Origin of the sequence: Thermoactinomyces vulgaris (genome assembly GCF_003688725.1) — a bacterium.
Lineage (GTDB): Bacteria > Bacillota > Bacilli > Thermoactinomycetales > Thermoactinomycetaceae > Thermoactinomyces > Thermoactinomyces vulgaris.
In genome coordinates this window covers 54,436-112,106 of sequence record NZ_REFP01000012.1, presented here as the reverse complement: position 1 = coordinate 112,106, position 57,671 = coordinate 54,436, and the positions used below count along the sequence as shown (strand labels likewise).

Annotated in this window: 55 protein-coding genes and 2 tRNA genes (2 of these 57 only partly in view); 51 read left to right on the top strand and 6 right to left on the bottom strand. The window is 48.2% G+C overall.

Features of this window, described 5'->3' with window-relative positions:
• The 33 genes from glmU to ATH33_RS11835 all read left to right on the top strand — a co-directional run.
• Positions 1-1,026: the 3' portion of a bifunctional UDP-N-acetylglucosamine diphosphorylase/glucosamine-1-phosphate N-acetyltransferase GlmU gene (glmU, locus tag ATH33_RS12005; protein ID WP_049720831.1), read on the top strand. It extends 360 nt beyond the left edge of the window; only the last 1,026 of its 1,386 coding nucleotides appear in the window; its start codon lies beyond the left edge, outside the window; its stop codon occupies positions 1,024-1,026.
• Positions 1,027-1,049: 23 nt separating this feature from the next.
• Positions 1,050-1,997 (top strand): ribose-phosphate diphosphokinase, encoded by a 948-nt coding sequence (locus ATH33_RS12000; RefSeq protein WP_037997977.1) that lies wholly within the window; start codon positions 1,050-1,052, stop codon positions 1,995-1,997.
• 118 nt (positions 1,998-2,115) lie between these two features.
• Positions 2,116-2,718: a 50S ribosomal protein L25/general stress protein Ctc gene (locus tag ATH33_RS11995; RefSeq protein ID WP_049720801.1), complete on the top strand. Its 603-nt coding sequence runs from the start codon at positions 2,116-2,118 to the stop codon at positions 2,716-2,718.
• A gap of 97 nt (positions 2,719-2,815) precedes the next feature.
• Entirely contained in the window at positions 2,816-3,382 is a 567-nt protein-coding gene (gene pth / locus ATH33_RS11990; protein WP_037997980.1) for an aminoacyl-tRNA hydrolase, read from the top strand.
• Positions 3,383-3,482: 100 nt separating this feature from the next.
• On the top strand, positions 3,483-3,713 hold the full coding sequence (locus ATH33_RS11985) for an anti-sigma-F factor Fin family protein (RefSeq protein ID WP_037997983.1): 231 nt from the start codon (positions 3,483-3,485) through the stop codon (positions 3,711-3,713).
• 115 nt (positions 3,714-3,828) lie between these two features.
• A complete protein-coding gene (gene mfd / locus ATH33_RS11980) occupies positions 3,829-7,371 on the top strand; it encodes a transcription-repair coupling factor (RefSeq protein WP_037997986.1) in 3,543 nt (1,180 codons plus the stop codon).
• Positions 7,358-8,362, top strand: a complete 1,005-nt coding sequence (locus ATH33_RS11975; protein WP_037997989.1) for a peptidylprolyl isomerase — start codon at positions 7,358-7,360, stop codon at positions 8,360-8,362. The genes mfd and ATH33_RS11975 overlap by 14 nt, the downstream gene beginning before the upstream one ends.
• A gap of 162 nt (positions 8,363-8,524) precedes the next feature.
• Positions 8,525-9,067 carry a stage V sporulation protein T gene (gene spoVT, locus ATH33_RS11970; RefSeq protein ID WP_037997992.1) on the top strand — a complete coding sequence of 181 codons (543 nt, stop codon included), beginning with the start codon at positions 8,525-8,527 and terminating at the stop codon, positions 9,065-9,067.
• A gap of 107 nt (positions 9,068-9,174) precedes the next feature.
• Positions 9,175-10,812, top strand: coding sequence for a putative polysaccharide biosynthesis protein (locus ATH33_RS11965; RefSeq protein WP_121874456.1), 1,638 nt, complete (start codon positions 9,175-9,177; stop codon positions 10,810-10,812).
• 24 nt (positions 10,813-10,836) lie between these two features.
• The gene (gene yabN / locus ATH33_RS11960; RefSeq protein WP_037997995.1) at positions 10,837-12,303 is read left to right on the top strand and encodes a bifunctional methyltransferase/pyrophosphohydrolase YabN; all 1,467 of its coding nucleotides are present in this window, start codon (positions 10,837-10,839) and stop codon (positions 12,301-12,303) included.
• Between the two features lie 50 nt (positions 12,304-12,353).
• Positions 12,354-12,653 (top strand): RNA-binding S4 domain-containing protein, encoded by a 300-nt coding sequence (locus ATH33_RS11955; protein WP_276319280.1) that lies wholly within the window; start codon positions 12,354-12,356, stop codon positions 12,651-12,653.
• A 45-nt stretch (positions 12,654-12,698) separates the two neighbouring features.
• Positions 12,699-12,986 carry a sporulation protein YabP gene (gene yabP, locus ATH33_RS11950; RefSeq protein WP_037997999.1) on the top strand — a complete coding sequence of 96 codons (288 nt, stop codon included), beginning with the start codon at positions 12,699-12,701 and terminating at the stop codon, positions 12,984-12,986.
• Positions 12,983-13,558, top strand: a complete 576-nt coding sequence (yabQ, locus tag ATH33_RS11945) for a spore cortex biosynthesis protein YabQ (RefSeq protein WP_121874455.1) — start codon at positions 12,983-12,985, stop codon at positions 13,556-13,558. The genes yabP and yabQ overlap by 4 nt, the downstream gene beginning before the upstream one ends.
• Positions 13,559-13,562: 4 nt before the next feature.
• A complete protein-coding gene (locus ATH33_RS11940; RefSeq protein WP_037998005.1) occupies positions 13,563-13,949 on the top strand; it encodes an FtsB family cell division protein in 387 nt (128 codons plus the stop codon).
• Positions 13,950-14,017: 68 nt separating this feature from the next.
• Entirely contained in the window at positions 14,018-15,262 is a 1,245-nt protein-coding gene (locus tag ATH33_RS11935; RefSeq protein ID WP_037998008.1) for an exo-beta-N-acetylmuramidase NamZ family protein, read from the top strand.
• Between the two features lie 96 nt (positions 15,263-15,358).
• A tRNA-Met gene (locus ATH33_RS11930) sits at positions 15,359-15,435 on the top strand.
• An 8-nt stretch (positions 15,436-15,443) separates the two neighbouring features.
• A tRNA-Met gene (locus tag ATH33_RS11925) sits at positions 15,444-15,520 on the top strand.
• A gap of 98 nt (positions 15,521-15,618) precedes the next feature.
• Positions 15,619-16,107, top strand: coding sequence for a ribonuclease FAU-1 family protein (locus ATH33_RS11920; protein ID WP_037998011.1), 489 nt, complete (start codon positions 15,619-15,621; stop codon positions 16,105-16,107).
• A 294-nt stretch (positions 16,108-16,401) separates the two neighbouring features.
• Positions 16,402-18,867, top strand: coding sequence for a stage II sporulation protein E (spoIIE, locus tag ATH33_RS11910; protein ID WP_037998014.1), 2,466 nt, complete (start codon positions 16,402-16,404; stop codon positions 18,865-18,867).
• Positions 18,868-18,986: 119 nt separating this feature from the next.
• Complete coding sequence (gene tilS / locus ATH33_RS11905) at positions 18,987-20,435, top strand: tRNA lysidine(34) synthetase TilS (RefSeq protein ID WP_170151263.1); 1,449 nt, start codon at positions 18,987-18,989, stop codon at positions 20,433-20,435.
• Positions 20,436-20,447: 12 nt separating this feature from the next.
• Positions 20,448-20,987, top strand: a complete 540-nt coding sequence (gene hpt, locus ATH33_RS11900; protein ID WP_037998020.1) for a hypoxanthine phosphoribosyltransferase — start codon at positions 20,448-20,450, stop codon at positions 20,985-20,987.
• A 77-nt stretch (positions 20,988-21,064) separates the two neighbouring features.
• Positions 21,065-23,068: an ATP-dependent zinc metalloprotease FtsH gene (gene ftsH / locus ATH33_RS11895; protein ID WP_037998022.1), complete on the top strand. Its 2,004-nt coding sequence runs from the start codon at positions 21,065-21,067 to the stop codon at positions 23,066-23,068.
• Between the two features lie 138 nt (positions 23,069-23,206).
• On the top strand, positions 23,207-23,962 hold the full coding sequence (locus tag ATH33_RS11890; protein ID WP_062843359.1) for a type III pantothenate kinase: 756 nt from the start codon (positions 23,207-23,209) through the stop codon (positions 23,960-23,962).
• A gap of 60 nt (positions 23,963-24,022) precedes the next feature.
• A complete protein-coding gene (hslO, locus tag ATH33_RS11885) occupies positions 24,023-24,895 on the top strand; it encodes an Hsp33 family molecular chaperone HslO (RefSeq protein ID WP_037997861.1) in 873 nt (290 codons plus the stop codon).
• A gap of 73 nt (positions 24,896-24,968) precedes the next feature.
• Positions 24,969-25,901 carry a cysteine synthase A gene (cysK, locus tag ATH33_RS11880; RefSeq protein ID WP_037997863.1) on the top strand — a complete coding sequence of 311 codons (933 nt, stop codon included), beginning with the start codon at positions 24,969-24,971 and terminating at the stop codon, positions 25,899-25,901.
• 256 nt (positions 25,902-26,157) lie between these two features.
• Entirely contained in the window at positions 26,158-26,322 is a 165-nt protein-coding gene (locus ATH33_RS13640; protein WP_170151262.1) for a hypothetical protein, read from the top strand.
• A 177-nt stretch (positions 26,323-26,499) separates the two neighbouring features.
• Complete coding sequence (gene folP / locus ATH33_RS11870) at positions 26,500-27,351, top strand: dihydropteroate synthase (protein ID WP_037997865.1); 852 nt, start codon at positions 26,500-26,502, stop codon at positions 27,349-27,351.
• Positions 27,344-27,703 carry a dihydroneopterin aldolase gene (folB, locus tag ATH33_RS11865; RefSeq protein ID WP_037997867.1) on the top strand — a complete coding sequence of 120 codons (360 nt, stop codon included), beginning with the start codon at positions 27,344-27,346 and terminating at the stop codon, positions 27,701-27,703. The genes folP and folB overlap by 8 nt, the downstream gene beginning before the upstream one ends.
• Positions 27,700-28,206, top strand: coding sequence for a 2-amino-4-hydroxy-6-hydroxymethyldihydropteridine diphosphokinase (gene folK, locus ATH33_RS11860; protein WP_037997876.1), 507 nt, complete (start codon positions 27,700-27,702; stop codon positions 28,204-28,206). The genes folB and folK overlap by 4 nt, the downstream gene beginning before the upstream one ends.
• A 23-nt stretch (positions 28,207-28,229) precedes the next feature.
• Entirely contained in the window at positions 28,230-29,246 is a 1,017-nt protein-coding gene (gene dusB / locus ATH33_RS11855) for a tRNA dihydrouridine synthase DusB (protein ID WP_049720811.1), read from the top strand.
• 25 nt (positions 29,247-29,271) lie between these two features.
• Positions 29,272-30,768, top strand: coding sequence for a lysine--tRNA ligase (lysS, locus tag ATH33_RS11850; protein WP_121874452.1), 1,497 nt, complete (start codon positions 29,272-29,274; stop codon positions 30,766-30,768).
• 859 nt (positions 30,769-31,627) lie between these two features.
• On the top strand, positions 31,628-32,263 hold the full coding sequence (locus ATH33_RS11840) for a nucleotide exchange factor GrpE (protein ID WP_037997884.1): 636 nt from the start codon (positions 31,628-31,630) through the stop codon (positions 32,261-32,263).
• Between the two features lie 221 nt (positions 32,264-32,484).
• Positions 32,485-34,008 carry an Hsp70 family protein gene (locus ATH33_RS11835; RefSeq protein ID WP_049720813.1) on the top strand — a complete coding sequence of 508 codons (1,524 nt, stop codon included), beginning with the start codon at positions 32,485-32,487 and terminating at the stop codon, positions 34,006-34,008.
• Positions 34,009-34,181: 173 nt separating this feature from the next.
• On the opposite strand, the gene ATH33_RS11830 is transcribed toward ATH33_RS11835, so the two are convergent.
• On the bottom strand, positions 34,182-34,679 hold the full coding sequence (locus tag ATH33_RS11830; RefSeq protein WP_037996943.1) for a hypothetical protein: 498 nt from the start codon (positions 34,677-34,679) through the stop codon (positions 34,182-34,184).
• A gap of 73 nt (positions 34,680-34,752) precedes the next feature.
• Positions 34,753-36,030: an MFS transporter gene (locus ATH33_RS13910; protein WP_329605875.1), complete on the bottom strand. Its 1,278-nt coding sequence runs from the start codon at positions 36,028-36,030 to the stop codon at positions 34,753-34,755.
• A 205-nt stretch (positions 36,031-36,235) separates the two neighbouring features.
• Between ATH33_RS13910 and ATH33_RS11820 the strand changes: the two genes are divergently transcribed.
• The 4 genes from ATH33_RS11820 (at position 36,236) to ATH33_RS11805 (ending at position 40,451) form a co-directional block, all read left to right on the top strand.
• Positions 36,236-37,003, top strand: a complete 768-nt coding sequence (locus ATH33_RS11820; RefSeq protein WP_049720814.1) for a protein kinase family protein — start codon at positions 36,236-36,238, stop codon at positions 37,001-37,003.
• Complete coding sequence (locus tag ATH33_RS11815; RefSeq protein ID WP_049720815.1) at positions 37,000-38,967, top strand: tetratricopeptide repeat protein; 1,968 nt, start codon at positions 37,000-37,002, stop codon at positions 38,965-38,967. The genes ATH33_RS11820 and ATH33_RS11815 overlap by 4 nt, the downstream gene beginning before the upstream one ends.
• A complete protein-coding gene (locus tag ATH33_RS11810; protein WP_037996955.1) occupies positions 38,948-39,145 on the top strand; it encodes a hypothetical protein in 198 nt (65 codons plus the stop codon). Before ATH33_RS11815 ends, ATH33_RS11810 begins: the two co-directional genes overlap by 20 nt.
• Positions 39,146-39,374: 229 nt before the next feature.
• Entirely contained in the window at positions 39,375-40,451 is a 1,077-nt protein-coding gene (locus tag ATH33_RS11805) for a site-2 protease family protein (RefSeq protein ID WP_121874451.1), read from the top strand.
• 34 nt (positions 40,452-40,485) lie between these two features.
• On the opposite strand, the gene ATH33_RS11800 is transcribed toward ATH33_RS11805, so the two are convergent.
• The 3 genes from ATH33_RS11800 to ATH33_RS11790 all read right to left on the bottom strand — a co-directional run bounded on the left by ATH33_RS11800 (position 40,486) and on the right by ATH33_RS11790 (position 42,771).
• Positions 40,486-41,205 (bottom strand): FixH family protein, encoded by a 720-nt coding sequence (locus tag ATH33_RS11800; RefSeq protein WP_037996961.1) that lies wholly within the window; start codon positions 41,203-41,205, stop codon positions 40,486-40,488.
• 67 nt (positions 41,206-41,272) lie between these two features.
• Complete coding sequence (locus ATH33_RS11795; RefSeq protein WP_037996963.1) at positions 41,273-41,950, bottom strand: response regulator; 678 nt, start codon at positions 41,948-41,950, stop codon at positions 41,273-41,275.
• Complete coding sequence (locus ATH33_RS11790; protein ID WP_037997069.1) at positions 41,947-42,771, bottom strand: sensor histidine kinase; 825 nt, start codon at positions 42,769-42,771, stop codon at positions 41,947-41,949. Before ATH33_RS11790 ends, ATH33_RS11795 begins: the two co-directional genes overlap by 4 nt.
• 131 nt (positions 42,772-42,902) lie before the next feature.
• On the opposite strand from ATH33_RS11790, the gene ATH33_RS11785 reads away from it, so the two are divergent.
• The 9 genes from ATH33_RS11785 (at position 42,903) to pssA (ending at position 52,565) form a co-directional block, all read left to right on the top strand.
• Entirely contained in the window at positions 42,903-43,574 is a 672-nt protein-coding gene (locus ATH33_RS11785; protein ID WP_049720816.1) for an HAD family hydrolase, read from the top strand.
• Positions 43,575-43,697: 123 nt separating this feature from the next.
• Positions 43,698-44,396 carry an MgtC/SapB family protein gene (locus ATH33_RS11780; protein WP_037996966.1) on the top strand — a complete coding sequence of 233 codons (699 nt, stop codon included), beginning with the start codon at positions 43,698-43,700 and terminating at the stop codon, positions 44,394-44,396.
• A gap of 136 nt (positions 44,397-44,532) precedes the next feature.
• Positions 44,533-45,003 carry a CtsR family transcriptional regulator gene (locus ATH33_RS11775; RefSeq protein WP_037996967.1) on the top strand — a complete coding sequence of 157 codons (471 nt, stop codon included), beginning with the start codon at positions 44,533-44,535 and terminating at the stop codon, positions 45,001-45,003.
• A gap of 6 nt (positions 45,004-45,009) precedes the next feature.
• A complete protein-coding gene (gene mcsA / locus ATH33_RS11770; RefSeq protein ID WP_037996971.1) occupies positions 45,010-45,528 on the top strand; it encodes a protein-arginine kinase activator protein McsA in 519 nt (172 codons plus the stop codon).
• 12 nt (positions 45,529-45,540) lie between these two features.
• The gene (gene mcsB / locus ATH33_RS11765; RefSeq protein ID WP_037996974.1) at positions 45,541-46,617 is read left to right on the top strand and encodes a protein-arginine kinase McsB; all 1,077 of its coding nucleotides are present in this window, start codon (positions 45,541-45,543) and stop codon (positions 46,615-46,617) included.
• Positions 46,618-46,649: 32 nt separating this feature from the next.
• The gene (locus ATH33_RS11760; RefSeq protein ID WP_121874450.1) at positions 46,650-49,097 is read left to right on the top strand and encodes an ATP-dependent Clp protease ATP-binding subunit; all 2,448 of its coding nucleotides are present in this window, start codon (positions 46,650-46,652) and stop codon (positions 49,095-49,097) included.
• Between the two features lie 207 nt (positions 49,098-49,304).
• A complete protein-coding gene (gene radA, locus ATH33_RS11755; protein WP_037996979.1) occupies positions 49,305-50,678 on the top strand; it encodes a DNA repair protein RadA in 1,374 nt (457 codons plus the stop codon).
• A 45-nt stretch (positions 50,679-50,723) separates the two neighbouring features.
• A complete protein-coding gene (gene disA / locus ATH33_RS11750; protein WP_049720835.1) occupies positions 50,724-51,752 on the top strand; it encodes a DNA integrity scanning diadenylate cyclase DisA in 1,029 nt (342 codons plus the stop codon).
• Between the two features lie 102 nt (positions 51,753-51,854).
• Positions 51,855-52,565 (top strand): CDP-diacylglycerol--serine O-phosphatidyltransferase, encoded by a 711-nt coding sequence (gene pssA / locus ATH33_RS11745; protein ID WP_121874449.1) that lies wholly within the window; start codon positions 51,855-51,857, stop codon positions 52,563-52,565.
• 47 nt (positions 52,566-52,612) lie between these two features.
• Here pssA and ATH33_RS11740 read toward each other — a convergent pair whose 3' ends face one another.
• A complete protein-coding gene (locus tag ATH33_RS11740; RefSeq protein WP_037996988.1) occupies positions 52,613-53,008 on the bottom strand; it encodes a nucleoside triphosphate pyrophosphohydrolase family protein in 396 nt (131 codons plus the stop codon).
• Positions 53,009-53,280: 272 nt separating this feature from the next.
• Here ATH33_RS11740 and ATH33_RS11735 point away from each other — a divergent pair, with 272 nt between their 5' ends.
• From ATH33_RS11735 to gltX, 5 genes are all read left to right on the top strand, one after another.
• Positions 53,281-53,778: a CarD family transcriptional regulator gene (locus ATH33_RS11735; protein WP_231564634.1), complete on the top strand. Its 498-nt coding sequence runs from the start codon at positions 53,281-53,283 to the stop codon at positions 53,776-53,778.
• Positions 53,779-53,900: 122 nt separating this feature from the next.
• On the top strand, positions 53,901-54,995 hold the full coding sequence (locus ATH33_RS11730; RefSeq protein ID WP_037996994.1) for a PIN/TRAM domain-containing protein: 1,095 nt from the start codon (positions 53,901-53,903) through the stop codon (positions 54,993-54,995).
• 115 nt (positions 54,996-55,110) lie between these two features.
• Entirely contained in the window at positions 55,111-55,800 is a 690-nt protein-coding gene (gene ispD / locus ATH33_RS11725) for a 2-C-methyl-D-erythritol 4-phosphate cytidylyltransferase (RefSeq protein WP_037996996.1), read from the top strand.
• Positions 55,797-56,276, top strand: coding sequence for a 2-C-methyl-D-erythritol 2,4-cyclodiphosphate synthase (gene ispF / locus ATH33_RS11720; RefSeq protein WP_037996998.1), 480 nt, complete (start codon positions 55,797-55,799; stop codon positions 56,274-56,276). Before ispD ends, ispF begins: the two co-directional genes overlap by 4 nt.
• Before the next feature lie 35 nt (positions 56,277-56,311).
• Positions 56,312-57,671, top strand: the 5' portion of a protein-coding gene (gene gltX / locus ATH33_RS11715) for a glutamate--tRNA ligase (RefSeq protein WP_037997000.1). 104 nt of this gene lie beyond the right edge of the window; only the first 1,360 of its 1,464 coding nucleotides appear in the window; its start codon is at positions 56,312-56,314; the stop codon falls past the right edge of the window.

Below are 57,671 nucleotides of genomic sequence, written 5' to 3'. Positions count from 1 at the left end.
CAGGAAACCAAAGCGGCTGCCACGGTTTTGACAGCCATCATGGATGATCCTTCCGGTTACGGACGGGTGGTTCGGCGCGAGGACGGGCAGGTGGATCGCATCGTCGAACATAAAGATGCCACGGATGCCGAACGGCAAATCCGTGAAGTGAATACTGGCACTTATTGTTTTGATAATCAAAAGCTTTTTTCCGTTTTGTCGCTGGTCAATAACGATAATGCCCAAGGTGAATACTATCTTCCCGATGTATTATCCATTTTGCGCGATCAAGGGGAAACCATCGGTGCACAAGAGATCGGGGACCAAGAGGAAGCAATGGGAGTCAACGACCGGATCCAGCTTGCGGAAGCCAATCGATGGATGCAGCAGCGTTTGCTTAAAGAACACATGCGAAATGGTGTCACCATTGTCGATCCGGCAAACACCTATATTGAAGCCGATGTGAAAATCGGCGCCGATACGGTGATCGAACCGGGAACATTTTTAAGAGGGAAAACCGTGATTGGGGAAGACTGCCATATTGGCCCGCAAGCAGATCTGACCGATGTGGAGGTTGCCGATGGAACAAACATCCGTTATGCCGTCCTGGAAGACAGCAGGGTCGGGGAAGAGGCCAAAGTCGGTCCTTATGTCTTGGTGCGGCCGAAAACGGAACTCGGAAACCGGACCAAAGTCGGTTGTTTCATTGATCTGAAGAAAGCCAAAATCGGTGAAGGGACCAAGATTTCCCATCTGGCTTATGTCGGGGATGCCGAAGTCGGCAAGAAAGTGAATATCGGTTGCGGTGTGATCACCGTGAATTACGATGGTGTGAACAAGCATCAAACCGTCATTGAGGATGATGCGTTTATCGGATGCAATGTGAATCTGGTGGCACCCGTTACGGTTGAACAAGGCGCTTATGTGGCGGCCGGTTCCACCATTACCGACGATGTGCCTGAAAAAGCTTTGGCCATTGCGCGGGAGCGTCAGACAAACAAGTCCGGCTATGCGGATAAAATTAAATCAAAGCGTGTGAAGAAATGATAAAATTGGAGGAACAAATTTCTATGTCTACGGTAAGCCCTCGTCTACAAGTTTTTACGTGCAATTCCAACCCGAAACTTGCCCATGCCATTTGCGATCATTTGAATATTCCTCTCGGAAAAGCGCATGTGGGTAAATTCAGCGATGGAGAGATTCATGTAAAGCTGGATGAAAGCGTGCGCGGTTCGGATGTGTATGTGATTCAATCCACATGCAATCCGGTGAACCAGAACTTGATGGAACTGTTGGTTTTTGTGGATGCCTTGCGCCGTGCTTCGGCCGGCACCATCAATGTGGTGATTCCCTATTACGGATATGCAAGGCAGGACCGGAAAACCCGGGCACGGGATCCCATCACCGCCAAGCTGGTTGCCAATCTGATTGAGACAGCCGGTGCGGACCGGGTCATTACGATGGACTTGCATGCGACACAAATCCAAGGTTTCTTTGACATCCCTGTGGATCACCTGATGGGTGTCCCGATTTTGGCTGATTATTTTATCAAAAAAGATCTGGGGGATGTGGTGGTCGTCTCCCCCGACCACGGCGGAGTGATTCGTGCCCGTCGTCTCGCCGAACGGTTGGAATCTCCGATAGCGATCATCGACAAAAGACGTCCGGAGCCCAATGTGGCGGAAGTGATGAACATTGTCGGTGATGTCAAAGGAAAAACGGCGATCATCATTGATGATATCATTGACACGGCAGGAACCATTACCCTGGCTGCCAATGCCTTGCTTGAATACGGAGCCAAAGAAGTATACACATGTTGTACCCACCCTGTTTTCTCGGGACCGGCCATTGAACGGATTCGCGACTCCAACATCACCGAGATGGTGGTGACCGACACCATCCCTCTTTCGAAGGAAAAACAACTGGACAAGGTCACCGTTCTTTCGGTGGCGGAGTTGATCGGTGAAGCCATCCGGCGGGTTCACAATGAGCAATCGGTCAGCAAGTTGTTCGACTGAGGCGGGATCCGGCACAAAGTTTCTTTTTGTAACGGCTTTCAAAATGTGATTTTCCAAAATCAGGTTTAGATCGCGGTGAAAAAGGTTATATTCCCTCTTATAGAAGGGGGATATGGAAATGTCGAATGCCATTACAGCAGTGAAAAGAGAAAAAACCGGATCTTTAAATGCCTTGAGAAAACAAGGCCAAATTCCGGCGATTTTATATGGCAAGGGATTGGATCCGGTAAAGCTTGCGGTTGATTACAGTGAAGCACAAAAACAAGTTCAGTCGAATGGTTTTGTGGATTTAAACGTAGCAGGCAAGACGCATCGAGTAATGGTTCGAGACATCCAGAGAGACCCGATCAAATCTTCCATTTTGCACATTGACTTTCTCAAAGTGGAAATGAATGAACCTTTGCATGTCGAGGTGCCTGTTCACCTGACGGGGGAAGCGGCCGGTGTGAAAAGCGGGGGGATTTTGGAACAGCATCTCCGCTTGGTCGAAGTGAAGGCGTTGCCGTCCGACATTCCGGAATCCATTGAAGCGGATGTGTCCCATCTGCAGGTGGGGGATTCCCTGTTGTTAAAGGATATCAAGGTGCCGGACAGAGTGGAACTGCTTCATTTCGAACCGGAAACAACAGTGGCTACGGTCGTGCCTCCTGCCAAAAGTGAAGACATTGACAACGAAGAAAAAGCCGTTGATACAGATACAGATGAGGAAGAAACAGAATGAAGAAAAAGGCGCAATCCTTACCGGTTGCGCCTTTTTCATGATTCCATGATAAAATAAAAAGGATTGAGATGAGTTCAGGGAAAGTTGGAGGTACAGGATGAAGCTAATAGTCGGTTTGGGTAACCCGGGGCGACAGTATGCGCGGACACGCCATAACGTCGGTTTTTGGGTGATTGATCAACTGAGTGAACAATGGGGAATTCCCGTGGGGAAAGAAAAGTGGAAAGGCGAAGTGGGCGAAGGCTTTGTGCACGGGGAGAAAGTTATTTTATTGAAACCGATGACCTATATGAATTTGTCCGGGGAGTCGGTGAAGCCGGCATTGGACTGGTTGAAACTGGATTTGGAGGATTTGTGCGTCATCTACGACGATCTCGATTTGCCGTGCGGGCAAATCCGCTTGCGGTTAAAAGGAAGTTCAGGCGGCCACAACGGGATGAAATCCATTATCCGCCATTTGGGAACGGATCAATTTAAGCGGATCAAGATCGGCATTGACCGGCCGTCGGGAAATCTTTCGGTTCCGGATTATGTTTTGTCCCCATTTCGCCAAGAAGAACTGGAAACGGTGCTGGATGCCGTTGACCGTGCCAAAGAAGCGGTGAATGAATGGGTGAAGTCAGACTTTTTGCAAGCGATGAACCAGTTTAATGTGCGGAAATAAATGTTGCATTTGGTATGGCCATGGAAACCAAAGCGAAGTTGAATATTTTTTGTTTGAAAGACGATACTATGACTAACATAAACAGGCAGGAGGCATTTTCATGGCCATACATTATATTTGCCGACATTGTCAAAAATCGATCGGAAGAATCGATTCTTCAAGGGTAACCGAATCCCAGTTGGGGTTTGATCAGTTGACCCCGGAAGAACGGGAAGATATAATAACCAGTGATATTGAAGGAAACCAAGTGGTGAAAGTGACTTGTGAGTCATGTCAGCAGGTATTGGAAAAAGATCCGGAACGGGTTTTGTATCCTTCACTCTTTCATTAGGAATAATGGTGGATATTTTTCTGATTATAATGAAAAAACGGCCTTGGCTGTTGATAGCTAAGGCTTCTTTTCTATTTGACCTGTAGACTGATGGAAAAAAGGGGAGGAACAACTGTTGATACCGTTAACGCATATATTTAAGCAGGACAAAGATTTTCAGTCAACGGTAACAGGAATCAAAACCGGGTTGAAAGAGCAGTTGGTTGCCGGATTGTCAGGCACCGCCCGCATGTTATATGTCGCTGCGCTGTTCCAGGAAGTGAAACGGCCCGTCCTGTTGGTTTGCCATAATTTAAATCAGGCGCAAAAAGCGACCGAAGACCTGCAGGAAATCTTGTCAAAGGACGAGGTTTTGCTGTACCCGGCCAATGAACTGGTCACCACCGAAATTGCCGTGGCCGGCCAGGAGACACTGGGAGAAAAAATCGGTGTGTTAACCCGTTTGATTCATGGATTCAACGGGGTGCTTGTGGTCCCGTTTTCCGGCTTGCGCAAATTGTTTTTGCCGAAAAAAGTGTTTGCGAAAAACTATACCACGTTGAAGGTGGGGCAGGTTCAGGAAATTGATTCATTGCTCACGCAGCTGGTGAATGTGGGGTACCAGCGGGTTGAAATGGTGGAAAAACCCGGTGAATACAGTGTGCGTGGCGGCATTGTGGACATTTATCCCGTTCACTTTGAAAATCCCGTCCGTGTGGAGTGGTTTGACGACGAAGTGGATTCCATCCGTCCTTTCTCCGTGTCGGATCAGCGTTCTTTTGACAAATGGGAGGAATTGACCATTCCTCCGGCAAAAGAATTGTTCGCATCGGCAGATGAGTTGTATCAAGCGGGCGAAAAAGTGGAAAAACGGTTGGGGGAACGGTTAAGCGTCACCAAAGAGACTGAACTGAGGGAAAAATTAAATCAATCGATTGGTTATGATATTGAACAATTGAAAAACGGCACATACTTTACCGGCATGTACAAGTATATTTCGCAAATTTACCCGGAGTGCCAAAGCCTTGTGGATTACATGCCTTCGGACACGTTGGTCATCTTGGATGAACCGAACCGGATCATTGAAAGTGCCCGGCAGATGGAAAGGGAAGAAGGGGAATGGCAGACCGTCTTGTTGCAACAAGGAGAGCTTTTGCCAGGGTTGAAAATATCTTTTTCTTTTGATGAAGTGGTTGAAAACAAGGACCACCAACGGATTTATCTTTCCTTGTTCATGCGAAAGATTCCGGCAATCAAGCCGCAAAATGTGATCCAGATGGTGTGCCGCAGCATGCAGCAATTTCACGGGCAAATGCATGTTTTGAAGGCGGAATGGGAACGTTGGGAAAAATCCAATTACCGTGTGGTGTTTTTGGCCAGCAGTGAAGAGCGGATGGACCGTCTGGAACGGGTGTTGAATGATTACGGAATGAATGCGGCCAAAGATTTGTCCGACCAGGTTCCTTTGCCGGGAAAACCCGTCATTTGCCTGGGCAATCTGCAAAACGGCTTTGAGATGAACCCGGTCCGGCTCGCAGTGATCACCGAAAGCGAAGTGTTCACGCAAAAGCAACGGCGGACCCGGCGCCATGCCAAGATGGACCATGCCGAAAAAATCAAAGATTACCAAGAATTGAAACCCGGGGATTATGTGGTTCACGTCAATCACGGAATCGGGAAATACATCGGCATTGAAACGCTGGAAGTCGGCGGCATGCACAAGGATTATCTGCACATCCAGTATGCCGGAAACGACAAGCTCTACGTGCCGGTGGAGCAAATCGACCAAGTGCAAAAGTATGTCGGCAGCGAGGAAAAAACGCCGAAGGTTTACAGTCTGGGCGGCAGCGAATGGAGCAAGGTGAAAAATAAAGTCCGGTCTTCGGTGCAGGATATCGCCCAGGATTTGATCGAATTATACGCCAAGCGGCAACAGGCCAAAGGCTTTGCTTTTTCGAAAGATACGCCTTACCAGAGAGAGTTTGAAGCGATGTTCCCTTATGAGGAAACGCCGGATCAATTGCGTTCAGTGGAAGAGATCAAAAAGGATATGGAACGAAGCCAGCCGATGGACCGCTTGTTGTGCGGGGATGTGGGATACGGAAAAACGGAAGTGGCCATCCGCGCGGCGTTTAAAGCGACGATGGACGGCAAGCAGGTGGCTGTGTTGGTTCCGACCACCATTTTGGCTCAACAGCATTATGAGACTTTTCGTGAGCGTTTTTCTGACTTCCCGGTACAAATTCATGTGTTGAGCCGGTTCCGCACCCGGAAAGAACAGAAAGAAACGATGGAAGGGCTGAAAAAAGGAACGGTGGATATCGTCATCGGCACGCACCGTCTTTTATCCAAAGATGTCCAATTCAAAGACTTGGGGCTTCTCATCATCGACGAGGAACAACGCTTTGGCGTGAAACACAAGGAGAAAATCAAACAGCTGAAGCACAATATTGATGTGTTGACGTTATCGGCGACACCGATTCCCCGCACCCTGCACATGGCCATGATGGGTGTGCGCGATCTGTCTGTTATTGAAACGCCTCCTGAAAACCGGTTCCCGGTGCAGACATACGTGTTGGAATACTCCGGGGCGTTGGTCCGGGAAGCGGTGGAACGGGAACTGGCGCGTGGCGGACAAGTTTATTTCCTATATAATCAAGTGCACAACATCGAACAGATGGCCGACCAAATCCGGCTTTTGATTCCGGAAGCACGGGTGGCGGTGGCCCATGGCCAGATGCAGGAATCCGAACTGGAAAAAGTGATGCTGGACTTCCTGGACGGGGAATACGACGTTTTGGTCAGTACCACCATCATTGAAACCGGTGTGGATATTCCCAATGTGAATACATTGATCATTTATGACGCCGACAAGATGGGATTGTCCCAGCTTTACCAGTTGCGCGGCCGGGTGGGGCGTTCCAATCGCATTGCTTATGCTTACTTTACGTACCAACGGGATAAAGTGTTGTCCGAAACCGCGGAGAAGCGCCTGCAGGCCATCAAAGAATTTACCGAGCTGGGATCCGGATTTAAAATTGCGATGCGCGATTTATCCATCCGGGGAGCCGGGAACATCTTGGGAGCCGAACAGCACGGCCATATTGCAACCGTGGGATTTGAGCTTTACAGCCAGATGCTGAAGGAAGCGATTGAGGAACTGAAAGGAGAAAAATCCACAAAGGAAGAAACCGAGCCAGTCATCGAATTAAATGTGGACGCCTATTTGCCTTCCGGATACATTGGTGATGAGAAACAGAAAATTGAATTGTATAAAAAGATCCGTGCCGTCACCACATTGGATGAAGTGACCGACTTGGAAGAAGAGATTGAGGATCGTTTCGGGGATTTGCCGGATCCTGTGCAAATGCTGTTAAAAATTTCCAAAATCAAAGCTTATGCCATTCTGTACGGCATGGAATCAGTTGAGCAGAAAGACGGGGATATCATTCTCCGGTTGCGGCCGGAACAAAATGACCAAATCGACGGCCCGAAATTGTTTGAAATTGCTCAGGATTTCCCGGGAAAAATTCGTTTCTCAACGGGAGAGAAGATCGGGATCATCTTCAAAACCAAAGGGATGCCTCATAAACAGGCATTAGAAATGATCGAACAGTTTCTGATAAAATATAAAGATGTTCCCAAACCGAAAGGAGCCGTTCAACATGCGACTGAGTAAAAAGTGGATCGCCGGGACGTTGGCCTTCGTGCTGATTCTTTCCGCGACCATTGCCGGATGTGCGATGGGAAAAGACAACAAAGAAGAAGAGCAGACGGCCGGGGCGATGGAATTCCAGCCCCTTGACACCACCAGCAAAAAGGTGGTTGCCGAATACAAGGGAGGCAAAGTGGTTGAAGGGGATTTGAACCGCTACATCAACATCATTGCGTATTTGGATCCCCAATTGTCGTTTATGATGTCATCGATCAAGGACAATCAGGAATTAAAAACGGAATTGGCGAAAGAGTATGCGGCCCGCCAGTATATGTTGACCAAAATCAAAGATGATGCATCGTTCGCCAAACAAGCGGATGAAACGATCAAACAAATCGAAGAAGGCCTGAAACAGCAAGCAGGGCAGGAACAAGGCCAAAACAATCCTCAAACCCTGGATGAGGCGATCAAAGGAAAAGGGTTTGACAAGACGCAATTACGGCAGTTTTTTGTGGAGTATCACCGGGTCAACAAATACTATGACGAACAATTAAAAGGGCAAACTTATGACTATGTAAAAGTACAGCACGTGTTGGTTTCCATCAATGACGGTTCGCAGCAAGATCAGCCGAAACGAACGGAAGAACAAGCGAAAAAACGCGCGGAGGAAGTCAAGAAAAAATTGGATGACGGCGGCGATTTCGCAAAGTTGGTGAAGGAGTATTCGGATGATCCCGGATCCAAAGACTCAAACGGAGTTTATGAAGGCACACCGGACCAGTTTGTCCCTGAATTTGCCAAAGCATGCCGGGAGTTGCCCCTCAACCAAATCAGCGACCCGATTAAAACCGATTACGGTTTTCATATCGTAAAAGTGTTGGACCGGGGGAAAAAGCCGGTGGACGAAGCGGACGAACAAGTGAAAATGCAAAAACGGCAAGAAGTGTATGATCAACTGGTCAAAGAGGAATTAGGCTTTAAGTCCCTTCTTTCCAATGACCAAAAAGGATCCTGAACTGCCGGAAAAGAGCCCGTGGCATGTTATGCCGCACTAGGGCTCTTTTTTTATGTCCGGAGGTCTGTATAATCTGCTGGAAGAAAATAAATACTATGGCTGATAAAACAAATTAAACCAGAAATTATAAAAAATATATAAAGAAAGAGAGGAAATTATTCTATGAAAGCAACAGGCATCGTTCGCCGGATTGACGATTTGGGGCGTGTTGTCATCCCGAAAGAAATTCGACGAACACTGCGTATTCGAGAAGGAGACCCTTTGGAGATTTTTGTGGACCGAGAAGGTGAAGTGATTTTAAAAAAGTATTCACCCATCGGCGAGTTGGGTGACTTTGCACAGGAATTTTCCGAAGCATTATATGAAAATATGCATTACCCCACACTCATTTGTGACAGGGATCATGTAATTGCCATTGCAGGGGTATCCAAAAAAGAATATTTGGAGAAAAACATTGGTGAAATCGTGGAATCATGCATGGATCAAAGAAGAACTTATCTGGAAACAAACCCCGGAACTGCCGAGATATTCAAAGGAATGCCTGAAGAATATCAGTCCTATCTCATTGTTCCCATTAATGCGGGAGGCGATCCGATCGGTGCAGTCATCGTGCTCAGCAAGAAAGAAGGAGGGAAGTTGGGGGAATTGGAAGAAAAACTGGCCAGCACGGCTGCCACTTTTCTGGCCAAACAAATGGAACATTAACAATTCTTTGTCGGGCAGGTGAATGTACCTGCTTTTTTCTTTTGTAACCTCCCGCACTTTTGTATAATGAAAAGCAATTGCAGCGTGGAGAGGAGAGCAAATGGAAGATGATGGAGCAAAGCCGGCAGTCCTTCATCCGTGGTGCGGCCATTTTGGGAGGGGCTGCTTTGTTTTCGAAGATATTAGGGGCTGTTTACAAAATTCCTTATCAAAATATTACCGGCGATGAAGGGATGTATGTTTATCAGCAAGTATATCCCTTGTACAGTGTTTTGTTGATCCTGGCCACCGCCGGGTTTCCGGCCGCGATTTCAAAGTTGGTCTCGGAAAAGTGGTCCCGCGGGCAAATGGCGGGAGTCGCGCAAATTTTCCGTGTTTCTTTGACAGCTTTGTCCTTGCTGGGGGCGGTTTCCTTTTTGCTCCTGTTTTTTGGGGCCGGCCAAATCGCGGAATGGATGGGAAACCGTAGCTTGCTTACTTTGCCGATTCAAACCGTTTCCTTTGCTCTTTTGGCTGTGCCGTTTCTGGCGGTGATGCGCGGCTGTTTTCAAGGACAGCAAAATATGGTTCCGACTGCAAATTCACAAATGGTTGAACAGTTGATCCGGGTTGTGACCATTCTTGTTCTTTCCTGGTATTTTATGGATGCGGGGATGGGCGTGGTTTATGCCGGTGCGGGAGCTGTGTTTGGATCCATCACCGGAGCCGTCGGAGCGCTGATTGTGTTGGTCTATTACTGGCATAAAGCCCAGCCGTTTCCCAAAAAAGAGGCAGGCTTTGCAGTTGCTTCCGGCATCGAGCCGCCGGCTGAAGTGATGAAAAACCTGTTTCGTTTGTCATTGCCGATTTGTATCGGTTCGCTCATTCTCCCTTTGTTTTCTTTGGCGGATTCTTTCACGGTGGCCAATTTGCTGGTGGATCGGGGATTGGAAACTGAAGAAGCCATTCGCTTAAAAGGCGTTTTTGACCGGGGGCAACCTTTGGTTCAATTTGCTTCGTTTTTTGCCACGGCGATCGCGCTCTCCATCGTTCCGGCCATTTCGGATCTGGTCAGCAAACAGAGGGTGAAGGAAGTTGAAGAGCAAGCTGTCCTCGCTTTGCGGTTGACTTGGGGCTTGGGGCTTCCGGCTGCGGTCGGTCTGATGGTCATCGCCGAACCTGTCAACGTGATGTTGTATGAAGACGCGGCGGGATCGGATGCCTTGGCTGTTTTGGCATGGTCCGGAGTCCTCTCATCTTTGTGGATTGTATCGGCAGGAGTTTTGCAGGGATTGGGAAAAGTATATTTGCCCGCTGTTTATTTGGCATTGGGGATGATTTTGAAAGTCGGGTTCAATGTGTTGCTGATTCCCCTTTGGGATATCCGGGGGGCTTCCCTTTCAACGGTGCTTGCCTTTTTGTGCACGGCCATTTTGCAACTGGTGAAAATGAAACAGCATTTCGGTTGGAAATCGTGGATCCCCAGGCAAGAGCTGTTTGCCGCATGGGCAGCAGTCTGGATGGGGATTGCAGTTTACGTGACATCAGTTGTGGTTCAGCAAATCGCGGTTCCTTTCCTGGAATTCAGAGTGGCGATGATGGCTGCTTCCTTATTGTCGGTGCTTGTCGGCGTGATGGTTTACCCGTGGGCCGTTTTCCGCTTCGGGGTCTGGACACGGCGGGATCTGGAGAAAGTTCCGAAGTTGCGGAAAAAGTTGGTCCCGCTCCTGGATAAATGGGGATGGCTGAAGAAAGAACGGAATTAAGGAATCCGCAAGAGGAGGAGAAAAATGGCAAAAATTGTGGTTGTCGGTTTGGGTGCAGGCGATGAGGAATCGTTGTCTTTGGGAGTGCTCCGGTTATTAAAAGGAGAAAACCCGGTTTTTTTGCGGACCCGGCAAATCCCGGTTGCCGGGTGGCTGAGTCAACAAGGGATTTCTTTTGCCACTTTTGATGATGTTTATGAGTCAAATCATGATTTTGATACGGTTTATGATCAAATTGCCGGGCGGTTGCTTCAGGCGGCCAAAAAGAATTCCACGGTGATTTATGCGGTTCCGGGGCACCCGATGGTTGCGGAACGGACGGTCCGGTTGCTCCTTGATCAAGGGGAGGGGCAAGGGGTGGAAATCGATATCCGGGGAGGAAGTGTGAGTTTCCTGGAAACGTTTTTTGCCCGTTTGCAGGTGGATCCCATTGAAGGGTTTCAATTGCTCAACGGGACGGATTTTGATTCAGGGAAGGTGAATCCGGAAAACCACCTTTTGATCGCCCAGGTATACAGCCGGTTTGTCGCTTCTGAAGTCAAATTGACGTTGATGGAAATTTATCCCGATGATCACCCGGTTAAAATTGTCACTGCTTGCGGGATCGACGGATTGGAAAAGATCACCGAAGTTCCCTTGTATGAATTGGATCGCAAGGAGCTTTTCAGCGACTTGACCTCCGTTTATCTCCCACCTCTTGTGAAAGAGGAAGATTTATACCCGCGCTTTGAGTATTTAAAAGCAGTGATCCGCCATTTGAGAAGCCCGGAAGGCTGTCCTTGGGACCGCAAACAAACCCATGACAGTTTGCGCCCGTACCTGCTGGAGGAAGCTTATGAATTTTTGGAAGCGGTGGAAGAAAAGGATTCCGACGCAATGGCCGAGGAATTGGGGGATGTTTTGCTTCAAGTGATGTTGCACTCTCAAATCGCCAGCGAAGAAGGGACGTTTGACATTCATGATGTGATCCGCCACTTGAATGCGAAAATGATCCGCCGCCATCCCCATGTGTTTGGCAACTTAAAGGCCGAGACGGCGGAAGATGTGAAGCAGACTTGGGACCAGTTGAAGCAAAAAGAGAAAAAACAAGAGGAATCTTCCTCGTTGCTGGAGGGTGTGCCCAAACATTTCCCGGCTTTGATGAAAGCTTACGAACTGCAGAAAAAAGCGGCCAAAGCGGGATTTGACTGGAATGATGCAGAGGAAGTTTTAAAAAAGGTGCAAGAGGAATTAAAAGAAATGTCGGAAGCCGAAACCCAGGAAGAAAAGGAAGAAGAACTGGGGGATGTGTTGTTTGCTTTGGTTAATTTCGCCCGCTTTCTCAAAGTGCAACCGGAACTGGCTCTCCACGGATCTTGTTATAAATTTGAGCGCCGTTTTCGCTACATTGAAAGTCAAGTCAGGATGTCCCAAAAAAGTTGGGAGGACTTCTCTTTAGAAGAATTGGATGCCTGGTGGGATGAAGCCAAGCGTCTGGAAAAAGGCGAATGATTTATGAGCCGAGGCAGGATTTTTTCCTTTGTTCAAGAAAACGTTAAAAGATTGAAGGTGACATCATGCGATTGGACAAGTTCTTGAAAGTGTCGCGTTTGGTGAAAAGACGGACATTGGCCAAGGAAGTGTGTGACGAAGGGCGGGTTCAAGTCAACGGAAAAACGGCCAAAGCAGGAACGGTTCTTCACGTGGGAGATGAAATCCAGATTCGTTTCGGGCAAAAATTGGTGACGGTCTGTGTGGAGAAGTTACAGGATTCCGTCCGCAAAGAAGATGCCGGGAGCATGTTCAGCCTGATCCGCGAAGAGAGCCTCAGCGGACAAAAAGATCCCCAAGAACAGTTCTAAACGGAGATTTTGTCCATATCATGTACCAAGAGGGGGGAACGTGATATGGAAGAAACCTTTAACCAGATTCCGCATGAGATCGTGATGACCAACCGCAACACGCTGGATGTCAGCGGTGTAACCCGGGTGGAGAGTTTTGACAGCGAGGAGTTTTTGCTTCAGACCGATTACGGTTATCTGGGGATCAGAGGGCAAGGGTTGCATATCAAAACACTGGATTTGGATCAGGGCAGGGTTTCCATTGAAGGGCAAATTTCAGACATGAGCTATTTGGACATGCCTGTGCCGGCGCAGGAAAAAGTTAAAAGCGTCTGGGGCCGGATCTTCAAGTGACGCTGCAAACGCAATGGTTTACCATGCTTCTCATGCTCGGATCCGGTTTTTTTATCGGGATCATTCTTGATTTTTACCGGGTGTTGACAGTCCGTTTCCGGATTCGCAAGTGGTTGATTTCCCTCATTGACCTCATTTATTGGATGGTTTCGGCCGTTTTGGTGTTTGGTTTATTGTTTTGGAGCAATTGGGGAGAGCTTCGCTTTTATTTCTTTGTTGCGGTGTGCCTGGGTTTCTTGATTTATTTTAAGTGGGCAAGCCGCCTGGTACTTCGCGGAATCCGGATGTTGTTTCATATCTTGGAACGGATTTTTTTCTTTCTCGCACGGCTGTTTCACCTGTTGATATTCAGTCCCGCCCGGATCTTGTTCAGGGGATGCCGGCGGTTGGCGGGTCTGATCTGGAAAGGAACCACTGCATGCATCAAGCTGATTTTGTCCCCGTTTTTCTTCCTGCTTCGCCCTGTTCAAGCCAGGTTGGAACCCTGGCTCTCCCGAAGGATTCAAAAAGGAAAGGCCCAAGTCCGAAAGATCAAAGCATGGTGGAATAAAAACCGGGATAAGGGTGAATGAAAAGATGGCTTATCAACACGGCAGAGATAATGTGCTTTTCATCCAGCGGTCCGCAAAACCCGTGAAAAAACCGGAATCCGCATCCAAATCCCAATCCGTACGCCCTTTGCATCCCGCCGTCAAAAGGCGCCGGCTGATCTGGCTTGGTTGCATGGTTGTCTTTATTGTTTGGGCGGCGGCGCAAAGCGTCATCCAGCAGGTGCGCATCTGGGATCAGGAAAAAGAACTGGCCGACAAACAAAGGCAGTTGTCTCAGGCTTATGAACAACAGAAAACGTTAAAGCAGGAAGTTCAAAAGTTAAAATCGGAAGATTATATGATGGAATTGGCTCATAAAATGGGTTACGGAAAACCGGGTGAACAAATTTACTCCATTGAAAACAAAGAGTGAAGCAGATCCCTCTTGTTCTGTCGGGGAACAAGAGGATTTTTCTATCTGTGTCAGGAAGAGGGATGGCGATGGGGAGAAAGTGGATCGGGCTTTTTTGCATTATGTTGTTGGTTTTGGCCGGATCCGGTTGTTTCCGTCTTAACGTGCAGGAAAACAGGGAAAAAAAGGTGATCACCGGCTTGGAAAAAGTGTTGAGGAATCCGGAGGATTTTCAAGGGAAACGGGTGGGCTTGATCGCCAATCCGACCAGTATCACCCCGGATTATCAGCATGCGCTGGATGCGATGCTGGCCCGCGGGATTCAAGTGACGAAAGTTTTCGGTCCGGAGCACGGGGTCCGCGGGGCTGAACAAGCCGGAGAGGAACCGGAGACGGTGGTGGATCCCAAAACGGGAATCCCTTTCGAAAACCTGTATGGAAAAAAGCCGGAAGAAATGGCTTCCCTCTTTCAAGAGGTGGATGTCCTCGTCTTTGACATGCAGGAGACCGGCACCCGGTTTTATACTTATCTTTACACGATGGCGGATGCGATGAAGGCCGCGGGGATGTTAAAGAAGCCTTTGTATGTTTTGGACCGGCCCAATCCGCTTGGCGGAACACGGGTGGAGGGGCCGCTTTTAAACCCGGCATTCCGCTCTTCCGTGGGACGGTTTCCCATTCCGCTCGTACACGGAATGACGATGGGGGAATTGGCTCTTTTGATCAATGATCAGCAATCGCCGAAAGCGGAATTGCACGTGGTGAATATGGAGGGATGGACACGGGATCAGAGGTATGAAGATACCGGATTGCCATGGGTGATGCCTTCTCCGAACATGCCCTCCCCGTTGACCGCCCTTGTCTATCCGGGGACGGGGTTGGTGGAAGGAACCAACTTGTCGGAAGGAAGAGGGACGACCCGTCCTTTTGAACTGGTCGGGGCCCCCTATGTCAACGGTTGGGAATTGTCTCAGGCGTTGAACCGGGCCCGTCTGCCGGGGGTTGTTTTTCGGGAGGCATATTTTATTCCCACTTTTTCAAAATTCCAAGGGGAAGAGGTGGGCGGTGTCCAAATCCATGTTACGGACGTTGACCAATTTGATCCGGTTTTAACGGGGATCACGATTTTGGAGAAAACGAAAAAATTGTATCCGGAACAGTTTGCCTGGGTCCGATCAGGGGAAAAATACTGGATAGATCTGCTGGCTGGAACGGACCAAATACGCCGTCAATTGGATCAGGGGAAGTCAGCCCGGGAAATCACCCGACAATGGAAAAAAGAAATCAATCACTTTAAGGGGATACGGAAAAAATACCTTCTCTATTCATCGTGAAAAATCTGAATTCAATTTTAAATGAAATTGGATGTTGACACCGAAACACAGGCTATGTATAATTGAGATTGTTCGCGGTGATAAATGATGAATTGACGCGGGGTGGAGCAGTCAGGTAGCTCGTCGGGCTCATAACCCGAAGGTCGCAGGTTCAAATCCTGTCCCCGCAACCAAAATATATGGCGGCGTAGCTCAGCTGGCTAGAGCGTACGGTTCATACCCGTAAGGTCGGGGGTTCGAGGCCCTCCGCCGCTACCAAAGTAGGAGAAGGCGAGCTTCCCCAATTGGGTGAATGTCGCCTTTTTTTTATGTGATTTTTAAGGATCAGCAAGTTGCGAGTGCATGGGAGTGATTGTGTGAATGTCGTGATTAAGAAAATAAAGTTTACGACCATAAATAAAACCTATACGGAAAAAGTCCGGGATTGGCGGGGGCGTCATTTGTTCTCCACGCAGTATGCCAATCCGGACGGAAAACGGATCTTTTTGACGTATTATTTTGTGCGCAAAGGATACACAATTTCAAAGGTGTTCGGCCGCTCCGGAGAATTCCTTTACTATTATTGCGATGTGATGCAAATGCACCAGGTGGGCCGCATGCGTTATGTGATGGTGGATCTTTTGTTGGATCTGATCATTGACCGGGATGATCATTATCATGTGATCGATATTGATGAATTTGCCGATTCCATTGAACGCAGGCAGATCAAACGCAGACAGCAAGTGCATGCGTTGCGGACGCTGGATCAGATGATCCGTTTGCATGCCGATCGCAAGCTGATTCCCTCGTTTATTCGCGAGGCCAAGATGTATCCGTTGACGGATTCCCCTTCCCGGCGCCGGTGAATCCGATTTTCGACAAACCGGAAAAAGAAATAGGAAGTTTTGTCGCTCCCATGTTTGTCTTGAGAGAAAACGACAAAGGAAGACGGGATCCGAGTGAGCTCCCAAAGGAAGCCGGGGGCTCATTTGGCTGAATCCCTTGCCGTTCCTTCTTTGTCCCGATGGCAAATCATACGGGATCGCGGCCGGTTAGAAAAATGTCGCCAAAAAAATTTTTCTTTTCAGAAATTGCAACAAACTTTCCGCTTGCCTCCCCGCTATAATGAGTGGCACAAACTGAACGCGAGGTGACAAGGGATGCAAGTGGGAACTCATTTTCGGAATTTATTGATTCGACCGGTGGGAAGTTGGTTCGGTTGGGAAAGCAGTAAGCGAAGACGGATCATGCATCGTTTGGCGAACATGTGGAATGTTCCGGTTGTTGTGATGGGAGTGCTCTTGGGAAGGGCCACGATCTTGGGGATGATCTCCCCGTTTGCTGTTGCTTATCTGGCCGTGGTGTATCATTTGGCCAAAAAGCAATGGCCGGTGGTGATGTTGTCACTGATTCTCGGTGCGGCCACCCTGGGCGGGGCAGAGATGGCCAAGATGACCGGCAGTTTAATTCTTTTCCTTTTTATCCAGAAAATTTTTGCGGCCTTGGGAAAAGGAGAGCTCAGTTTTGCTCCTTTTATGGTGGGGATCACGGGGGCCGTGGCCCGCCTGGCTGAGTGGTGGTGGAAAGACGGGACTTCTTATGAATTGTTGTTGGCCGGGATCGATGTGCTGCTCAGTTTCATCTTGACGTTTATCTTTGTCCAATCCCTCCCGATTTTCACCATGAAAAAAAGACGCGTTTCACTGCGTCAGGAGGAAATTGTCTGTTTGGTGATTCTTCTGGGTTCCGCGATGACCGGAACCATGGGGTGGGAAGCTGGGCAGTTATCGATCGTCAACATTATTTCCCGTTACGCAATTCTGGTGCTGGCTTTGGTGGGTGGGGGAATGTTGGGTTCCTCCATGGGGGTGGTCACAGGCATGATTTTAAGCCTCTCCGAACCCAAATCCATTTTGCAGATCAGTTTGCTGGCGTTTGCCGGTTTGCTGGCCGGTTTGTTCAAAGAAGGGAAAAAAATCGGCGTATCGGTCGGCTTTTTGTTGGGTTCGGCCATCCTGACCTTATATGACGGCGGTTCCCAGGCCATCTGGCCTTCCATGCAAGAATCGGCATTGGCAGTCTGTTTGTTTTTCCTGACTCCGGAACGTTGGTTGAAAGCATTGTCCCGGTATGTTCCCGGCACGTTGGAAAATCATACGGCGCAACAGGAGCACATCAAACGGCTCAGGGATGTGACGGCGAGCAAAGTGGAGAAATTCACGGAATTGTTTCAGGAGTTGGCGTTCAGTTTCCGTGAAGATGTGACCAAACACAAAAAAGAAGATGAAGACCAGGTCCGGTTTTTTATTTCCGAGATCATGGATCAGGCTTGCATGGGGTGCAGCAAGTTTGAACATTGTTGGGATCAAAAAGTGGTGAAAACTTATCAGGGGATGATGGATTTAATGGCTCGTGTCGAGGAGAACGGGCCGCAAAATCCTGCGCCGGTTCCAAAATCATGGGAACGTCACTGCATCCGTCCCGACAAAGTGGTAAACGAAATTCAGCGTCAGTATGCACGCTACGAGCAAAACATCTATTGGAAGGAAAAAATGCAGGAATCGCGCCGGTTGGTTTCCGACCAGTTGACCGGAATGGCGGAAGTGATGTCCAAGCTGTCCAGGGAAATCCGGCATGAAACACAAGTGCTGTCCGCGCATGAAGAGCAGATTCACGAGGCGCTGGAAGAGTTGGGCTTGTCCATTCACCGGGTGGATATCATTAACCTGGAAGAAGGAAAAGTGGAGATTGAAGTTACGATGGCTGACCGGGACGGGCTGGAAGAGTGCAAAAAGTTGGTGGCTCCCTTGTTGACAGAGATTTTGGGAGAGCCGGTGGCTGTGTACCGGAAGGTGGTCAAAGACGGATCGCCTGGTGCGGTTGTCATTTTGGGATCGGCACAGCGTTTTGAACTGAAAACGGGAGCTTCTTGTGCGGCCAAAGGCGGGGGAGTGATTTCCGGAGACAGCTATTGTTACATGAATTTGGGCACAGGAAAGTATGCCGTGGCCTTATCGGACGGAATGGGGAACGGACAACGGGCACAAGCCGAAAGTAGTGCGGCATTGAAGTTGTTGCGCCGTTTGCTTCAGGCGGGTATGAATGAAGAGCGGGCGGTGGATACGGTCAATTCGATTTTGAGTTTGCGGTCGGCCGACGAAATGTTTGCGACGATTGATCTGGCCATTGTGGATTTGAACACCGCGGAAGGGCGGTTTATGAAAATTGGTTCCACCCCGGGCTTTATCAAGCGGGGGAAAAAGGTGATCACGCTGTCGGCAGCCAATCCTCCCATCGGCATTTTAAATCACATTGAATTTGAACCGATTGAAATGCAGCTGGAGCCGGGCGACCTGATTATTTTGATGACGGACGGGGTTTATGACACACCGGATCATGCGGTCAACAAAGATGCTTTCATGGCGCGGATGATTTCGGAAATTGACACCAAAGATCCGCAGGGATTTGCGGATTGCCTTTTGGAAAAAGTGGTGCGGCATCACGGGGGACGGATCATGGACGATATGACGATTGTCGTTTCCAAGGTGGAAAAGCATTCCCCCGAATGGTCGACGATCCGTTTGCCCGGCGTCAAAAAGCTCGTCCGGCCGGAACCCGTGAATTAAAACGGACAAAAACCATGTTGTAAATTGCTTCCCTTCCTGAAAAAATATATGATGAGTACAGGGAAGGATGAAACAAACCCGGGGCTTCCCGGGCCTTTTTATTTAAGGGGAAGATGACATTGTCCTGGTTTTTGAAACGCTTGGAAGAAGAGATTGCAACGAGAAAATTGATCAGACCCGGTGACAACGTATTGGTCGGGGTATCGGGCGGTCCCGATTCCACGGCCTTGCTGTTTGCTTTAAAACAGTTGGAAAAGACATTGGGGCATCAAGTGTTTGCCGTTCATGTGAATCATCACTTGCGCGGGGAAGAAAGCGATGAAGATGAGAAATATGTGGTGTGCCGCGCAAAGGAATGGAACATCCCCGTCCGTGTCATGCATGTGGATGTGGCCGGAGAACGGAAGAAACACGGTGGGAATAAACAGGCCGTATCGCGAACATTACGCTACCGGGCATTCAAACGGGTGGCTGAGGAAATAAAAGCAGACCGGCTGGCGTTGGCGCACCATGCCGATGACCAATTGGAAACGGTGTTGATGCGTTTGTTCCGGGGAACAGGGATCTCCGGCCTCTCCGGGATGGATTGGTCCCGGCCTTGGGAAGGTTACGTGTTGATCCGGCCTTTATTGGGATTTAGGAAAGAGGAAATCATTTCTTTTTGCCGGGAACAAAATCTGTCCCCGCGTGAAGATTCAAGCAACCGCTCTCTGGAATATACGCGAAACCGGATCCGTCATGAACTGATTCCCGTGGTGAGAAGGCTGTATCCGCATGCCGACAGAGCGGTTTCAAAGTTGAGCGATCTGATCCGGGAAGAAGAAAGAGACTGGGATTTCCGGGTGAAAAAGGCATTGAAAGAAGTGGTCACCGAACGGGGTGAAAACTGTTACACGCTTGATGTTTCAAGTTTTCTTCACTTGTCGGTTGCTTTACAAAGAAGAGTGGTTAAACTAATATTAAGTTATCTTTGCCACCAAGATTTAACGGAACTTTCCCTTGATAAAGTGGATCAGGTTCGAAAATTGGCTGAAAACAACAATCCGTCGGCAATGATCCGGATGTTTCAAGGAGTCTTTGCAGAAAGAGAGTATTCCAAGTTGATTTTCACAAAAAAGCCACAAACACCGGATGAAGCCCGGGACAGGCAGGAAACGCCGGAAATGATCTGGTTGCCCGGTCATGGAGTGTCTTCATTACCGGGGTTTTTGGGTAGAATGGAAATATTGGAGTCAGATCAACCCATCCCCATACATAGATTGAAAAACGTTTTTAGCCATGCTGTGTTTGACCTTGATCTTCTTTCAGGACCGCTTTATGTCCGGGCCCGGAAACCGGGAGACAAAATGCGTTGTTCAGGTATGCGCGGAAGAAAAAAGGTAAAAAGTTTAATGATGGAAGCAAAAATCCCCAAAAAAATGCGTTCGCGCTATCCATTGGTTGGATCCGGTGATGAAATCATCTGGATACCGGGAGTGAGGAGGTCCGACCTGGCTCCTGCGACAGCATCAACGAAACGTTTTCTATATTTATTGTGGGATCAAAATGATGCACCCGAAGAAAGATAGGAGGTTCCCACCGTGCATGAAGACATTGCGGAAGTGTTGTTTACCAAAGAGCAAATCCGGGAAAAAGTAGAGGAGTTGGGGAAAATCATTTCCCGTGAGTACAAAGGGTTGAACCCGCTGTGCGTTTGTGTGTTAAAAGGGGCCGTTCCTTTTATGGCCGATTTGATCAGGGAGATTGACATCCCGATTGAGATGGACTTTATGGATGTTTCCAGCTACGGGAATTCCACCAAATCCTCAGGGGTTGTGAGAATTATTAAAGATTTAGAGACATCCGTCGAAGGACGTCATGTCCTGATTGTCGAAGACATAATTGATTCCGGTTTGACGCTCAGTTATCTGGTGGAAATGCTGAAAGCCCGGAATGCGGCATCGGTTAAAATCATCACCATGCTGGACAAACCGGAACGCCGTAAAGTGGATCTGAGCCCTGATTACTGCGGATATACGATTCCGGATGCATTTGTTGTCGGTTATGGCCTTGATTATGCGGAGAAATATCGGAATCTCCCATACATAGGAATCCTCAAAAAGGAAGTTTATACGGATTAGCCGTGACGTTTTGTTTTGTTGAGAACCGTTTGCCTGCTATGCTAAAATGATACAAGTGGACTGAGAGGAGGCCAGGGATGAAAAACTACTTCCTCAGAAATGGAGTATTATATATTATCCTCATCCTTGTAACCATTGCGGTTATCAATATGTTTGCCAATCCGGCAACAGACACGCAGCAGCTGGCTTACAATGAATACAGGCAACAGCTGACGGCGAATAAGCTCACTGACATCAAGGTACAGTTGGATGGGGGTACTTACCATATTGAAGGTAAGTTCAAGGACCAGCCGAACAAGTCTTTTGTAACCCGGGGACCCGCGAACTACGGTTCAACGGTGCTTCAGGATTTACAAAATGCAAATGTCAAGGTGACTTATGAAAAACCGAAAGGTGACTCGATTTGGATCACCTTGTTTACGTACATCATTCCTTTTGTCGTCATTCTTTTCCTTTTCTTTTTCTTGTTAAACCAGGCGCAAGGCGGCGGAAGCCGTGTGATGAATTTCGGCAAAAGCAAAGCCAAGTTATACAATGAAGAGAAAAGGCGTGTAACTTTTGATGACGTGGCAGGCGCAGACGAGGAAAAAGCCGAGTTGGTCGAAATTGTTGACTTCCTGAAAGACAACCGGCGTTACGCCCAAATGGGGGCACGGATTCCGAAAGGGGTTCTTTTGGTCGGACCGCCGGGAACAGGGAAAACTTTGTTGGCCAGGGCGGTGGCCGGAGAAGCGAAAGTTCCGTTCTTTTCCATCAGCGGTTCGGACTTTGTGGAAATGTTTGTCGGGGTGGGGGCATCCCGTGTTCGTGATTTGTTTGAACAGGCGAAGAAAAATGCGCCTTGTATCATTTTCATCGACGAAATCGACGCAGTGGGCCGTCAACGCGGGGCCGGGCTCGGCGGCGGTCACGACGAGCGCGAACAAACATTGAACCAATTGCTTGTGGAAATGGACGGATTTGATGTCAATTCCGGAATCATCATCATGGCGGCAACCAACCGTCCGGATATCCTCGACCCGGCATTGTTGCGCCCGGGCCGTTTTGACCGCCAGATTCTGGTGAACCGTCCTGATGTGAAAGGCCGGGAAGCCGTTTTGAAAGTGCATGCCCGTAACAAACCCCTGGCAGAAGACGTCAAATTGGAAGTCATTGCCCAGCGTACCACGGGCTTTTCCGGAGCCGATCTGGAGAACTTGTTGAATGAAGCGGCTCTGCTTGCGGCACGGCACCGGAAGAAGAAAATCACGATGGAAGAAATTGATGAAGCGGTGGACCGCGTGATTGCAGGTCCTCAGAAGAAAAGCCGCGTCTTCAGCAAAAAAGAAAGAAAAATTGTTGCTTATCATGAATCCGGACACGTGTTGTGCGGATATTACCTGCAGCATGCCGATGTGGTTCACAAGGTGACAATCGTCCCCCGCGGGCAAGCCGGCGGATATGCCATGATGTTGCCGAAGGAAGATCGTTATTTGGCCACCAAAAACGAATTGCTGGATCGGGTGACCGGGTTGCTCGGAGGCCGTGTCGCCGAAGAGATTGTGTTTGGTGAAATCAGCACCGGGGCCAGCAATGACTTTGAGAAAGCAACCTCCATTGTCCGTTCCATGATTACGGAATACGGAATGAGCGACCGGTTGGCCACCATGACCTTCGGGCGTTCGCAAGGACAGGTGTTCTTGGGGCGTGACCTGGGACACGAATCCAACTACAGCGATAAAATCGCCTATGAGATCGATACGGAGATGCAAGATTTGATCCGTTCCTGCTACAACCGGGCGAAAAACCTGATCATGGAACATCGCGACAAATTGGAACTGTTGGCGCAAACCTTGCTGGAGAAAGAAACGTTGGATGAGCGGCAAATCAAACAATTGCTTGAAAACGGGAAGTTGGATGATGACGATTCCGTGAAAGTCAACATCCAATCCAAAGAGGAAGAAGAAACCAATAAAGAGTCCACAAAACAGGATAATTCCGGGGCGGTTGATGCAAACCGGACAGAAAGCCCTGCAAAGGATAATCCGTTTGTCAATAACGATCCGGTGGATAAAGATTCGGATTCAGACCAATCGGTGTAGAAAAAAAGAGGCGTTTCCGCCTCTTTTTTCTTGTGAATTAATGGATGTAAAACAATCCGGGAGGATGGTATTCTATAAGTAAAATGGATTACATCACTAAAGCAGGTGAATAACTTGAACAAGGATTTATTGCTGGTCATGGATGTTGGAAACACCAATATCGTTTTGGGCATTTACCGCAAGGAAAAATTGTTGCATCATTGGCGTTTGCAAACAAACCGCCACGCGACCGAAGATGAATACGGCATGCAATTGGCCGATTTGCTTTCCTATACCAACCTGTCCATCAAAGATGTGGGGGCTGCCATCCTTTCTTCCGTTGTCCCTCCGCTGACGATTGTCTTGCGGCGGATGGCTGAAAAGTATCTTGGTTTGACCCCATTAATCTTGGGACCGGGCATTCGTACCGGATTGAATATCAAGTATGACAATCCACGCGAGGTCGGGGCCGACCGGATTGCCAATGCGGTGGCCGGCATTGAGAAATACGGGGCGCCGTTGGTGATTGTCGATTTTGGGACGGCAACCACCTTCTGTTTTATTGATGAAGAGGGAAATTACGTCGGAGGAGCCATTGCGCCCGGTATCAGTATATCCATGGAGGCGCTGTATCAACGGGCCGCCAAGTTGACAAGGGTGGAAATTGACAAACCGGATTCGGTGGTTGGCAAAAATCCGGTTCAATCCATGCAGGCTGGCATATACTATGGTTATGTCGGGCTTGTGGATGAAATTGTCACCCGCATGAAAAAGATGATGCGCCAACGTCCCACGGTGGTGGCCACCGGCGGGTATGCCTCATTGATTTGCAAGGATACCAAGACGATTGACAAGGTGGATCCGCTGTTAACCTTGGAAGGATTAAAGTTGATCCATGAGCTGAATGCAAAGTAACAGAATGGGAAACAGAGGGCTTCTTGCGAAGGAGTCCTTTTTTTAAGGAGGAAATCACTGATGGAAGATTATGTTATTCGAGCGATCTCTGCAGACGGGGCCGTGCGCGGGTTTGCGGCACGGACGACGAATCTGGTACAGGAACTGCAACAACGTCACCGCACTTTTCCGGTGGTCAGCGCGGCATTGGGCAGAACGGCGACCATGGGTGCGATGATGGGCGTGACTTTAAAAGAGAAGAACCACAAAGTATTGATCCGGGTGGAAGGTGACGGACCCATCGGGCGGATCATGGTGGATGCCGACGGGCAAGGCCATGTGCGCGGATGTGTCGACCAACCGCAAGTGGAAGGCAAATCCAAAGGTAACAAGCTGGATGTGGCTTCCGCTGTGGGAAAAGGAATGATTCACATCATCAAAGACTTGGGCATGAAGGAACCGTATCGAGGCGCTTCACCGATTATCTCAGGGGAATTGGCGGAAGACTTTACTTATTATTTTACGGCCTCTGAACAAACTCCATCATCCGTGGGATTGGGGGTATTGGTCAAAGGGAACGAAATTTTGGCGTCCGGCGGGTATATGATCCAGCTTTTGCCGGGGGCCGGGGAAGAAGTGATTCAAAACCTGGAGCAACGGATTTCCCGGCTTTCGTCGATCTCAGACCGGTTGAAAAACGGGGAAACGCCGGAAGAAATGCTGCGCTTTTTAATGGGGGACGATTTGGAAATCCTGGGGAAATCGCCGGTTCAATTTCAATGCAATTGTTCCAGGGAACGTTCAAAGGCAATGTTGCGGGCGCTTGGCAAGGAGGAAATAGAATCCATCCGGGACGAATTGGGCCGTGCCGAGGTCGTTTGCCATTTTTGCAATGAAAGATACTTGTTTACGGATGAGGAATTAGAAAGGATTATAATAGAAGAAATTGATTGACAAATCGGATCGGGATTAGTATGATGATAAATACAAAACCTATGAGTTTACTCGGAATAAGGAGGCTTCCTACATGCGGGTTGGAAATAATATTCTTGAGTTGATTGGCGAAACACCGCTTGTGAAATTAAACCGGATTGTTGGAAAGACGGATGCCGATGTTTATTTGAAACTGGAATTTTTTAACCCGGGTGGCAGTGTCAAAGACCGGATTGCCCTCAGCATGATTGAAGAAGCTGAAAAACGCGGGGAGCTGAAACCCGGTTCCACGATTTTGGAGCCGACCAGCGGAAACACCGGAATCGGACTGGCGATGGTGGCAGCAGCCAAAGGTTACCGCGCCGTGTTGGTCATGCCTGACACGATGAGCGTGGAACGCAGAAATCTTCTGCGGGCCTATGGAGCCGAACTGGTGCTGACTCCCGGTGCGGAAGGAATGAAAGGGGCCATTCAAAAAGCCAAAGAAATCCATGAACAACATCCCGATTATTTCGTTCCCCAACAATTTGAAAACCCGGATAACGTGAAAGCACACTTTGAAAACACCGCCAGAGAAATCGTTGAACAAACAGGCGGTGAATTGGATGCCTTTGTTGCGGGAATCGGGACCGGCGGAACGATTACCGGTGTCGGCAGGGTCTTGAAAGAAAAATATCCTCATGTTCACGTGGTTGCTGTTGAGCCTTCCAATTCCCCCGTTTTGTCCGGAGGAAAACCAGGGCCTCACAAAATTCAGGGTATCGGTGCCGGATTTGTACCCAAGATTCTCGATACGGATATTTACGATGAAGTCTTGCAAGTGGATAACGAGGAAGCTTTTGAATGGGCGCGTCGTGCAGCTCGTGAAGAAGGGATTCTCGTGGGAATCTCCTCCGGTGCGGCCATTGCTTCCGCGGTGAAAATCGCCCGCCGGTTGGGAGAAGGCAAAAAAGTTGTCGCTGTTGTTCCAAGTAACGGAGAACGTTATTTGTCCACGGCTCTTTTCAATTTCGAAGATGAAGCATAAGCGTAAACCAAATACATCTGTTGGAAGCTGTCCTTGATCGGAAAGGATAGCTTCTTTTGCTTTCGGGGAAAATTGTGATGAAGATCCCGGTTTTATGTGGTAAAATGATGTGATTAGAAGAGTTGAGCCTGTCGGGAAAAGCCGGGAAGGGATTGGATCATCATGAAATTGGTTTGCGGGATGAGCAAAAGCGATGCCATGGACATCGATGAAATAGAAAAGCAAGCGTAATCACCGGCGTCGGATCCGAAAGCGTTTGAAGAAGAAGCGGGAGCGGTGTTGCAAGGTTCCCTTGCGGGGATTGCATGAACGTCGGGCGCCGGAATTCCTCTTTTCCGTCATCATGGCGCAGGCTGCTTTCCAGTCTGATTGGAGCGGAATCCGACGGAAAGAGACCCGGTCCCATCCGGAATCCCTGTGAAAGCAGAGATGAAAAACCATTTTGAAGAACCGGATTCAGAAAACAAATCCATTTCCTTCTGCGGAAGAAGAAAGATAGATATGAGATGGCTCACTGACAGAAGGAATCGGTCGGCCATCTTTTTTTGTCATCGATGCAGCATCAAGCGCTTGTATTCATCAGAGAGGAGCTGGAGCCATGAACCATTCAACGATTCAAGCCGGTCCGTATACGTTGTCTTATGACCGCCGCACGCTGGTGATGGGCATTTTGAATGTGACCCCGGACTCTTTTTCAGACGGCGGAAAATACAATACGGTGGACCGGGCTATCGAACATGCCAAACAACTGGTGCGTGATGGCGCGGATATCATAGACATCGGCGGAGAATCCACACGCCCCGGGGCGGAGTATGTACCGCCGGAAAAGGAATTGTCCCGCTTGCTCCCGGTGATTGAGGTGTTGCATCGCGAGTTGGACTGCCCCATTTCCGTGGATACGTATAAGGCAGAGGTGGCCCGGCAATGCATCCAGGCCGGGGCGCATATCATCAATGATGTATGGGGAACGCTCAAAGATCCGGACATGGCCAAGGTTGCGGCGGAGTTGGATGTGCCGGTCATTTTGATGCATAACCGGCAACAACCTGATTATGATTCGCTGATGGACGATGTGATTCAGGATCTGATGGCGATGGTACAAAATGCGAAACAAGCCGGAGTCAAAGATGAAAATATCATTTTGGATCCCGGGATCGGCTTTGCCAAAAACCTTGAACAAAATTTAACCGTGATGCGCCACCTGGATCGCATTACCGCGTTGGGGTATCCCGTGTTGCTGGGAACGTCCCGGAAATCCATGATTGGCAAGACATTGAACCTGCCGGCTCATGAAAGGGTGGAAGGCACGGCGGCAACGGTGGCATTCGGAATTTCCCAAGGATGCCGGATCGTACGGGTCCACGATGTCAAAGAGATGACCAGGGTTTGCCGGATGATGGATGCGATGCTTTACGGGGTTCTGCCAAAGGAGGCGGAGGCCCGTGGATAAAATCTTTATGAAACGGCTGAGCTTTTACGGGTATCATGGGGCTTATGCCGAAGAAAACCGGCTGGGGCAGCGTTTTTATGTCGATCTGGAAATGAAATTGGATTTAAGGCCTGCCGGCACAACGGATGATTTGCAGAAAACCGTTGATTATGGAGCGGTATATCAGAAAGTGGAAAACATCATGACCGGAACCCGGGTGAAATTGATTGAAACCTTGGCAGAGCGAATTGCCGGACGTTTGTTGGCTGATTTCCCGATTGAAGAAGTACGGGTCCGCGTCACCAAACCCAATCCGCCGATTCAGGGACACTATGAGTCGGTCGGGGTTGAAGTGGTAAGGACAAGGCCATGAGCCGAAAAGTGACGGCCTATCTGGGACTGGGAACCAATCAGGGAGATCGGCGGGAACAGTTGAAACAGGCGATTCATCTGTTGAACAACACCAGAGGAATCCACGTGCGGCAAACCTCTTCGATTTATGAAACCGCTCCGGTCGGGTATCTCGATCAACCGCCGTTTTACAACATGGCGGCGGAAATCCAGACGATTTTGTCTCCCGGGCAATTGTTGGAAGCTTTTTTGCGGATCGAACAAAAGTTACATCGGGTGCGAAAGATCCGCTGGGGACCGCGCACCATGGATCTGGATCTGCTCCTTTATGAAGATCGCGTGATCCGGCAGGAAGATCTGGTGGTGCCCCATCCGCGCATGACCGAGCGGGCATTTGTTTTGGTCCCCTTGTTTGAAATTGCCGGGGATATCGAAATCCCGGGGACGCATAAAACAATTTCCCAGTGGATGAAGGAGATTCCCGGTGAACAAAAAGTGTACAAATTGGAAATGATTCCGGTTTAACCATGGGGAAAGGAGGTATTTCGATGCTGAAAATTGGTGACATTGCGTTAAAAAACCGTGTCGTGTTGGCTCCGATGGCAGGGGTCTGCAATCCGGCTTTCCGCCTCATTGCCAAAGAGTTTGGCGTGGGATTGGTGTGTGCGGAAATGGTGAGCGACAAAGCCATTTTGCACGGAAATAAAAGGACCCGGGAGATGCTTTATGTGGATGAACGGGAAAAACCGCTCAGTTTGCAAATTTTCGGCGGAGACAAAGAAACGCTGGTGGAAGCGGCCAAAGTTGTCGACCAACAAACCAATGCGGATATTATCGATATCAACATGGGATGCCCGGTTCCGAAAGTGGTCAAATGCGATGCGGGCGCCCGCTGGCTCCTTGATCCGGACAAGATTGAAGAGATGGTGTCTGCCGTGGTGGAAGCCGTGGACAAACCGGTGACCGTCAAGATGCGCATTGGTTGGGATGAAGATCATATTTATGTGGTTGAAAACGCCAAAGCGGTCGAACGCGCCGGAGGAAAAGCGGTTTCCGTACACGGTCGCACGCGGAAGCAGATGTACCGCGGGCAAGCGGACTGGAGTTGGATTAAAAAAGTAAAAGAGGCCGTGGGGATTCCTGTCATCGGAAACGGCGATGTCTTTACACCGGAAGATGCGAAGCGGATGCTTGATACAACCGGTTGTGACGGGGTCATGATCGGTCGCGGCGCATTGGGGAATCCGTGGATGTTGTACCGGACGGTCCATTATCTTCAGACCGGCGAACTGCTTCCGGAACCGGAAGTGAGGGAAAAGATGGAGATTGCCATTTTGCATATGGACCGGCTTGTCAAACTGCGTGGGGAAGACATTGCCGTCCGCGAAATGCGAAAACATGCGGCGTGGTATCTCAAAGGACTGCCTGGTGCCAGCAAGGTGAAAGAAAAAGTGAATCAACAAGAAACCAGGGATGGAATGGCAAATCTCCTGCTTTCGTTTGCGGAGGAATACGAAAAGCGTCAGCGCGAAAAACAAGAAGCCGTCAATCAAGAAACTGCGTAACGGATGAACGAAGGAGTGCGAAACGATGAGTCATGAAGAACAAATCGATCTGTTTCAAATCAGGCGTGAAAAAGTTTCTGCGTTGAGGGAGAAAGGTGTCAATCCTTTCGGCCACAAGTTTGAGCGTACCCATCATGCAAAGCAGATTTTGGATCAGTACGAATCGATGTCCAAAGAAGAATTGCAAGAAAAAAACATTTCCGTATCGATTGCGGGTCGTCTTGTGGCCAAACGGAAACAAGGAAAGGCTTCCTTTGCCCATCTCCAGGACATGAGCGGCCGGATTCAGATCTATGTCCGGCTGGACCGGGTGGGGGAAGAGCAATATGAGATTTTCCGGACAGCCGATCTCGGGGATTTTCTGGGGATCAAAGGCGTTGTTTTTAAAACCAACCGCGGGGAAGTCAGTGTCAAAGCCGATCAGGTGGATTTCCTGAGCAAATCGCTCCGGCCCCTTCCGGAAAAATATCATGGACTGAAAGATGTGGAGCTCCGGTATCGGAAACGGTATCTGGATCTCATCATGAACCCGGAAGTCAAAGAAACGTTTGTCACCCGGAGCCGGATCATTGCCGCGATGCGCCGGTATCTGGATCAACAAGGGTTTTTGGAAGTGGAAACCCCGACTATGAATGTGATCGCCGGCGGCGGGGCGGCACGTCCGTTCATCACCCACCACAATGCACTCGATATGAAGCTGTATATGCGGATTGCCCTTGAGCTTCATTTGAAGCGCCTGGTTGTGGGCGGATTTGAAAAAGTTTATGAAATCGGCCGGGTGTACCGCAATGAAGGGATTTCCACCCGCCATAATCCGGAGTTCACCATGATGGAATTGTATGCCGCTTATGCGGATTTTCATGACATCATGGATCTCACGGAGGATTTGATCGCCCATGTGGCGCAAGAAGTCTTGGGCACCACGAAAATCCATTACCAAGGGCATGAAGTGGATCTTTCCCCCGGCTGGGCACGCAAATCGATGACCGAATTGATCCGGGAAACGACCGGGGTGGATTTTACCCGGCAGATGACCGATGAAGAAGCCCGCCGGCTTGCGAAAGAACATGGCGTGGAAATTACAGAGTTTATGACCTTTGGTCACATTGTCAATGAGTTCTTTGAACAAAAAGTGGAAGACCAATTGATTCAACCGACGTTCGTTTACGGACATCCGGTGGAAATTTCCCCGCTTGCGAAGAAAAATGAAGAAGATCCCCGGTTTACGGACCGGTTTGAGCTGTTTATCGTGGGACGGGAACATGCGAATGCTTTCTCCGAATTGAACGACCCGATGGATCAACGGGAGCGTTTTGAAGCACAACTGAGAGAAAAAGAAGCCGGTAACGACGAAGCGCACCCGATGGATGAAGATTTCCTGGAAGCACTGGAATACGGAATGCCGCCCACCGGCGGTCTGGGAATCGGTGTGGACCGTTTGGTGATGCTGTTGACAGACAGCCCGTCGATCCGCGACGTTCTCTTGTTCCCGCATATGCGCGAAAACCAGCAGGAAGACTGATGGAAAAGCTTCTGATTCGTTATGAATCAGAAGCTTTTTTCACAAGTTATCCACAATATACACAAACGCCTGTGCGAATTGTGGATAACTTGTGAAAAAACAGCCCCGATCTTCCAAATAAAGAAAATATCAATAAATATCAGGAATAAAAAGGTAAATTTTGCCTGGGTGTTGAAAGATATAGACAACCCTGACAGCTAGGAAAAGGGAGGTTGGGAGCACATGGATAAATGCACCTGTGCCAAATGCGGCGCAAAGTCCTTATACATTCAATTTTTTCAATTCAATGGCAAGTATTATTGCCGGATGTGTTATACCGAATGTCTTCAACAAACTGACAAAAAAAAGACCAATCTTGTTATCACCCGGATGCCCTGAACGGGCATTTTTCTTTGAAGAAGGAGTTTTCAGGGACAATTTCGAAGTTGTATGGGGAAGTTCAGCCATGGCGTTTTGCCGGACCAAAAAACTTCAGAAATGAAAGGAAACGGGAATATCTTGGAATAGTTTATAAAAATCGCCTTGTATAAAAACTTCAAAACGTCTATAATTGCCCTAGGTTGCATCATGATATCATGGAATCTATCAAGTTTTGCAATATTTCCCGGCATTACCGCATGATTTACTTCATTTTCGTTGGTCCGGCGAGAAAAACATTTTTTGATGTAGATATTTGATATTCTTTTTGAATTCATCCACTTGCGACATGAATGAGGTTATTAGTAAAATGGTAGGAGCAGTACTGTTCCGTTCAGTTTACAAAAAGAGGCAAATCATTCAATATACAGAGAATGATGGATAGTTGGCCTTGATATATATCACAGAATATGAAAATAGTGTACACCAGGGAGGTTAAGCTATGGGTTCCAGGAAAGAGAACCATAGATTCTTAGAACAGGGTAACCAGCTTTCATTTCCTGAAGCGCGTTTTGGATTAACAAAAAAAGAAAACGTGGCTCCGAGTCCGATCAAAGAAACCAAAAGCGAATCTCGTTCCCAACAACAAGTTTTGAACATGCTCAGTGCATTGCAACAAAATTTCACATCGCTGTTGAATGTGGTTACCAACCGGCTCAGTTATGACAAAACGAAAGAAATGGCGTTTGACCGCCTTTATAAAGAGATGGAAGAGTTGAAGCAGGACCAGGAACTTCAACAACTCCGTCCGCTTTACATTGATTTGATTCTGCTGATTGACCGGATGAACAATATTTATAACGATCAGCTGGATGTCGGAGGACAAAATCCCGAATTAATTGACATTCTGCAAACCTTGAGCCATGAAGTGCTGGAAATTTTGTACCGTCGCGGCGTTGAATTGATTGTTGCCCCGTCCAACAAATTTGATCCCAAAATTCAACAAGTGGTTGAAGTGATTCCCACCAATAACCCTGCAGAAGATAATATGGTTGTCCATATGATCCGCCATGGCTTTAGATATGGAGACGTGGTTCTCAGACCTGAAGAAGTGGTGATAAAAAAATATAATCCCTGATTGAACGGAATATGACAACAAACGAGGATTAGCCATGATGTTGGCTAATCTTTCATCATTGAACCCTTTTCATGAGCATTTGGGGACCGGGGTGAAAGACGCATTTTTTTGTCAACCGTTTTTTACACTACATAGATTTTGCCATTTTGCGTGAAAGAGGGTAGTATATGGGAGCTTTCCCGTAACCCATGGGTTATAAGTGATCGAAGGAGTGAAAAAAGATGGGAAGAGTCGTTGGGATCGACCTGGGAACAACCTATTCGGCGATCTCTGTTGTAAATAAATACGGGAAACCGGAAATTATGGTGAACCGGGAAGGGGAACGGATTACTCCTTCTGTCGTTCTCTTTGATGGTTCGGATGTGGTTGTGGGCAGTATTGCGAAACGTTCTGCAGTTGCAAGTCCTTTTAATGTTGTCCAATTTGTGAAAAGACAGATTGGCGACAAGGCATGGAAATTCACCACGGAACAAAACGAAGACTTTACCCCCGAAGAAATTTCGGCCATGATTCTCCGGCGCCTGAAAGAAGACGCGGAAACCCTGCTGGGGGAAAAAGTGGAAGATGCCGTCATCACCGTCCCCGCTTACTTTGACGATGCACAACGGAAAGCGACACAAGACGCGGGAAGAATTGCAGGTCTCAATGTTCTTCGCATCATTAACGAACCCACCGCAGCGGCACTGGCATACGGATTGGACAAGATGCATATGGAGCAAAACATTCTGGTTTATGATTTGGGTGGCGGAACCTTTGACGTGACCATTATGCACTTGTCTCCAAGCGGATTGAGGGTGTTGTCCACCGGGGGTGCCAAAAACCTTGGCGGCTTTGACTGGGATAATGTGGTGATGAACTACCTGAATGAAGAGTTCCAAAAGCAAGGGGGCATCGATCTGTTGGAAGACCCCATGCTGGAACAGGACTTGCGTGATAAAGCGGAAATCGCCAAGAAAACCCTTTCTGTCCGTGACCGCACCAATGTATTCCTGTCTGCCAATGGAATCAACGCATCCATCACCCTGACAAGAGAGATTTTTGATGAATTAACCGCTCCTCTCCTGAACCGGACCCAAAAAATCATGGAATTCGTTTTGGAAGACGCAAACATTGAATGGAAAGACATTGACAAAGTCCTTTTGGTCGGCGGCTCGACCCGGATGAAACAAGTTCCTGCCATGATCGAGCGTGTCACGGGAATCAAGCCGTCATTGGATGTCAATCCGGATGAAGTGGTGGCTTTGGGAGCTGCCATCCAAGGTGCGATCCTGCAGATTAAGGAAGGAAATGCCGACCTCTCACTCAGCCAGTCCTTCCCGGTGGTTGAAGTGCAGGATGTCAATTCTCACAGCATGGGGGTTGTGGCGCTGGATGAATCCGGGCAAGAATTCAACTCCATCGTACTCAAAAAAGATACCGTGATCCCCAGCAAAGTAAGCGGCCATTATGAAACCACCGTTGATCAACAGTCCCAATTGCATTTGCAAGTGACGGAAGGGGAAGACATGGATCTGGATTATGTAAAAATCGTGGGGGAAGGCATGATCGACTTGCCGGAATACCCCAAAGGCGCTCCCCTCGAGGTTATTTTTGAGTATGACAGTGATGGAATCATCCATATCTCGGTGATTGACTCCACAGCGGGGAAATTGCTGGGGGAATTGAATATCGAGCGGAAGTCCAACCTGACGGAAGAAGAAGTGTTGGAAAAACAAGAGCGGATGAAAAAGCTGGCGATCGGTTAATCGGTTGGCATCTTTGTACATAATAAACAGACAGAGAATGGGATTGACAAGAGCACTTATTTTATCTTTCATGAAAAGATGAAGCTTGGGAAACCAAGCTTTTTTTTATGGGAAAGGGCATGAAAAAATCCATTCCGTGGGGGCGGATGCCAGGGAATGGATTTTCAGTCTCGTTATTGAATCGTTTTTCCATCGGCGGTCTGAATGACGAATTGGTTTTGCGGGCCGATGGAGCCTTTGGGAATCTCCGCATAACGCCGGGGTGCTTTTCCGGCTCTTCCGCCCTCCTCATCAAATTCAACCAGAATGCGGGTCACCTTGGGCTGGATTTTTTGCAGGGCCTTGATTTTCAGCCCTTTTCCCATGTATGATTCGTCTTTGATTTGAACCAACAGCATGTCTTTGTTATTCCAATCAAGGGTATCCTGAAACATGGCGGGGTGCTTTTCCTTCGTATATACCCATACGCCTCCATGCGGTTGTCTTTCGGGTTCGCCTTCTTTCCAATTGATCAACGTAAAAGGAATTTCTTCGTAGGTTTCCTGTGCGGGTTGTGCCTCTGAAAGATCGATGTGATCTTCCGGAACCGGATCTGCACCGGCAGAAGATTCACAACCGGTTAACAGGCTCAAAGATAAGGCAGAAGCCAAAAGGAATGGGACAATCCTCATCGAACCCAACCTCCTTTAAGACTAAGTCCTATGCTATTAAAATAAAATTACTTCGTCAATGGGATAAATGTTGTTATTCGGTGAAGGAGGGATCCAATGCAGATTCGGCCCGGCCTTTTTCTTCATTGACGGTGAAAATCAATACAATTCCGATGATGAAGAAAAGGACTAACGAGGCAATGCCCGCCCGGCCCGATCCCATCCATTGCCCGGCCAGACCAAACACGGCCGGTCCGAAAATGGAGGCAAATTTGCCGGACAAACTGTACAAACTGAAAAATTCCGCCTGCCGCCCCCGGGGAATCAGCCGGCTGAATATGGCCCGGCTCAACGCCTGGCTTCCTCCCTGTACCCATCCGACCATGACCGCCAAGATATAAAAGTGCAGAGCCGTTTGCATAAAATAACCGAAGATGACAATGACGAGGTAAACAACCAAGGTGAAGATCAATGTGGGTTTGGAACCCCGGCGGACGGCCAGTTTCCCGAAGAGGAACGTGCAGGGAATCCCGACGAATTGTGTCAAGAGCAAAGCGATGATGAGATCGGTCTGATGAATGCCAATTTCCACACCATAAATATTGCCATTTTGATGATGGTGTTGATCCCGTCGCTGTAAAACCAAAAAGCGATCAGAAATTTCAAGAGTTCCGGGTATTTCCTTGTACTTTTGAAGGTGCCGGTGACGGAACGGATGCCTTTTCGTGTCAAGCGGAAGACGGAAGCGGGAGGGGAAGAACGCTTTTTTTTCTTGAACATGGCGAAACATCGGAATGGAGAAAACCCACCACCAGACGGCCACGGTTAAAAAGGTGACCTGTGTGGCGAAGGTTCTTGTAAAAGAAAAAATATTGTGAAATTGGATCAGAAATAAATTCAATGCGAGCAAGATGCCTCCGCCAAGATAGCCCAATTGATATCCGCGGGAAGAAATGCGGTCCCGTTCGTGTTCCGGGGCAATGTCGTTTAAAAAGGCGTCATAAAAGATGTTGGCTCCGGAAAAAGCAACGGTTCCCATAACCACCGTAACCGATGCCCACAACCATTCCCCTTCATTGATCGTGAACATGCACAGGGTGGATGAGATGCCAAGACCCGTAAAAAAGGCAAGGAAACTTTTTTTATTGTGCATGCTGTCCGCAATGGCTCCGAGAACCGGAGTGATGAGCACCACCAGGATGAGAGAAATGGACTGCGTGTATCCCCAATAGGCGGTGGAAGCGGAGGGAGCCAGGTGTTTTCCGGCTACTTCCGAGTAAAAAATCGGCATCACGGTGGTCATAATGATCGTGGCATAAGCTGAGTTGGCCCAGTCATACATCACCCAACCAAAAACGGCTTGCTTGTTCATGCATTTCTCCTTTTTTTTCATTCATTTCAACACAGGAAAATTTTTTCGGTGAAAGAAATTTGAACGTTTGGACGGATCAGGCAATCCATCCGTCAAGGTTCTACTCTCTTTTTCATAATCATGATAGAATGAAGCGTAGAAAATAATTCGAGTGCATGGCAGATGGGCAAGCAGAACGGATCAGAGGGAAGGAGGGAATGAATGATTGAGGAAAGTGCAAGAGGGTGAATGGATTAAAGAAAGATACCGTGTATTAAAAGGTTTTCCATTTGTGATTGGCACATTATACTATACGGAATATCATTGTGGTCAGGATGAGGTACATACCCGGTTTGTTCATGCCCTTGACCTTCAATTGGTGAATGCTGATTTTGATCCGAAGTCACTTCTTCATCGGGATGAACATGTGTTTTTCCCAATCCGTGAGGTTTTTTCCGATGAAACAAAAGGGTTGCTTTTCCAGGTTTTCCGGCGCTTGGAAGGAACGCTTCTGGCACATTATCTGGGAACGCATGCACCATTGTCTTTGAAAGAAACCGTAAATTTAGGCCGCAAAGTCATACAGCATTTGCTCCGGCTTTATGAAATAGGCCAGTTCACACTTGTCCATCCGCAAAATATGGTGCTGACATCAGGCCGGTCTTTGCGGTTTTTATATGGGGGAAATAAAGGAGAATTGCCCAAAGGATTTGCAGGATCTGTTTCGGGAAACACCAGCGCGGACCGGATTTATGATACGTACACCGTTGGCGCATTGTTATATCAGATGTTGACTGGAAAGAATCCCATGGCACAAGGACTCACAATTCCCTCTGTTTCTCAATACCGTCGAGACTGCCCGGCTGAACTGGATGAATTTGTGCAGCGATCGATCTCTTTTGATATCCATAAACGACCTCATATCGAAGAGATTGCCGACTTCTTGGATTGGATGGCAGAACGTTTAGAAAAAAAGGTTGGAGGAGAAAAATGAGTGAGTTTAAACAGAAAGGTGAACGAATTCGGGGAAGTTATGAAGTTTTAAGTGTATTCCCTTTTGTGGAAGGGGTTTTGTATTTTACGTCCGTAAAAAAAGAGGCAGAAGAAGGCACCACCCGGTTTATTCATGCCGTAAAGCTGAAAAACCAGCCGGAAGAGCACGAGTTGGAAGAGTTAAAAAAGCGAAACAGCGAAGTGTTTTTCCCGGTCCAGGATGTGTTCATCGAAGACGGGATCCTGTATCAGGTGTTTGAGCGTATGGAGGGGGACTTGCTGGGGGTTTATTTGATGCGTTCCGCTCCTCTTCCCATGGCGGAAGTGGCCAACTTGTTGAAAAACATCACCAGCCATCTGTTACAATGTTATGACGATGAGCAATTTGCCCTGGTCGACCCGCAAAACATGGTGTTGCAATCGGACGGCCATCTCCGCTTTTTGTACGGGGGCCCCAACCGTTTGTTCAGTCACTACCGCCAAGAGACCGAAGATGTGAAGAAATTGGGTCAGTTACTTTATTTTATGCTGACCAAAGAGCGGATTGACGACAAAACCACGCAGATCGATTCCATTCGTTCCTCCCGTTCGGATTTGCCATTGCAATTGGAAGGGCTGCTGTTGCGGTCATTATCCAATGACGCCATTAAGCGTCCGCGCATCCATGATTTCTGGAAATGGGCCTATCAATATGAAGAGAAAAAACCAAAAGCCTTGGATGAAAAACCGGTTGCGGATGATCAGGAGGAGAAACCGGCGGAAGAGAAAGGGAAAATGAAAAAGCCGGCTGCATCCGATAAAAAAGAGAAGGCGAAAAGCGCCAAGAAAGAGAAAAAAGAACCGGCCAAAAGCCGGAAAGGATGGAAGCGGTTCGGGTTGGTGGCAGCGGCCGTTGTGTTGGCTTTTGTGGTGATCCAAATGTTTGCCGACAACACCCGGGAAACGTTGGCCGGGGTGATTGATCCGACCGTGGAAGAAAATCCGCAAGAAGCGTTCAATTACTTCCGCCAATCGACACAAGCTTATGACCAAAAGCAATTGGATCAGGCCATTCTCCTGGGGCGCAAGGCGTTAAGCGCCGATTTGGAACAAAAAGAGTATTTCTTGCATTTGGCGAACTTATACGGATTGAAAGAAGATTATCAAACCGGATTGCAGATTTTAAAAGCGGCAACGGATAAATTCCCGAAAGATTATGAGTTACAAGATGCCTTGTCGGTGTACGCTTATTATCTGAAGGATTATGAACTGGCCAAGGAAGCATCGGATCAGGCGGTTTCCCTGACCAGTGAAGAAGCAGAAGTTTATTACCATCAAGGGAAAATTTACGGGGCCATGGGGGATTATGATCAAGCAGTCCAATCCCTGAAGTTTGCCACCTATTTGAAAAAGAAAAATGCACGTTACCAACATGACCTGGCGGTTTATCTTTTCAAACAGGGAAAGATTGATGAAGCGATCGAACAAGCCAAAAAAGCGGCCAAATTGGCCAGCAGCAAAAAAGAAGAATATTATGTGACGCTGGGTGTCCTTTATTTGAAAAAATGGGAACAAGTTTATCAAGACAAAAACATGAACGCCGAAGAGAAGAAAAAAGAACTTGCCAGCTACTCCAAATCTGCTTTCCGGGCTTTCAATGATGCAGTGGATGAAGAATCCAAATATCCGAGAGCGCAATATTACCGTTCCATGGCTTACTATTTGTACGGATATTTCATCTCCGCCAATCAGACAGCGGAAAAAGCCGCCAAATATGATCCGAAAAATCCTCTCTACCACTATCAACTGGGAATCACCTGCATGGGGCTGGGAGACAAAGAAGGAGCGCTGAAAGCTTTTGAACGCGCATACCAGTTGGATCCGAACCAGTCTTTGTATCAGGATGCGATTAAAAAAGCCCAACAAATGCAGGCCACACCACAAAATAAGGAGGCAAAACCGGAAGATGAAGAAGCCAATAAGTAAACTCTTGATTCCGTTCATCCTGGTGGTCGCTGTGATCAGCGCGGTCGTTTGGGCGGTTGGAGGGGATGATGAAAAAGCCGGCGTTCCGATCATCGTCCGGACCCCGAAATTGGAAATGCAATTGGATAAAATCGAGAAAGATCCTCTGCCTTTGGATATTCAGGTTGAAAAAAGGTGACACCCAAAAAGGCTGTTGACAACCCCGGTAGGTCAACAGCCTTTTTCATGGGTTGTCAGGGGAATTGCGGCAAAATTGTATACAATGCTGTCAATGTCGAGGCTGTTTGATGAACGGGTTTCATGGTATATTGTAAGGGGAATTGTTTTATATGCTTAAAGATATGGGAATGAGACCGGATTCAACCGGTGAAAGATATAGTAAAAGACGGGTTAAGGAGGCTCTGTGAGTGGAGCAGGAACAGTCCAATCAGAAAAATCGAAGAAATTTGGGTTGGCTCGGACTTTTTTTGGTCAGCATCGGAACCAAGTTGAAATCGATCTTGCCCTTGTTGAAATTTGGAAAGTTTGGCGGCACATTGATCACCATGGCGATTTCCGTCGGAGGATATGCGCTGCTTTTTCCTTATCAATTTGCCATCGGTTTGGTTTTGATGATTTTCATCCATGAAATGGGACATGTTTGGGCGGCAAAGATCAAGGGATTGCCTGTGTCGGCACCGGCCTTTATTCCGTTTGTGGGTGCGTTGATCACCATGAAGAAGCAGCCGAGCGATGCGGCGACGGAAGCCTTTGTCGCTTTGGGCGGTCCTCTTTTGGGCACGTTGGGGGCGGTTGTTTCCTACGGTTTGGGAGTTTGGCTTGATCAGGATCTTTTGATCGCCATCGCCTATATCGGCTTGTTTTTAAATTTGTTTAACCTGATCCCCATTCATCCTTTGGATGGCGGAAGGATTGTCGTGGCGATTACCCGTTGGCTGTGGGTGGTCGGTTTGATTGTGGGGCTTTTTTTGATCATATATTTGAAAAGTATTTTGCTGTTGATTATTTACATTATGTTTTTGATTGATTTATGGGGGGCATACCGGAAGAAGAAGCCGAAAAAAAGAGAGTTTGTGATTGAAGCCAGAGTGAAAAAGGAGCGTTTTGATGAAGCCGGGTTGTGGATCCCGGGTGAATATCACCAACGTTCTTTGCCGTTTCGCCAATATTGTTTCATCCAAGACCAGAGAGAAATGGCGGAAGTGGGTTATCCCGGGCTTGGGACGATCCTCCAGTTTGAAATGATGGGACAAATCCATGAGATGACGTTGGTACAGACGATTCCCCCTTCTCCGGAAGATCCGGAAGTGAAAATGAAGTTAAAAGGGACTTATACGCCTCTTCGTGTGGGAGGTATTAAACAGGATGAGAAGTATTACAGCGTGCCTCCGAAGTTGCGGTGGATTTACGGCACCGTCTACGTGGGGCTGACCGTATTTATCGGCTTTATGATGTATCAAATCGGCCAAATGGGATTGACGTGACCAAAAAAGGAGCTCCGGATCCGGGCTCCTTTTTTTACTGCACGGTAACGGTTTTTTCCTGGTGATCGTGAATCTTTTCTTTTTCCACATGCAATTTCAAATGATATGTTCCTTTTTCCGGAAAGGACAAGGAGGCGGTGTACTCACCGGGTTTCTTTTCGGAGGCCTCGACAAACTTATGTTGTTCGTTGCCTTGTTTCCAGACCTCCAACCGGACATCGGCACCACTTAAAGCTTTTTGATTCAGTTGAATGTGTGCCGATGCTTCAATGGCTTGCCCGGCCTGAATGTTGTCCGGGACCGTCAGATGCATTTGCACCCCGGAATCATGGTGCGCGTGGGAGTCATTTTGGACGGATCCGACGGTAAACGAACCACTGGTCATCTGGTGGATGCCGGGGGCGGTGACATGGACCACCACGTGATACTCCCCGTCCTCAGGGAATTTCTGTACTGCGGTATATGTTCCGTCGGCCTGATGGGTTGCTTTGAACGTTTGATGTTCTTTCCCTTGTTTCCAGACTTCAAATTCGACATTGGCATCCGGAAACGGTTTGTTTTCGGCCGTAATCACGGAACTTAACTCAACCGGCTGATTCTTTTCGGGATGGTCCGGGGATGATTGGAAAGTGATATTCAGCTGGGCCGGTGTTTGCAGGTTTTGCTGTTCCTTGGTTTCGGGTTTTAACTGTCCGCATCCGGCGGCAACCAGGATAAAGAGAACCAAATGAAAAAAGAATAAATTACGCTTCATGATGGCGGACTCCTTCCGTAACTTCCGGTCTGTATCATGCTCATTGTAGCAAAAGCGGCAGGAATGACTATCCCTCTTTGGAGCTATTCTCTCCCCGGTCGTTCCCTTCCATCCATCCTTGTTCATAGGCATAACGGGTCAATTGAACTCGATTATTCAAGTGGAGTTTCTGCATAATATTTTTCAGATGGTTTTTGACGGTGTATTCCGATATCAGGCACTGGCGTGCGATTTCTTTATTGCTGTAACCCTGGGCCACCCATGTTAAAATTTCTTGTTCCCGTTGGGTCAGATTGGATTGTTTGGAAGGAACGGGGGTGGTATGGAATTCATGCAAAATCCGGCGGGCAATTTCTTTGGGCATGGGGGTTTCGTCTGCGGCAACGGCTTGTAAATATTCCAGCCACAAGGAAGGCTTCAGGTTTTTCAGCAGATACCCCTGAGCCCCCTGTTTTAAAGCGTCAAACAGATCGGAAGCATCATCGGAAACCGTGACGATGACAATTTTTACGGACGGGAACTGTTCTTTGATGATGCGGGTGGCGGTCAGGCCGTTGATCTTTGGCATGTTGATATCCATTAAGATAAGATCGGGACGGGCGGATTCGGCGAGTTCGATCACTTCCTTTCCGTCGGCTGCTTCGCCCACGATTTGAAACCGGGAATCTCTTTTGATAATCAAACGCATGGCTTGGCGCGCGTGTTCATGATCATCTCCAATGACAATGCGATAAAGGGGATTCACTCGTTTTCCCTCCCTTTTTGGATGGTCAGAATGGTTTTTCCGTCCTGTCGTGTTAATTGAAGTCCGGCGCCGATGCTTTTTACCCGTTCTTGCATGATGCGCATCCCGTATCGGTCCGGGTAGGAAAACACATCGCCTTCAAACCCGATTCCGTTGTCTTCCACCGTGCATCGCCATCCTTGGCGGAACGGTTCGAAAGAGACTTGGACCCAAGTGGCCCGGGCATGTTTTCGGACGTTGGTCAAGGCTTCCTGTATACAGGCATACAGTTCCACTTTTTCTTTGGTGAGAAGGGATCCGGTTTCCATTTCGAAACGGGCTGAAATGCGGACCCCGGTATCGATTTCAAATTCGCGGAACAAATGCATCAATTTGTCCTTTAAAAGAAAAGGAGCGGGGTGTTCCGGATTTTTTAAACTGGCGATCGCTTGACGGACATCATCGTGCAATTGTTGCAAGTGTTGATGAACCCGGTTTAATGAAGGATCGGGGTGTTTTTCCCGCAGGGATTCCAGTTCCACCGAACACAAAAACAACGTTTGTGCCATGCCGTCATGCAATTCGCGGGCGATTCGCTCCCGTTCCTGTAAAACGGCATTTTCTTCCCGCTCTTTTTTTAGAGCTTCTTGGATTTCTTCATAAATCACAAATAAATGCACCAAGAGGGTTAATGTGACCCCCAAAACGATCAGAGGGGTGAGCCAGTTGCCCAATTCCATGGAGATATAAGGCAACAGGTATTCATGACGGATATATTCCCAGATCCCCACCGCGATCGTGGGGATTGTCAAAATGAGCCATTTGATTTGTTTATAAGTCAACGGGATCACTCCAAAAGCCATTTCAAAATTTACTTTACACGAAAATAAACGAAAAAAAATGAACAAACTGTCGAACATCCTTTTTGCGATCTTGTAAAATGAAAAGAACATCACTGGAAAGAAGGGGAATCATGAAAGCAATCATCTTTGACTTGGATGGAACATTATTTCAAACCGAAAAAGTGGCCGTTCCCGCATTTCAGGAAACTTTTCGCCATTTACAGACGACGGGCAAGTTTCAAGGAGACATCCCCGATGAGGAAAAAATTCAATCCGTTTTCGGAATGACGCATCAGGAATTGTGGGAGGTTTTGTTGCCGGGGGCAGACAGTGCCCTCAAAGAAAAAGCGGATCGGTTCATGCTGCAAAAAGAGCTAGAATTGTTCCGCCAGGGAAAAGGGGAGATTTTTCCCGGGGTCAGGGAAACCTTGATGCAGTTTTATGAAGACGGATGGCCCTTGTTTGTGGCCAGCAACGGGGCCGGTGATTACGTGCGCACGGCTTTGGAAACAAAAGGATTAATTTCTCTGTTTAAGGGAATTTATACAGCAGGAGAGTATCAAACGGCTGATAAATCGGATCTTGTCCGCATTTTAAAAAATGATTACGGGGTGACGGACGGTTTGATGGTCGGAGATCGCAGTTCAGACATCAAAGCCGGCAAGGAGAATCAACTGTTTTCGGTTGGATGCCGCTATACCGGATATCCCTGTTTTGGTCAAGAAAATGAACTGGACGAAGCTGATGCAATCATTCATTCTTTTCCGGAACTGAAGCAAGTGGTCGAAGCAACAAAAAAGTGAACAGGTGAAGGTGATGGATGAGGTTTCCAACCTTTTGATTTTCAAGTCGGGGAACAATGAAGTCAAAAGGAAGGAAATCTCTTTTTGTACCGGGAGTTATCACGAAAGAAAAGAGGGTGAAAAATGGGAGAAAGTGTATGGATGGTTTCTTACCTGGAAGTGGCGGTTCGTTTGTTTATGGCGGCACTTTTGGGAGGGTTGGTCGGTTGGGAACGTGAACGGCATAACCATCCTGCAGGCTTTCGCACACATATTTTGGTCAGTGTGGGCTCGGCTTTGATTATGCTGATTTCCATCTATGGTTTTACGGATTATATGGCGGAGCAGAATGTCCGGTTTGATCCTTCCCGGTTAAGTGCACAGGTGGTGAGCGGAATCGGTTTTTTGGGAGCGGGAACGATCATGCGCCACCGTGCATCGGTGACAGGGTTGACGACGGCGGCTTCTTTGTGGGTGGTCTCAGGCATCGGGCTGGCGGTCGGAACCGGTTTTATCTTCGGGGCCGTCCTGACCACCATTTTGGTTTTGGTGAGCCTGGAGCTTTTAAACCGGTTGGAAAGCATGTGGATCAAAAAGAAACGTCTTTGTCTGCTTCACATCATTGCCGAGGATGAACCGGGCAAACTGGGCGAGCTGGCATCGCTGATCGGGCGGTTTGGCGGAAAAATAAGGCGGGTGCACATGGAGGAACAGGAAGAAGAGGATGAGGGCCGTCTGTTGGAGATCACTTTTACCATCCGCATCCACGAAAAAGTCCCCATTCCCCAATTGGTGGAGGAAGTCCGTCAGCTTGACGGTGTAAAATCAGTTCGCGTGGATTAAAAACAAACGGTACATGTCAAGGTAAAAATTGGTCAATACTGAAAATAAATGCAGGGGACTTGGCAAATGGAAGCTTTTTTCTTATAATGAATATCAGAAGGTCAAAGTTAGTCAAGGTCAGCAGGAGGTTGTCCGAATGAGTAGTATTTCGGACATAATTGAACGCTATTTAAAAAAAATAATCAATGAAAGCGAAGACGGCGTGATTGAGATCAAACGCAGTGAATTGGCGGATATTTTCCAATGCGTCCCTTCTCAGATCAATTATGTGATCAGTACCCGATTCACGGTGGAGAAAGGGTATATCGTGGAAAGCAAAAGAGGGGGAGGAGGATTTATCCGCATCCAGAAAGTACGTTATAAGAATCGTCATGAAATTTTTGATGAAATGTTGTCATATATCGGGGATGCCGTCACCCAGATGACGGCGGAACATGTAATTTCCAGATTGATGGAAGAAGATTTGATGACAAAGCGGGAAGCTTTGCTCATGAAGCGTTTGATTTCCCGTGAAACCTTGCAGTTGCCGATTCCGCTTCGGGATCCGGTGCGGTCAAGGATGATGAAAGTTTTACTTACCACATTATTAACCAGCAAAGGAGAGTGACGGCCGATGCTCTGTCCCGAGTGTGGTAAACGGCCGGCAACGATTCATTACACCAAGATTGTCAACGGCGAAAAGTCCGAGTTTCATTTATGTGAAGTTTGCGCACAGGAAAAAGGAGAACACATGCCCGGGTTTGACAATGGGTTTTCTTTCCATCAACTTTTGTCCGGGCTGTTGAATTTTGATTCCTCTTCTTCCGGCGGACATACAGGATATGAAACGAATTTGCTCCGCTGTCCCACATGCGGGTTGACTTATAATCAATTCAGCAAGGTCGGCCGCTTTGGATGCGGTGATTGTTATCAAACGTTCCAGGATCGTTTGGAACCTTTGTTGAGAAGGATTCACGGCCATACATCGCATAACGGGAAAATCCCGTCCCGTGCCAAAGGTGAATTAAAACTGCAGAGAAAATTGGAACAGCTGCGTGAACAATTGGCGCAAAAAGTTCAGGCTGAAGAGTTTGAAGAAGCGGCCCGTTTGCGTGACCAAATCCGAGAATTGCAGGATCGACTCAAGAAGTAGGGAGGAAACACCATGTCACTCGAACATTTCATGAACCATGCCATCAGTGAATGGATGCGGGTGAAAGGTCCTCTGTCAGATGTGGTATTCTCCAGCCGGATCAGGGTCGCAAGGAATTTGGACGGATTTCCGTTTCCCATGCTGAGCACCGCATCCCAGGCGGAAGAAGTGATTCGCAAAGTCGAGCAGGCATTGAAACAAGATCAGTCGAAGTACTCCTTCCTGGCAGGTGCTGAATTGATCCGCATGAAGGACCTGTCTGATTTGGAAAAAAGCGTGTTGGTCGAGAAGCATTTGATCAGTCCGATGTTGGCGGAAGAATCACGGCATGGCGCCGTTTTGTTGAATAAAGCCCAATCTGTCAGCATCATGATCAATGAAGAAGATCACATCCGCATTCAGGTGTTGTTCCCCGGATTGCAAATGAAGCAAGCCTGGGAACTGGCCAATGAGATTGATGATTGGTTGGAAAGCCACTTGAATTTTGCTTTTGATGAAAAGTGCGGTTATTTGACCAGTTGCCCGACTAATGTCGGGACGGGAATCCGGGCTTCGGTGATGCTTCACTTGCCGGCTTTGGCCATGACCCAGCAGTTAAACCGGTTGTTGCCGGCGATAACGCAAGTCGGGCTTGCGGTTCGCGGAATATACGGAGAGGGCAGTGAAGCTTTGGGCCAATTGTATCAGGTTTCCAATCAGGTTACGCTGGGATTGGATGAGAATGAGATTTTGGAAAACCTGCAAGGAGTTGTCCGGCAAATGATTGAACATGAACATACAGCCCGCGGACGGCTCCAAGAGGTTTCTTTGATTCAGCTGGAAGACCGTGTCCATCGTTCATACGGGACTTTGGCCCATTGCCGCATCATTGATTCCAAAGAAGCGATGAGCCTTCTCTCTGATGTCCGGTTGGGAATTGATTTGGGATTTATCCGTGGCGTTTCGGCCAGTGTCATGAATGAATTGATGGTGATGATTCAACCCGGATTTTTGCAACAGTATGCCGGGGAACGGCTGAATGCCGAACAAAGGGACATTCGCAGAGCCCGGTTGATTCGTGAACGTTTGGCCATGGAACATAAGTCCTGACAAATCCATGCATAAGTGAGGTGTAAGGGATTATGATGTTTGGACGTTTTACAGAACGGGCGCAAAAAGTTCTCGCCCTTGCTCAGGAAGAAGCCGTGCGTCTGGGACATACCAACATCGGAACGGAACATGTTTTGCTTGGATTGGTTCGCGAAGGGGAAGGGATTGCAGCCAAGGCCTTGATCGGTTTGGGCCTGGGATTGGAAAAAATCCAAAAAGAAGTTGAGAATTTGATTGGACGGGGACAGGGGCAACCCGTAAACATTGCTTATACGCCACGGGCGAAAAAAGTGATCGAATTGTCCATGGATGAAGCTCGCAAGTTGGGGCACACCTATGTCGGCACTGAGCACATTCTTCTCGGTTTGATTCGCGAGGGGGAAGGCGTGGCGGCCCGCGTTCTCAACAATTTGGGTGTGAGCTTGAACAAAGCCCGCCAGCAGGTTTTGCAACTCTTGGGAAACAGCGAAACCTTCTCCAACCACTCCAGTACCCATCATCAGGTCAATACACCCACACTGGACGGCTTGGCCCGCGACTTGACGGCCGCTGCGCATGACGGAAACCTGGATCCGGTGATCGGCCGCAGTAAAGAGATTGAGCGGGTGATTCAAGTCTTGTCCCGCCGGACCAAAAACAATCCGGTTTTGATCGGTGAACCGGGAGTCGGAAAAACGGCGGTTGCCGAAGGTTTGGCCCAGCGCATTGTTGACGGGGAAATCCCGGAAACCTTGCGCAACAAGCGGGTTATGACCCTGGATATGGGAACGGTGGTGGCCGGAACGAAATATCGCGGTGAGTTTGAAGACCGGTTGAAAAAAATCATGGATGAAATCCGCCAAGCCGGAAACATCATCTTGTTCATTGATGAGTTGCACACGTTGATCGGGGCGGGAGGTGCCGAAGGAGCGATTGACGCATCCAATATCCTGAAACCGGCGCTTGCCCGTGGGGAATTGCAATGTATCGGTGCGACAACCCTGGATGAATACCGGAAATACATCGAGAAAGATGCCGCTTTGGAGCGCCGTTTCCAACCGATTTTGGTGGAAGAGCCGAGCACTGAGGAAGCGGTGTTGATCCTGAAAGGTTTGAGGGATCGTTACGAAGCCCATCACCGGGTGAAAATCACCGATGAAGCGATTGAACAAGCGGTGAGATTATCCGACCGCTATATTACGGACCGGTATTTGCCGGATAAAGCGATTGACCTGATCGATGAAGCGGCATCCAAAGTGCGGTTGAAATCTTACATGATGCCGCCGGAACTGAAAAAACTGGAACAAAAGCTGGAAGAAGTGAAAAAAGAAAAAGACGCGGCCGTGCAAAGCCAGGAATTTGAAAAAGCGGCTTCTTTGAGGGATACCGAGCAAAAATTGCGTGAGGAAATCGAGATCAACCGGAATTCCTGGAAACAACACCAAGGAAAAACCGATTCCGAAGTCACCGCGGAAGATATTGCCGATGTCGTTTCAAGCTGGACGGGAATTCCTGTGAAGAAGTTGGCGGAAGAAGAATCGGAACGCTTGTTGAATATGGAGTCCATCCTGCATAACCGCGTCATCGGACAAGAGGAAGCGGTCCGTTCCGTTTCCCGTGCCATCCGCCGGGCCCGTGCAGGATTGAAAGATCCGAAGCGGCCGATCGGTTCCTTCATCTTCCTGGGACCGACCGGAGTCGGAAAAACCGAATTGGCCCGTGCTTTGGCGGAAGCCATGTTTGGTGACGAAGATGCGATGACCCGGATTGACATGTCTGAGTATATGGAAAAACATGCGACGAGCCGTCTTGTCGGTTCGCCTCCGGGATACGTGGGATATGAAGAAGGAGGACAATTGACGGAAAAAGTCCGCCGGAAACCCTATTCGGTCGTCCTGTTTGACGAAATCGAAAAAGCTCACCCGGAAGTTTTCAACATCTTGTTGCAAGTGCTGGAAGACGGCCGGTTGACGGACGGAAAAGGCAGGGTGGTGGATTTTCGTAACACCATCATCATCATGACTTCCAACGTGGGGGCATCCACCATCAAGAAAACGTCACGCCTCGGATTTAACGTTGGCGGCAATCAAGCGGAAGATGACTATGAACACATGAAGCAAAATGTCATGGAAGAGCTGAAGAAAACTTTCCGTCCCGAGTTTTTGAACCGGATCGACGATGTGATTGTTTTCCATCCTTTGAAAGAAGAGCATCTGGAAGAGATCGTGTCCCTGATGGTGAACCAATTGCGCAAACGCCTGGTTGAACAGGGAATCGAATTCCGGTTGACGGATGAAGCCAAACGTTACTTGGCGAAAGAAGGATTTGACCCGAGCTACGGTGCCCGCCCGTTGCGCCGGGCCATCCAGAAAAACATCGAAGACCGTTTGTCCGAAGAGTTGTTGCGCGGCAATGTCGCACGCGGGAACTCGGTGGTCATCGATGTGAAAGAAGGAAAATTGGTTGTCGAAAAAGAAGAGTCCCGGTCTGCAACCCAATGATCGAGAAACAGGCACCCGGCTGTATCAGCGGCCGGGTGCTTTTGTTTATCACTATTTTTTAAAAAAGAGGTTGAAATTTGCCCGTATAGGGAAAAAATTCCTTAATAGGAAGAGATTTTGCCGGTGAAAAAGTCTCCATAAATTTTTAAAGAGTGATTTGTTATAATGTTTGAAGATCATGATTCATTGTAAGTGGGAGAAAAAGCCATGGCGAAGAAAAAAACAAAGTTTGTTTGTCAGGAATGCGGCTATGAAACGCCGAAATGGATGGGCCGGTGCCCCGGCTGTCATGAATGGAACACCATGGTGGAAGAGCTCAACAGCGAAAGTTCAACCGTTCCCGGTACCGGAATGCACAGAAAGAGCAAACGGGAAAAAGCCATTCCGATTACGCAAGTGGAGAAGCTGGATCAGCCTCGTTCTGACACCGGGATCAGAGAGTTGAACCGGGTATTGGGCGGAGGATTGGTGCCGGGTTCTTTTGTTTTGGTGGGTGGAGATCCGGGAATCGGAAAGTCGACTCTGCTTTTGCAGGCGACGCATGAACTGGCAAGGCGGGGATTGTCCGTTTTATACGTGTCAGGAGAAGAGTCCGCGGAACAGATCCGGTTGCGTGCTGACCGGCTGGATGCTTTGAGCGACCGTTTGTTGGTGGTATCCGAAACGGATTTGACGGCCGTTGAATTGTTGATGGACGAAGTGCGGCCGAAATTGATGGTGATCGACTCAATTCAAACCATGTTTCATCCGGATATTGCTTCAGCGCCGGGAAGTGTCGCTCAGGTTCGCGAATGCACCGGACAATTGATGCGGTGGGCCAAGGAACAAAACATTGCGATCATCATCGTGGGGCATGTGACCAAGTCGGGGTCGCTGGCCGGACCGAGGATGCTTGAACACATGGTTGACTGCGTTTTATATTTTGAGGGGGAACGCCATCACACATACCGCGTTTTGCGTGCGGTCAAAAACCGCTTTGGTTCCACGAATGAAATAGGTGTTTTTGAAATGAAGGAAGAAGGATTGGCGGAAGTCGAAAATCCTTCGGAGTTGTTTTTGTCGGGTCGTCCGGTGGGAGCTCCGGGGACGGCTGTGACGGCAAGTATGGAAGGAACCCGCCCGGTTTTGGTCGAATTGCAGGCATTGGTGGCTCCGACGAGTTTTGCCACCCCCAAACGGATGGCAGCCGGCATCGATTATAACCGGGTTACGATGATCATGGCGGTTTTGGAAAAGAGATTGGGGCTTTTCTTGCAAAACTATGATGCTTATATCAACGTTGTAGGAGGCGTTCGCATTGACGAACCGGCCGTTGATCTCAGTGTGGCCGTCAGTCTGGCATCCAGTTTTCGGGACGTGGCCGTATCGCCGTTTGATTTGTTTATCGGTGAAGTGGGACTGACCGGGGAAGTGAGAGGAGTCTCACGGATTGAACAACGCGTGGCCGAAGCGCATAACATGGGTTTTAAAAGAGTCATTCTCCCCGAGAAAAATTGTCAGGGATGGACGCCTCCGAACGGGATCGGACTAATCGGGGTCAAAACGTTGGAAGAAGCATTAGAAGTGGCGTTGGGAGGGTAGGGTGTGAAAAACGACAGACATCAAGGAAGCAGTAGTATTTTACAAATGATCGCTCCGGGAACTCCCTTGAGAGAAGGATTGGACAACGTCTTGGGAGCTAAAACAGGGGCTCTGATCGTGATCGGCTATGACGAGGGAGTTCGCGAAATTGTGGATGGGGGTTTTCATATCGATTGTCCGTTTACGCCCGCTTATCTTTATGAATTGGCCAAGATGGACGGAGCGATTATTCTGAGTAACGACGGGAAAAGGATATTGTATGCAAACGCACAATTGGTTCCTGATTCCGCAATCCCTTCCACGGAAACAGGCATCCGTCACCGCACGGCGCAGCGAACGGCTAGGCAGACCGGGAAATTGGTGGTCTCAATATCCCAGCGCAGAAATATTATCACTTTGTATAAAGGTAACTTTCGTTACGCCCTGAAAGATATGGGAGTGATTTTGACCAAGGCCAACCAAGCCATCCAAACCTTGGAGAAATACAAATCCGTTTTGGATCAAACCACCACGAACCTGACGGCGCTGGAGTTTGAAGAGTTGGTCACCTTGAGCGAAGTGGCACTGGTTTTGCAACGGGTAGAAATGGTGCTCAGAATCAAACGCGAGATCGAAACATATATTCATGAATTGGGAACGGAAGGCCGACTGGTCAGTATGCAATTGGAGGAACTGGTGGCTGACACGGAAGATGAAGCGAAGTTGTTGATTGAGGACTATTGCATTGATCCGTGTGTTTCTCCAGAAGTGGTTTTCCAAGAGTTGCAGAAGTTGTCGTCGGATGATTTGCTGGAACACGCCAACCTGGTGCGGATTTTGGGATATCCATCGTCCGTCAACATTGAAGAGGAAGCCGTTTTGCCGCGCGGATACCGGATTCTTCATAAAATCCCGCGCCTGCCAAGCCATGTGATTTATAAATTAGTTGAGCGCTTTGAAAATTTATCGAGAATCATGGTGGCAACCATCGATGAACTGGATGAGGTCGAAGGAATCGGAAGTGTGCGCGCAAAGATGATCAAAGAAGGATTGAAGCGAATTCAGGAACAAGTATTTATTGACAGACATATATAAATAACCTAGACTATAATGAAACCACTTTAAAAAATTACAAAGAACATCAAATTAGAAAACTTTGAAAGATGTTTTGGTATTTCTGATTAGGAGGTTCCCTTTATGATTGCCAGAGCATTACCTAGTTGTTTAACGGTTGGGAACTTATTACTCGGGATTGTGTCAATTCTTTTGGCATTTCAAGATTCGTGGGAATATGCGGCGATCATGGTGATTTTCGGAATGATTCTGGATGGCTTGGACGGGCGGGTGGCCCGTATGCTGAATACGCAAAGCGAATTTGGAAAAGAGTTGGACTCATTATCGGATGTTATTTCATTTGGCGTGGCTCCTGCAGTCATCATGTATGTATCTTCATTTCAACATATGGGGATGGAAGGTTGGTTGGTGACAGCCATATTCCCCATTTGCGGAGCTTTGAGGTTGGCACGCTTTAACGTACATCCTGGTGAACCGGGCTACTTCATCGGATTGCCGATCACGGCCGCAGGCGGGATTCTTGCGACCATGGCTTTGTATCATAATCATGTGCCCAATGTGTATTTCCTCATGGTGGCCATGCTTTTCTTATCCTTCCTGATGGTCAGTCAAATCAAATATCCGACGTTTAAAAAGGTGGGCATTCCGAAATCTGCCGTATGGATGGCCCCGCTTTTTTTGATCGCGATTGCGGCGACAGCCGTGTTATACCCGCGCGAATTGCCAAAAGTCCTGTTTATTCCCTTGTTTTTGTATGCTTTGTATGGTGTGAAAAAAGCCGTGAGTTTAAAACGTGAAGAAGATGGCGAAAAAGCGATTGAAGAGTGGAAATAGGAAAAATAAACAACCCTTTTTTAAAAGGGTTGTTTTCCTTTGAATCATTAACGGAGATTGAATACTCCGAGTGTTGTGAGTTTTTTTGATTCCTTTTCCATCACTTCGGGGAGGGAGATCTCCAACAGATTGCATAAAGCAGTGAGATAAAAGAGGTTTTTTCCGATTTCGGTCTGAACGGTTTCCAGGCATTGGTCACACAACCTGCCGGATAAATGCGTTTTGAAGTGATTTTTCCATTCTTCACGGGGGGCATCGGTGGGGTAAGGTTGTTTCTGTGCATCAATCCGGATGCATCCGCATTCGGTGACGGCTTTGGTGAGAGACCGGTTGATCCGGGTGCCGGATTCTTGAAATTTTGATGTCACATCTAAAAAACTGCGATGCCGGATGAGTAATTCATCGACTTGTTCCTGAAAGGAAGAAAAAGGGTTTTCGCTCATGCCTTTCACCTCTTTTTTTCGTATAGAGACGGCAGATTTATAGAAAGACTTCGGGGGATGACCTGTGTCATCAGCCTTGTGGTCGCAATGGAAGTCAGTTTTATTATATAGGGAGCGGAATTATAGTGTCAATTTTTTGACAAGACGGAACAGCAGGACAAATGGAAAAAGGGATTGACGATAATCAGTTTTGTATGCTAAGATAATGATTTTTATTTTATTGACTGTGCTGAAGTTTTGTGATATCTTGGAAACAGATATTGCCTCTGGAGGTGGATCTTTTGTTCAATGTTGGCGATAAAGTGGTATACCCCATGCATGGTGCAGGTGTCATAGAATCGATTGAAGAGAAGGAGATCTTGGGTGAGCGGAAGAAGTACTATGTCATGAGGATGCCCATTGGAGATATGAAGGTCATGGTTCCCATGAGCAATGTGGAGAAAATCGGTTTGCGCGAAGTGGTCGATGAGTCGACCGTTGACAAAGTGCTGAAACAAATGAGGCAAAGGGACAACCATGATACACTCAATTGGAACCGACGTTATCGTGCCAATATGGACAAAATCAAAAGCGGAGACATTTATGAAGTGGCAGAAGTGGTCTGTTCGCTGATGCTCCGCGATGAAGAAAAAGGATTATCCACCGGAGAGAGGAAAATGTTGGACAATGCCAGGCAGATTTTGATCAGTGAACTGGTGCTGGCAAGAGACATGAATGAGGAAAAGGCGATGGAGTTGATTGACGGCATCTTTTCCGATAAGGACTCATAATCGTTTCTATTTTCTGTTGTAACAAAAAGGTCATAAGAAAAATTTTTGATATCAGGTTTTCATTTTTGCAGAATGTCTATAATGATTATTACGAGCATCGTTTTGGGAGGAGGTGAAGCCCCGTGTTAAAACGTTTTGTCGAACTTGCTTTCACCTTGGTCGGAGCATCCGCTGGCTATTATTTAGGTCCTGAGTTTTTCGGGTTGCTTCAAGAGTCTCCTCTGAATTTTGGCGAAGTGCCGGGACCGCATTATATTGGCGCGGTTCTTGGAGCGATCATCATGTTTGTCGCAACATTTTGGTTGTCGAATAATGTGGTGAAGTGGATTCGCTGGAGCGAAGAACGTTTGGTTAAAATACCGGCTGCGGATGGACTTTTCGGGGCTCTTGGTTTAATTTTCGGATTGATTGTTGCATTTTTAATTCAACAACCGTTGGCACAGCTGCCGATACCGGGCGTAAACCGTGTGTTGCCTTTTATCTTTTCCGGTTTGTTCGGTTATCTTGGATTCAGGGTGGGATACAAAAAGCGGGATGAACTGATCTCGGTTTTTACGCTTGGGCGTCAAAATAAAGAAGGAAAACAGAAAAACGAAGAAAAGCCTTATGTTGAGCATAAAATTTTGGACACCAGCGTGATTATTGACGGACGCATTGCCGATATTTGCCGTACGGGCTTTTTGGAGGGGACGTTGGTGATTCCGAGCTTTGTGCTCGAAGAACTGCAACATATCGCCGACTCATCCGATGTGCTGAAACGGAACCGGGGACGTCGCGGATTGGATATCCTGAACAAGATCCAAAAAGAGCTGGATGTTGATGTCCTGATTTATGAAGGCGACTTTGAAGAAATTCAGGAAGTGGACAGCAAGCTGGTCAAATTGGCCAAAGTTTTGTCGGGGAAAGTGGTCACCAATGATTTCAACTTGAACAAAGTTTGTGAGTTGCAAGGAGTCAGCGTGCTCAACATCAATGACTTGGCCAATGCCGTGAAACCCGTTGTGTTGCCCGGGGAAGAAATCAATGTTCAAGTGATTAAAGACGGGAAAGAACATGGTCAAGGCGTGGCATACTTGGATGACGGAACCATGATCGTGATTGAAGGCGGGCGTGAATACATCGGGGAACGGATTGATGTTTTGGTCACCAGTGTGTTGCAAACATCTGCGGGTCGGATGATTTTTGCCAAACCGAAACTTTTGGAAAAGGCGTTGTAGGCTTTTTAAATCTTTAAGGAAAAAATGAAATTGCCGTTGCTTGAGGCCCGTGATTGGTTTATATTCTAAACCAAGGACGGGCATATTTTGTTGCAAAGCGAAAGGAGACAGGTGCTTGAGTGTCGGAGTTGTGGTTCCTGCCGCAGGACTGGGAAAAAGAATGGGGGCCCGTGAACCGAAGCAGTTTTTAACCTTTCACGGTCAACCCATCTTGATACATACTTTGGCCTTGTTTGAATCTTTTCCCGAAATTGATGAGATGGTGGTTGTCGCTGATCAAAAGGAGATCGGGCGGACGCAAAAGATGATCAGGGGAGCGGGGCTTCAAAAAGTGACGCATGTCGTTCCCGGAGGAAAAGAACGGCAAGAAAGTGTTTATCTGGGATTGAAGAAGATTTCGACGGACTGGGTCATGGTGCATGATGCGGTCCGTCCTTTTGTCAGTCATGAAGCGATTTCCCGTTTGTTGGAGGAAGCCCGCATGCACGGAGCCGCCATATTGGCTGTGCCGGTGAAGGATACGGTCAAAGTGGTCGATGATGCGGGAATTGTTGAAAACACCCCGGACCGGAAGCGCCTGTGGGCAGTCCAAACGCCTCAGGCTTTTCGGCGCGAGGTCCTGTTGTCGGCGCATGAGCATTTTGCCGGACGGGAAACGGTGGCGACGGATGATTCCATGCTGGTGGAAGAAATGGGCGTGGATGTGCGTGTGGTTCAAGGGGAATATACAAATATCAAGCTGACCACACCTGATGATTTATATTTGGCAGAAGCGATTTATCAGATGAGGGGAAAGAAGAAATGATTCGCATTGGACAAGGATTTGACGTTCACCAGTTTGCTGTTGGAAGACCGCTGATTGTCGGCGGCATCACCATTCCATACGAAAAAGGGTTGATGGGCCATTCGGATGCGGATGTTTTATTGCATGCCATTACGGATGCGATTTTGGGTGCCGCAGGGATGGGGGATATCGGAAAAATCTTTCCGGATACGGATGATGCTTACAAAGACGCCGACAGTGCGGTGTTGTTAAAAGAGGTCTGGAAGCAAGTGAAAGAAAAGGGGTACGCATTGGGGAATCTTGATTCCGTGATCATTGCCCAGAAACCGAAGATGGCTCCGTACATTCCTCAAATGACGCAAAGAATTGCGGAGATTTTGGAAGCGGAAACCTCTCAGGTGAATGTGAAAGCCACCACCACGGAGCAGCTGGGTTTCACCGGACGCGAAGAAGGAATGGCATCCATGGCGGTGGTTTGTCTTGTGCAAAATCGATAAAGAATGGAATCTGGCATAAAAGGAGAGAGTAAAACATGGACAGGGTTCGCACACGTTATGCACCCAGCCCCACGGGGCATCTGCATATCGGCGGTGCAAGAACGGCATTATTCAGTTATTTGCACGCCAAACGCAATGGTGGCGATTTTATCGTCCGGATCGAAGATACTGACACGGAAAGGAACGTGGAGGGCGCCGATGAAAAACAGATGGCCATGTTGAAATGGCTGGGCATCGAATGGGACGAAGGCGTGGATGTCGGCGGTCCTTACGGGCCTTATCGTTGCATGGAGAGAACGGAAATTTACAATCGGTACATTGATCAGCTTCTCAAAGAAGGGAAAGCTTATTTGAGCTATACCACCAAAGAAGAGCTGGAAAAAGAGCGCGAGGAGCAGATTGCCCGGGGAGAAGTTCCCAAATACAGCGGATGGGACCGGGATTTGACTCCGGAACAGCGGGCGAAGTTTGAAGCGGAGGGACGGGTTCCCAGTGTCCGCTTTCGTGTGCCGGAGGGAAAAACCATTGTCATCGAGGATGAAATTCGCGGAACGGTGAAATTCGAATCCGACGGCATCGGGGATTTTGTCATTCGCCGGCCGGACGGACGCCCCACTTACAATTTTGCCGTGGTTGTCGATGATGCCTTGATGAAAATCAGCCATGTGATCCGCGGGGAAGAGCATTTATCCAACACCCCGAAACAAATCATGATTTACGAAGCCCTTGGTTTCAAGCCGCCGGTCTTTGCCCATATTCCGCTCATTTTAAACGGCGAAGGCAAGAAAATGAGCAAACGGGATGAAAGCATCATCCAATTCATTGATCAGTATAAGGAATTGGGTTATTTACCCGAGGCGATCGTCAACTTCATTTCGCTTTTGGGTTGGTCGCCGGAAGGGGAAGAAGAGATGTTTACACCGCAAGAGCTGGTAGAAGTGTTCTCGCTTGAGCGGGTGTCCAAAGCGCCGGCGATTTTTGACACCGGAAAATTAAAATGGATGAACGGGCAATATATCAAAAAAGCATCCTTGGAACGGGTCGTTGAGCTGGCCATTCCCCACTTGGAAAAAGCTGGCCGCATCCGGACGCCGCTCGATGAGGAACAGAAAGCCTGGGTGACCCGCCTGGTCGCTTTGTATCAGGAGCAAATGGAGTATGCGGCGGAAATTGTTGAGTTGTCGGATTTGTTCTTCCAAGATGAAATCAATTACTCTGAACAAGCCCGGCAAGTGCTTGCGGAAGAGCAAGTTCCCGCTGTCTTGAAGGCCTTTTTGGAACAAGTTCAACAAAGCGGGTCCTTTGAACCGGATGATATCAAGAAAATGTTTAAACAGGTGCAAAAAGAAACCGGTTATAAAGGGAAAAAATTGTTCATGCCGGTCCGGGTGGCCG

Bases quoted from the DNA above. Each gene is read 5' to 3' on its own strand.
- ATH33_RS12000 (WP_037997977.1), top strand. From the start codon at position 1,050: ATGTCTACGGTAAGCCCTCGTCTACAAGTTTTTACGTGCAATTCCAAC.
- ATH33_RS11995 (WP_049720801.1), top strand. From the start codon at position 2,116: ATGTCGAATGCCATTACAGCAGTGAAAAGAGAAAAAACCGGATCTTTA.
- pth (WP_037997980.1), top strand. From the start codon at position 2,816: ATGAAGCTAATAGTCGGTTTGGGTAACCCGGGGCGACAGTATGCGCGG.
- ATH33_RS11985 (WP_037997983.1), top strand. From the start codon at position 3,483: ATGGCCATACATTATATTTGCCGACATTGTCAAAAATCGATCGGAAGA.
- ATH33_RS11975 (WP_037997989.1), top strand. From the start codon at position 7,358: ATGCGACTGAGTAAAAAGTGGATCGCCGGGACGTTGGCCTTCGTGCTG.
- spoVT (WP_037997992.1), top strand. From the start codon at position 8,525: ATGAAAGCAACAGGCATCGTTCGCCGGATTGACGATTTGGGGCGTGTT.
- ATH33_RS11965 (WP_121874456.1), top strand. From the start codon at position 9,175: ATGATGGAGCAAAGCCGGCAGTCCTTCATCCGTGGTGCGGCCATTTTG.
- yabN (WP_037997995.1), top strand. From the start codon at position 10,837: ATGGCAAAAATTGTGGTTGTCGGTTTGGGTGCAGGCGATGAGGAATCG.
- yabP (WP_037997999.1), top strand. From the start codon at position 12,699: ATGGAAGAAACCTTTAACCAGATTCCGCATGAGATCGTGATGACCAAC.
- ATH33_RS11940 (WP_037998005.1), top strand. From the start codon at position 13,563: ATGGCTTATCAACACGGCAGAGATAATGTGCTTTTCATCCAGCGGTCC.
- ATH33_RS11935 (WP_037998008.1), top strand. From the start codon at position 14,018: ATGGGGAGAAAGTGGATCGGGCTTTTTTGCATTATGTTGTTGGTTTTG.
- spoIIE (WP_037998014.1), top strand. From the start codon at position 16,402: ATGCAAGTGGGAACTCATTTTCGGAATTTATTGATTCGACCGGTGGGA.
- ftsH (WP_037998022.1), top strand. From the start codon at position 21,065: ATGAAAAACTACTTCCTCAGAAATGGAGTATTATATATTATCCTCATC.
- ATH33_RS11890 (WP_062843359.1), top strand. From the start codon at position 23,207: ATGGATGTTGGAAACACCAATATCGTTTTGGGCATTTACCGCAAGGAA.
- hslO (WP_037997861.1), top strand. From the start codon at position 24,023: ATGGAAGATTATGTTATTCGAGCGATCTCTGCAGACGGGGCCGTGCGC.
- cysK (WP_037997863.1), top strand. From the start codon at position 24,969: ATGCGGGTTGGAAATAATATTCTTGAGTTGATTGGCGAAACACCGCTT.
- folP (WP_037997865.1), top strand. From the start codon at position 26,500: ATGAACCATTCAACGATTCAAGCCGGTCCGTATACGTTGTCTTATGAC.
- folK (WP_037997876.1), top strand. From the start codon at position 27,700: ATGAGCCGAAAAGTGACGGCCTATCTGGGACTGGGAACCAATCAGGGA.
- dusB (WP_049720811.1), top strand. From the start codon at position 28,230: ATGCTGAAAATTGGTGACATTGCGTTAAAAAACCGTGTCGTGTTGGCT.
- lysS (WP_121874452.1), top strand. From the start codon at position 29,272: ATGAGTCATGAAGAACAAATCGATCTGTTTCAAATCAGGCGTGAAAAA.
- ATH33_RS11840 (WP_037997884.1), top strand. From the start codon at position 31,628: ATGGGTTCCAGGAAAGAGAACCATAGATTCTTAGAACAGGGTAACCAG.
- ATH33_RS11835 (WP_049720813.1), top strand. From the start codon at position 32,485: ATGGGAAGAGTCGTTGGGATCGACCTGGGAACAACCTATTCGGCGATC.
- ATH33_RS11830 (WP_037996943.1), bottom strand. From the start codon at position 34,679: ATGAGGATTGTCCCATTCCTTTTGGCTTCTGCCTTATCTTTGAGCCTG.
- ATH33_RS13910 (WP_329605875.1), bottom strand. From the start codon at position 36,030: ATGAACAAGCAAGCCGTTTTTGGTTGGGTGATGTATGACTGGGCCAAC.
- ATH33_RS11815 (WP_049720815.1), top strand. From the start codon at position 37,000: ATGAGTGAGTTTAAACAGAAAGGTGAACGAATTCGGGGAAGTTATGAA.
- ATH33_RS11810 (WP_037996955.1), top strand. From the start codon at position 38,948: ATGAAGAAGCCAATAAGTAAACTCTTGATTCCGTTCATCCTGGTGGTC.
- ATH33_RS11800 (WP_037996961.1), bottom strand. From the start codon at position 41,205: ATGAAGCGTAATTTATTCTTTTTTCATTTGGTTCTCTTTATCCTGGTT.
- ATH33_RS11785 (WP_049720816.1), top strand. From the start codon at position 42,903: ATGAAAGCAATCATCTTTGACTTGGATGGAACATTATTTCAAACCGAA.
- ATH33_RS11780 (WP_037996966.1), top strand. From the start codon at position 43,698: ATGGGAGAAAGTGTATGGATGGTTTCTTACCTGGAAGTGGCGGTTCGT.
- ATH33_RS11775 (WP_037996967.1), top strand. From the start codon at position 44,533: ATGAGTAGTATTTCGGACATAATTGAACGCTATTTAAAAAAAATAATC.
- mcsA (WP_037996971.1), top strand. From the start codon at position 45,010: ATGCTCTGTCCCGAGTGTGGTAAACGGCCGGCAACGATTCATTACACC.
- mcsB (WP_037996974.1), top strand. From the start codon at position 45,541: ATGTCACTCGAACATTTCATGAACCATGCCATCAGTGAATGGATGCGG.
- ATH33_RS11760 (WP_121874450.1), top strand. From the start codon at position 46,650: ATGATGTTTGGACGTTTTACAGAACGGGCGCAAAAAGTTCTCGCCCTT.
- radA (WP_037996979.1), top strand. From the start codon at position 49,305: ATGGCGAAGAAAAAAACAAAGTTTGTTTGTCAGGAATGCGGCTATGAA.
- disA (WP_049720835.1), top strand. From the start codon at position 50,724: ATGATCGCTCCGGGAACTCCCTTGAGAGAAGGATTGGACAACGTCTTG.
- pssA (WP_121874449.1), top strand. From the start codon at position 51,855: ATGATTGCCAGAGCATTACCTAGTTGTTTAACGGTTGGGAACTTATTA.
- ATH33_RS11740 (WP_037996988.1), bottom strand. From the start codon at position 53,008: ATGAGCGAAAACCCTTTTTCTTCCTTTCAGGAACAAGTCGATGAATTA.
- ispF (WP_037996998.1), top strand. From the start codon at position 55,797: ATGATTCGCATTGGACAAGGATTTGACGTTCACCAGTTTGCTGTTGGA.